Genomic DNA, 55863 nt, shown 5'->3' on the forward strand with positions numbered 1-55863 from the left:
CCGCGAGCCCGCGCACGCTCGGCAGCCGTTCGCCGTCGACCAGGTACCCGGCGGCGATCTGCGCCGCGATCTGCGAGCGCACCTGTTCGAAGGGCGGGATGCGCCCGCCGGCGTCGATCGCGACCAGTCCAGCCATGCGTTCCACCCTAGAAGTCGTACTGCTCGCCGACCGGGATCGGCACGGCCACGGTGTTGCCGCGCGGCGCGAGCGGGCACGCCCACGCCGGGTCGTACGCGCACGACGGGTTGTACGCGAAGTTGAAGTCGAGGACGAGCGAACCGGCGTCGTCGCCGCCCAGGTCCGAGCCCTTGATCGTGTCGAGCAGGTAGCGCCCGCCGCCGTACGTCCCGCGCGCCTTGCCGGCACTGGCGTCCTTCACCGGGACGAACAGCCCGCCCGCGTAGCCGCCGTGCGACCACACGTCGAGCGTGCCGACGCCCGGCACGCTGACGACGCCGAGCCGGTCGAAGTGCACGATGCCGTCGGTGCCGGTCTCGAAGTCGAACGCCGCGGGCTCCGTGGGCTCGATGCGGACCTCGAACCGCCAGTCGGGGTCGTAGTCGGGGACGGGCAGCGACTCGAAGTCACGGGCGTCCTCGTCGAGCAGCGGCGAGGCCGGGTGCTCCGCGAACATCGCGTCGCGCGTCTCCCGCCACATCGCGTGCGCGACCTGCGGGTCGGGGGTCGCCCGGACCCGCCGGTACAGGTCGAAGGTCATCCGTCGCCAGTCGACCGTCGCGAGCGTGCTCCGCACGTGGTCGTCGGTCGTCGGCTCGTCGGGGCGCGTCTGGCTCACGTGGTCGAGGCTACGCCGCTGCGCGGTGGACGGGAGGCCCGACCCGCGCCCGTCAGGCACCGTCCGTCCGCCACGTGGGCGCGAGGGCGCGCATCCGGGACGCCCGCCACTGCCAGATCACCCACATGCCCGGCCAGAGGAGTGCGCCGAGGGGCCACGGCCGCATCCGGTAGGTCAGGCGGTCGAGCAGCAGCGTGCGCCCGCCGGGTGCGGGGACGACGGCCATCCGGTGCCGCATCGTCATCCGCCCGAACAGCCCCGAGGTGCCGCCGCCGTTGTCGCGCTGCACCGGGACCCCCTCGACCTCGTACAGGTCGAGGTCGACGTGGGTGTCGCCGCTCGGCACGAGGCCGAAGGCGCTCGCCGTGATCGGGTGCGGGTGCCCGGGCTCCCACCGGCGCGGGAACCCCTGCGGGTCGCGCGAGCGGTAGACCAGGAACGGCTTCGTCACCGCCACCATCACGGACGGGGACAGCAGGGCGTCGCGCACGGTGTCGACCGGCGCGTCGAGGATGATCCGGAGGCCGACGTGCATGGGTCGACCGTACGCGCGCGCCGCCCTAGGCGTGCCGGGCCGACCGCCGCCGGGCGCCCTCGGCCCGGTCGTGCCGGCGGAGCCGCTCGGCCAGGGACATCCGGACCGTCGGCCACTCGGACGCGATGACGGAGAACACGACCGTGTCGCGCAGGGTGCCGTCGCGGCCGATCGCGTGGTTGCGCAGCACGCCGTCCTGCTTGGCGCCGAGGCCGGCGATCGCCGCGCGGGACTGCTGGTTGTGCCAGTGCGTGCGGAACTCGACCGCGATGCACTGCCAGGCCTCGAACGCGTGGGACAGGAGCAGCAGCTTCGACTCGGTGTTGATGCCGGAGCGCTGTGCCGAGCGGGCCAGGAACGTGCTGCCGATCTCGACGCGGCGGTTCCCGGTGTCGATGTTCATGAAGGTCGTCGCACCGACCACGCGCCCCGTCGGTCGGTCGCGCACCGCGAAGGGCACCATCCGGCCGGCGCGGTGCTCGGCGAGCCGCCGGTCGATCTCGTCCTCGACCTGGGCGGGGGCGGGGACCGACGCGTACCAGGTGCGCCACAGGTCGCCGTCCGTGACCGCCGCCCGCAGGTCCTCGGCGTGCTCCTGCGCGAGGGGCTCGAGCGTCACACGGTCACCGGTCAGGGTGGGCACGGGGGCGATCTCCATGGAAGGTCATCCTACGGACGCGCGCTCCCGCGGACCGCCCCGAGCGACCTCCCTGTGGAGAGGGACAGCGGATCCTGTGGGCGCGGACAGGTGCGTGCCCGCGGCTATCGTGGCGGGCGTGGCAGAACGCACCCAGGAGCAGTACCAGGTCCGGTTCGCGTGGGGCACCGGCGGTGCGGCGCGCGTCGCCCACGGGGCGCACCTGCTCGTCTGGGTCGACGTCCTGCCGGCGTCCGCGGACCCGGCCGCGCAGCGGCGGGCGCTCGCCGACGCGACGGACGCGTTGCCGGAGGGACCGGAGGTCGTGCTCGGCCACCTCGGCAACGCGGCGGCGGTCGCCGAACGGGTGACGGGCCTCCAGGTCGAGCGGGGCGACCGGTGCGTCGTCGCGGTCGTCGCCGCCGGGCTGCACCACCCGCCCGCCCTCGACGACGCCGCGGTCGCAGCGGGGGAGACCGCCGACGTGCCGGACGCCCCGGACTTCGCGGTGGACGACCTGCTCGGCGCGGGCGCCGTCGTCGACGCGCTCGTCGCCGTCGGGATCGACCACACCTCGCCGGAGGCCGCGGCCGCGTGCGCCGCGTGGACGGGGCTGCGCCGCGGGGTGCGGCACCTCGTGACGGCCTCCGAGTCCGCCGCCGGACCGGGCCGCGACGCGGCGCACGCGGCGCTCGCCGCGGGGCCGGAGCTCGTCGTCCTGCGGGAATCCCGGAGCCGGGCGTAGCGTTCGGTCCGATCAGCACCCAGCGAGCGAAGGAGCAACGCCATGAAGGCAGTCGTCGGAGACACCGTGGTCGCAGAGGCCCCGCAGGAGGACCTCATCCAGATCGAGGGCAACTGGTACTTCCCGCCGTCGAGCGTGAAGTCCGAGCTGTTCACCGAGAGCCCCACCCAGTACCACTGCCCGTGGAAGGGCGACACGCAGTACTACACCGTGAACGTGGACGGGCAGGCGCTGCAGGACAACGCCTGGTCGTACCCGACGCCGATCCCGTCGTCCTTCGACCGCGTCGGCAAGGACTACTCGGGCTACGTCGCGTTCTGGAAGGGCGTCCGCGTCGTCGACTGACGCACCGGACGGCCCGACGTCGGGCGGCCTCACCCCGTCAGCGTGAGGACGACCAGCGCGACGTTGAGCGCCACGATCACCGCCGCGATCACCCACGCCACCGCGCGGGTGGTCGCGGCGTTCACGTCCGCGCCCATCACGCTCCGGCGCGAGGTGTAGACGACGAGCGGCACGATCGCGAAGGCGATGCCGAAGCTCAGCACCACCTGGCTCACCACGAGCAGCATCGTCGCGTCCGCCTGCACCGCGAGCAGGACGATCGCGGGGACGAGGGTCACCAGCCGTCGGGCGACGAGCGGGATCCGCACGTGCAGGAGCCCGCGCATGATCTCGGCCCCGGCCATGCAGCCGACCGAGGTCGACGCCAGCCCGGAGGCGAGCAGCCCCACGGCGAAGAGCACGCCGACCACCGGGCCGACGTGCTCGGCGATCGCCCGCTGCGCGCCCGGGATCGAGTCGGTCCCGGCGACGCCCGGCAGCGTCGCCGCGGCGAGCACGAGCATGCAGATGTTCACGCCGCCGGCCACCACCAGGGCGAGTCCGACGTCCCACCGGGTCGCGACGAGCACGCGCCGGCGTTCCGGACCGGCCGGGACCTCGCCGTGCCGGTCGCGAGCGAGCGCCGAGTGCAGGTACACCGCGTGCGGCATCACCGTGGCGCCGAGCATCGAGGCCGCGAGCAGCACCGAGCCGGCGCCCTCGAAACGGGGCACGAGGCCGCCGACGAGCTCGGCGGGCGAGACCTGCGCGAACAGCAGGCCGCCGCAGAAGCCGACGGTGAGCACGACGAGCATGGCGGTGACGACCGTCTCGAAGGCGCGGGTGCCACGGCGGCTCTGCAGCGTGAGCAGCAGCATCGAGACGACCCCGGTGACGAGCCCGCCGGCCACGAGCGGCAGCCCGAAGAGCAGGTGCAGGGCGAGTGCGCCGCCGATCACCTCGGCGACGTCGGTCGCGGCGGCGACGATCTCGGCCTGCCCCCAGAACAGCAGCCGGGGGGTGCGGCGCAACCGCAGCCCGAGGTGCTCCGGCAGGGACCGGCCGGTCACGACGCCGAGCTTCGCGGACAGGTACTGCACGACGACCGCGCTGGCGTTCGCCGCGACGAGCACCCACAGCAGCAGGTAGCCGTGCTCCGCGCCGGCGGTCAGGTTCGCCGCGACGTTGCCGGGGTCGACGTAGGCGATGGCCGCGACGAACGCCGGACCGAGCAGGGTGAGCCCGGCCGCGCGACGGCGCGGGGTCTGCTCGGCGGGTGGTGCGGCGGCGGTGTCGGTCACGATCCCAGCATGCCAGAGGATTCGGCGCACCGAATCTTCGTCTTCGGTGTGGCACCGTCCTCCTGCCCTCACAACAGGTGACGCCCGCACGGGGGCTTCCTGCAGAACGTCCCGATCCACTTGGATCGACACGTCAGATCGGCGCGGACGGTGTCGAGGGAGCAACGGCCGGGGGACCGGCGCCAGGAGGACGACCCAGGGATGGAATCGACACAGCTCTCGGGTCCGGGGGACCTCGACGCGACGCCCGCGCACGAGGCGACGCCGATGCCGCGCTTCGGCTGGACCCGGGTCGCCATGGCCGTCCGGCCGATGTGGGACGCGCCCGGCGAGGTGCTCCGCATCGAGATCGCCGGCCACGACCCGCTCATCATCGACGTCGCGACGGACGCCTACTGGACGAGCACGCCGCTCGACGCGCTCCCGATCGAGCCCGACGACCTGCGCGTCGGCCGCGAGGCACGCGACGCCGAGTCCGTCGTCTCCGCCGGCCCCGGCAACGAGCTGCAGGCGTTCCTCTGGTACGTCGGCCTGAACTCCTTCCCCGGCGAGCTCGCCTGGTGGCTGCAGCGCGACGACCGCTACCGGCTGCAGCGCTGGCCGAACTTCACCACCCTCGCGCACACCCCGGACCACGTCCGGATGACCTCGCTGCTCGGGTACGCGTCGCTCACCGTCGACGAGCTCGCCGAGCAGGCGAACGTGGCCCCCACCGAGGCGCGACGCCTCATCAACGCCTTCAGCCTCATGCGCATCCTGCGCTCCGAGACGCCCGACGTCGCGATGGCGCGTCCGGCGTTCGACCGTCCGGTCCCCGCCGCCGTGCAGTCCGCACCGGCGCCCCGCAGCGGCCTGTTCCGTCGCCTGCTCGACCGGCTGGCCCGCTGATGGCCGAGCACGTCATCCTGTTCGCCGGCCCGATGGGCGCCGGCAAGACCACGGCGATCGAGGCGCTCAGCGAGGTGCCGGTCGTCCGCACCGAGGCCGCGAACACCGACCGCGAGACCGCCGACAAGGACACCACGACCGTCGCGCTCGACTACGGCGAGATCACCGTCGGCGACACCGACAAGGTGCGCCTGTACGGCATCCCCGGGCAGCGCCGGTTCGACTTCATGTGGCAGATCCTGCAGGAGCGCGCCCGCGGACTCGTCGTGCTGGTCAACGCCGACGCGCCGGACCCGGTCGCCTCGCTGATCGAGTACGTCGACGAGTTCCGCGACCTGTACGACCGCGGCGGCGTCGTCGTCGGCCTCACCCGGGCGGACGTCGCCCCCGGGATCACCGCGGCGGCGCTGTCCGACGCGCTGCAGGCGGCCCACCCCGAGATGCTCGTGCCGGTCTTCACCGTCGACCCCCGACGGACCGAGCAGATGACGACGGTGCTGCTGACGCTCGTCGCCAACATCGAGATGCGTGCGGCCATGACGCCCCCGCAGGAAGTGCACCGCTGATGTCCACCGCCCCCCACCAGGACCCCGCCGTCATCGAACTCGGCCGGGTCGAACTCTCCGCGATGCGCGAGGCCGCGAGCTCGCTGCTCACCGCCTCGCTGCTCAGCGACGACGGCTTCGAGGTCGTCCGCGTCGCCGAGTCGAACGCCGCCGCCACCGACGGCGGCCGCTTCGCCAGCATGGCGAGCTCGATCCAGGCGCTGAGCGAGGCCGTCGGCCGCGAGCTCGCGATGGGCGCCGGCGAGTACGTGATCATCGCCGCCGAGCGCGGCCACCTGATCCAGATGCGGATCCCCGGCTCCACCATCGTGCTCGCCGCGCTCTTCGACACCGACGAGATGCTCGGCAAGGCGCTCACCGTGGCCCGCCGCTGCTCCACCCGCATCGGCGAGGGTCTCGCGCAGGCGCAGCGCACCCCGACCGCGGCCACGTTCTGAACCGACGTCGGCCCCTCCACCGATCGGACCCGACCCGGGACCGGTCGACCGCACCGAACGACAAGGAAACCCGAATGTCCTCCATCACCGACTCCCTGAACGAGCTCGTCGCGGTCGACGGCGCCATGGCCGCCGCGGTCGTCGACAGCGGCTCCGGCATGCTGCTCGGCGGCGCCGGCTCCGGCATCGACCTCGAGCTCGCCGCCGCCGGCAACACCGAGGTCGTGCGCGCCAAGCTCAAGACCGCGCGCTCGCTCGGCCTCGCCGACTCGATCGACGACATCCTCATCACGCTGTCGTCGCAGTTCCACATCATCCGCCCGCTCGCCGCGCAGCCCGAGGTCTTCATCTACTTCGTGCTCGACCGTGCGAAGGCGAACCTGGCGCTCGCGCGCATGAAGGTCAAGTCGGTCGAGGGCGCTCTGCAGTTCTGATCCGCCGACACGACGAAGCGGCCCCGCGTGTGCGGGGCCGCTTTCGTCGTTCCGGGGGCGTCGCGGCAGGTCAGGCCGCGGCGCGACGGGCGCGGTGCGCCCGCACCTTCGCCCGGTTGCCGCAGCGCTGCATCGAGCACCAGCGTCGGGTCCCGCCGCGCGAGGAGTCGTAGAACACGAGCCCGCAGTCGTCCGCCGAGCAGCGGCTCAGGCGGGTGGCGCGGCCGTCGGCCTCGACGTCGTCGAAGCCGACCTCGCTGAAGAGCGCGACCGCGTCGCGCGCGACGCTCGACAGGGCCTGTGCCAGGCGCACGCGGTTCGCCCCGGCGCGACGGCGGCCACCCGGGAGGCTCGGGGGCACGTCCGGCAGGGCGGCGAACAGGTTGACGGTGTCGATGTCGTCGGGCGCGGGGCGCGTCCGGCCGGTCCCGGCACGCAGGCCCGCCGCGACCGCGGTGCGGTCGGCTGCGGTCGCCGCCGGGGCGGGTGCCGCCGCGGTGGCGAGGCGTGCGATGGCGGCGCGGAGCGCGCGGGCGTCCTGCAGCTCACGGGCACTCGCGCCGGCGTCGATCGGTTCGGTGTGGTCGCCGAGCCACTCGTCCAGGTCGGCCGGGCTCGCGAGCAGCTCGCCGAGCTGGGACCGGGGACGGCGGCCGTCCGGGTCGTCCGCGAAGCCGCCGGTGTGGGCGAAGTCGAGCGCGATCCGACCGGCGTCGAAGAACCAGGAGGATCCGGCGTCCGTGCGGATGTGCTGCCCCGTGTGCATCAGGCCAGGCTAACGGTTCACCGGCGCGCCTCCGAGCGCGGAGTGGGTCATGCGGTAGTCGCGGACACCGTCGGCGGGGCGTCGGCGGCGGTCCGGCGTCGCCACGCGATGACGTTGCGGCTGTCGAACCGTCGCGAGCACCGCGCACAGGCCAGCTGGCGCGTGGGCGTGCGGTAGCGGAAGTGCTCGTGTCCGGCCGGACAGACGCCGATCCACGGGGCGAGCTCGCTGGCGATCGGGCCGTCGTGCAGGCGGGAGCCGGTGTAGCCGAGGGCGCTCGCGGTCCGCTTCCACCCGGCTCCGTGGCCGGCTCGGGGCCCGGCGAGCGCGTGGGCGACCTCGTGCAGCAGCACCTGTTCGACGTCGTCGTCGGAGAACCGTGCCGCCAGGTGCCGGCTCACCGTGATGCGCCGACGGGCGAAGTCGCACTGCCCGGCACGGGTCTTCGCGTGGTCGAACCCGAACGTCCAGGTGCCGGTGCCGAGGTGCTCCGCGATGAGCTCCTCGGCGCGCAGCCGCACGGCGTCGAGGGCCGTCACTGCTCGGCGCGGGGGTCGGCCTGGCCCTTCTTCGCCGCCCGGGCCGCGATCCGGCCCCAGATGTCGTCCGCCTCGGTCCGCGCGGCGTCCGGGGCGCCGAGCACGCGGCGACGGATCGGCGGGACCTGCTTGACCGGCTCGGCGACACGGGTCGTCGGCTCATCGTCCTCGGACCGTCGGGCGGCGATCTCCCGCGCCGTCCGGGGCTTGTCGGCGGACTCCGTCGGGTTCGAGATGGACGCGCGCATCGCGGCCTCCACCGCGGTGCGCAGGGCGTCGGTGCGCTCTGACGGGGCGCCGGCCTGGCGGAAGGCCTGGTAGGCACGCGACAGGGCGGCACGGGCCTCGTCGAAGCGGTCGACCTCGAACAGCGACCAGCCCTCGATCTCGGCGGCGGCGCCCTCGAGCTCGGGCCACTCCTCGGTCGCGGCGGTGTCCCGTGCCAGGGCGGCCTCGGACGCGGCGCGCTCGTGCCGGCCGAGGTCGTGCAGCACGTGCGCACGGCGGATGCGGGCGGCGACCTTGTCCTGGCGCTCCCCGGTGAACATCGCGAGGCGGAAGACCTCCTCGGCGACGACGAGCGACTCGTCGAGGCGGCCCAGCAGGCGGAGGAGCTCCGCTCGCTCGGCGAGGGCATCGGTGCTGCGGCTCTGCCCGAGGTCGCGGAGGCGCTGGTGCACGGCGTCCGCGTCCACCGCGGGGCGGAGGCTGATGGGCGCGAAGGTGCTGCCCGGGCTGACCCCGGCCGTCACGGGAGCCGCGTGGCGCGGTTCGCGGGATCGGTCGGACGGGTCGGGCTGCTGACGGTCATCGGGCGGGAGGGACATCGGTTCGAGGGTAGCCGCGCTCTGCCGGGAGCCGACGGTGCGACGCGCTCGGGGTTGCTCAGGCCGGGCGCGGTACCGGCGCGCCGACGGGCCTGGCAAGCCGAACGGCCCGCCGTGCCGGAGCGCGACGGGCCGTTCAGGACGGTCTCGGTCAGGACACGGCGCCGGCTGCGGCAGCAGCGACGACACCGATGTAGACGACGAACGTCGCGATCGTCGCCACGACGGCCAGGACGATCGCGAAGATGCCCCATCCACGACCGCGCTTGGTGACGGCGGCGACGATGCCCTGCACGAGTGCCCAGAGGCCGAGCAGCGCCGCGACGCCGATCACGGCGAACGCGGTGACGAGCTGCGAGCGGACCGCCGGGTCGTTCAGCAGCTGCTGCTGGACGTCCGACTGGTCGAGCGTCGAGCCGTCCGCACCCTGGCGCAGGGTGTCGATCACGTCGCCGCTGACGAGGCCGGAGCCGAGCAGGTAGCCGCCGATGACCCCGATCACGAGCGAGAGCAGCCCGAGCACGAACGCGACGACGCCGAGGGTCTTCTTCTTGGCCTTCGGCTCCTCGTAGCCCTGCCACGAGGGCGCTCCGCCGTCGTGCGTCGGCGCCGCGGCGTACTGCTGCTGTCCGTACTGCTGCTGCCCGTGGTCGTGCTGCTGCCCGTACTGCTGCTGGCCGTGCTGCTGTCCGTACTGGGGCTGGCCGTACTGCTGCTCGCCGTACTGCGGCGCCGAGCCCGGTGCCGCGTCGGTGCGCTCGCCGTAGCGGGGCGCGTCGGCGGCGGGCTGCTGCGGCGAACCGTTCCAGTCCGGCGTCCGGCCGTCGCCCGCGCGGTCCTCGTTGCTCCGGTCGTCGTTCGTCATCGGGGGTTCCCATCGCTCGGTCGTGCTCGTGCACGGTCGTGCTGTCCATCCTGACAGCCGCCCCCACCGCTGTCCGGAACCCGGGGCCCGCCGGTGGTCAGCCCCCGAACACGCTCCGGTTCGGCTCCGGCGACGCCACCGCGGTCGCGTCGGTCACGATCGGCGCTCCGGCGACGAACGCCCGCAGCTCGGCGCCGTGCACGACCTTCGCCGGCATCGGGTCGGACGAGTACCGCCGCGGCATGTCCGCCACCGGCAGCTCCGTCGGTGAGCCGAGCAGCACGATGTTGCCGAACCGCCGGCCCTTGAGCATCCCGGTGTCCGCGACGGCCGCGACCGACGGCAGCACCGACTGCAGCGTCGAGGCCTGCCCCCGCGCGAAGGCCAGCCCCGCACCGTCGGCGACGTTGACCGCGACGACGCCCGTGGGTGACAGGAACTCGGCCACCGAGCGGTAGAACTCGACGCTCGTCACGTGCGCCGGGATCCGTGACCCGCCGAAGACGTCGACGACGGCCAGGTCGACCGTGCCGTGCAGGCCGGCGGGCAGCTTCGACAGGACCTCGCGGGCGTCGCCGTACCGGACGCGGATCGAGGCCCCGCGCGGGAACGGCAGGGCCTCGCGGACGTGGTCGACCAGGTCGCGTTCGAGCTCGACGACCTGCTGGCGCGAGCCCGGCCGGGTCACCGCGACGTAGCGGGGGAGCGTCAGCGCGCCGGCGCCGAGGTGCAGCGCCGTGATCGGCCCCTCCGGCAGCAGGTCGATCGCGTGCCCGATCCGGCGGATGTACTCGAACGCCAGGTGCGTCGGGTCGTCGAGGTCGACGTGCGACTGCGGGGTGCCGTCGACCACGAGCGTGAACGAACCGGGACGGTGCCGGTCCGGCTCGATCACGGAGTGCCCCGCACCGATCCGGAACCCGTCGAACGCATCAGCCATGTCGTCAATCGAACACCACCGGCGGACGCGCCGCGATCACGGTGCCGACCACGGTCCCGCCGCGACCTGCGGGGCGGACGCGGGGCGGGCCTCCCGGGAGGCCACCGACGGACAGCAGATGCCAAGCCACGCTCGGTATTCTGACCGCAGTCGTCGCGTCGAAGGCGTCGAGGCCCGGGGCCCCACACCCCGAGCGTCCGTCCTCCCCGCGACCACGACGTGCCCGTGAGCGCCCCCACCGCTCGAGCGTGCGCGCCGTCGGCGTGCGCAGCACGCCCCCTTCCGGTCACCCGCGAGCGCTGGCCGTCGAGCACCAGCACGCCCTGTCCGCAGGAGACCCGCATGACCGCCGACACCATGAGCGTGCCCACCGCACGCGCCGCCCGCCCCCGGGCGGTCCACGTCCCCCGACCCGTCCACACCGACCGCGAACCGGCCCCGGCCTGGATGCGCGCCACCGGCGCCGTCCTGTTCGTCGCGGGCGCCGCGCTCACCGCCGCGGTCCTCGGCTGGCCCGGCGAGGCCCCGGAGAGCGCGCTCGTGCTGCCGGGGGTCCTCGGCGTGGTCGTCGGCCTGCTGTTGCTGCTCGCCCGCTCCGGCTGCACCGTCACCGCGGACCACGTGGTCCTGCACTTCCGTCCGCTGCCGCCCCGCCGGATCCCGCGTCGACGCATCGCGGACGTGCGCCTCGTCGAGGCGGACGCCGCCACGTACGGCGGCATCGGTCTGCGGTTCCGTCGCGGCGTCCGCGCGCTGATCCTCACGCCGGGGCTGGGCATCGAGTTCACCGACGACCGCGGTCGCCGGACCTTCGTGCGCACCCGCCGACCCGAGGGCGTCTTCCGTGCACTGGCGGGGCCGCAGGGCCGGTCTGGAGGCACGGCGGGCGTCGAGCGGGAACGCCTCGGCTGAGCAGGTGGCGGGCTTATACACGCCCGCGCCGAATCCGGTCAAGCCAGGACTGGACAGCACGCTCCGACGCGACCTATGATGACAGTTCGCGCTCCCTGGCATCCGTGTCGTCATATTGCGGTCGACGCAGAGTCCTCTGAGCCTGGTCCACACAACCAGGTTCTTCTCCGCCCTGGTGCAGCCGGACCCGTATATGGCGGCGGGTACCGCTCACGGAGATCATCCCACACGTGCACCGACGTCCTGCGTCCGGCACGCGTCGGCGTGGTCACAGGGCACGGACTCTTCGGGGATCGCCGAGCGATCAATCCACTCACCTACACACTGCTTCGTCAGTGTCGGCCCGACGGGGCCTACGGAGGTCACACCCTTGGCTGCTGCGCCCAACGCATCCACCAACCCCAAGAACGGTCGCAACCACTCGCGACTCTCGTTCGCCAAGATCACGGACACCCTCACGGTTCCTGATCTGCTCGCACTCCAGACGGAGAGCTTCGACTGGCTCGTCGGCAACGACGTCTGGAAGGCCCGTCTCGCAGAGGGACAGGAGCAGGGTCGCACCGACCTCGCCCTGCACTCCGGCCTCGAGGAGATCTTCGAGGAGATCTCCCCGATCGAGGACCTCGGCGAGACCATGCAGCTCTCGTTCACGGCTCCCGAGCTCGAGGACCCGAAGTACTCGATCGACGACTGCAAGGAGCGCGGCAAGACCTACGCCGCCCCGCTGTACGTCAACGCCGAGTTCATGAACCACATGACGGGTGAGATCAAGACGCAGACGGTCTTCATGGGCGACTTCCCGCTCATGACCGAACGCGGCACGTTCATCATCAACGGCACCGAGCGCGTCGTCGTGTCGCAGCTCGTCCGTTCCCCCGGTGTGTACTTCGAGCGCCAGCAGGAGAAGACCTCCGACAAGGACATCTACTCCGCCCGTGTGATCCCGTCGCGCGGTGCGTGGCTCGAGTTCGAGATCGACAAGCGCGACCAGGTGGGCGTGCGCATCGACCGCAAGCGCAAGCAGTCCGTCACGGTCTTCCTCAAGGCCCTCGGCCTGACGAGCGAAGAGATCATGGACGAGTTCCAGGGCTTCGCCTCGATCGAGTCGACCCTCGAGAAGGACGCCATCCTGACGAAGGAAGAGGCGCTCAAGGACATCTACCGCAAGCTCCGTCCGGGCGAGCAGGTCGCTGCCGAGGCCGCGCGTGCGCTCCTCGACAACTTCTACTTCAACCCGAAGCGCTACGACCTGGCGAAGGTCGGCCGCTACAAGGTCAACCGCAAGCTCGGCATCGACGCCCCGCTGTCCGACTCGGTGCTCACCGTCAAGGACATCGTCGCGACGATCAAGTACCTCGTGTCGCTGCACGCCGAGCGCACCACGATCGACGGCGTCCGCGACGGCGAGCCGGTGCAGCTGCGCCTCGACGTGGACGACATCGACCACTTCGGCAACCGTCGCATCCGCGCGGTGGGCGAGCTCATCCAGAACCAGGTCCGCACCGGTCTGTCCCGCATGGAGCGCGTCGTCCGCGAGCGCATGACCACGCAGGACATCGAGGCGATCACGCCGCAGACCCTGATCAACGTGCGCCCCGTCGTCGCCGCGATCAAGGAGTTCTTCGGGACGTCCCAGCTGTCGCAGTTCATGGACCAGAACAACCCGCTCGCGGGCCTGACGCACAAGCGTCGTCTCTCGGCCCTCGGCCCGGGTGGTCTGTCCCGTGAGCGTGCCGGCGTCGAGGTCCGCGACGTCCACCCGTCGCACTACGGCCGCATGTGCCCGATCGAGACCCCGGAAGGCCCGAACATCGGCCTGATCGGTTCGCTCGCGTCGTTCGGTCGGATCAACTCCTTCGGCTTCATCGAGACCCCGTACCGTCGCGTCGTCAACGGCGAGGTCACGAAGACCATCGACTACCTCACCGCTTCGGAAGAGGACGACTTCGTCGTCGCGCAGGCCAACGCCCCGCTGACGAGCGACTTCCACTTCGCCGACGACAAGGTGCTCGTCCGCAAGAAGGGCGGCGAGGTCGAACTCGTCGCCAAGGACGAGGTCGACTACATGGACGTCTCCCCGCGCCAGATGGTGTCGGTCGCGACGTCGCTCATCCCGTTCCTCGAGCACGACGACGCGAACCGCGCCCTCATGGGTGCGAACATGCAGCGTCAGGCCGTCCCGCTGCTCCGTTCCGAGTCGCCGCTCGTCGGCACCGGCATGGAGGGCTACACGGCCATCGACGCCGGCGACGTCGTCACCGCCGACAAGGCCGGTGTCGTCTCCGAGGTCTCGGCCGACGCCGTGACCCTGCAGCTCGACGAGGGCGGCACGCAGACCTACTACCTGCGCAAGTTCGACCGCTCGAACCAGGGCACGAGCTACAACCACCGCGTGGTCGTCTCGGCCGGCGAGCGTGTGGAGCAGGGCGAGGTCATCGCCGACGGTCCCGCGACGGAGAACGGCGAGCTCGCGCTCGGCAAGAACCTCCTCGTCGCGTTCATGCCGTGGGAGGGCTACAACTACGAGGACGCGATGATCCTGTCGCAGAACCTCATCAAGGACGACACGCTCTCCTCGATCCACATCGAGGAGTACGAGGTCGACGCCCGCGACACGAAGCTCGGCAAGGAGGAGATCACCCGTGACCTCCCCAACGTCAGCCCGGACCTGCTGGCCGACCTCGACGAGCGCGGCATCATCCGCATCGGTGCCGAGGTCCGCCCCGGCGACATCCTCGTCGGCAAGGTCACGCCGAAGGGCGAGACCGAGCTGAGCGCCGAGGAGCGCCTGCTCCGCGCGATCTTCAACGAGAAGTCGCGCGAGGTCCGCGACACCTCGCTGAAGGTGCCCCACGGTGAAGAGGGCACGATCATCGGCGTCAAGGTGTTCGACGCGCAGGACGGCGACGACGAGCTCGGCTCGGGCGTCAACCAGCGCGTGGTCGTCTACATCGCCCAGAAGCGCAAGATCACCGCGGGCGACAAGCTCGCCGGTCGTCACGGCAACAAGGGCGTCATCTCGACGATCCTGCCGGTCGAGGACATGCCGTTCCTGGCGGACGGCACCCCGGTCGACATCGTCCTCAACCCGCTCGGCGTCCCCGGCCGCATGAACTTCGGCCAGGTGCTCGAGATCCACCTCGGGTGGCTCGCCAAGCAGGGCTGGAACGTCGAGGGCATCCAGGAGTGGGCAGCCGACCTGCCGGAGGCAGCGCGCAGCGCCGAGCCCGGCACGAAGGTCGCCACCCCGGTGTTCGACGGTGCCTACGAGCGTGAGATCGAGGGCCTCCTCGACTCGACCCTGCCGAACCGCGACGGCGAGCGCCTCATCGGCTCGTCCGGCAAGGCGCAGCTCTTCGACGGCCGCTCCGGCGAGCCGTTCCCGGAGCCCGTCTCGGTCGGTTACATGTACATCCTCAAGCTGCACCACCTGGTCGACGACAAGATCCACGCGCGTTCGACCGGTCCGTACTCGATGATCACGCAGCAGCCGCTGGGTGGTAAGGCGCAGTTCGGTGGACAGCGATTCGGTGAGATGGAGGTGTGGGCACTCGAGGCGTACGGCGCCGCCTACGCCCTCCAGGAGCTCCTGACGATCAAGTCCGACGACATCCTCGGCCGCGTGAAGGTCTACGAGGCGATCGTCAAGGGCGAGAACATCCAGGAACCCGGCATCCCCGAGTCGTTCAAGGTCCTCATGAAGGAGATGCAGTCGCTCTGCCTGAACGTCGAGGTCCTCTCGGCCGACGGCCAGGCGGTCAGCCTCCGCGACACGGACGACGAGGTCTTCCGCGCCGCCGAAGAGCTGGGCATCAACATCTCCTCGCGGTTCGAGTCGTCCTCTGTCGACGACATCTGATCCCGCCCGTACATCGAAGCCTGAATCAGCAAGAGAGAAGAACATTGCTCGAAGCAACTTCCTTTGACGCCATTCGGATCGGCCTCGCGACCGCCGAGGACATCCGTCAGTGGTCGTACGGCGAGGTCAAGAAGCCGGAGACCATCAACTACCGCACCCTGAAGCCCGAGAAGGACGGTCTGTTCGGCGAGCAGATCTTCGGTCCCTCCCGCGACTGGGAGTGCGCCTGCGGCAAGTACAAGCGTGTCCGGTTCAAGGGCATCGTCTGCGAGCGCTGCGGCGTCGAGGTCACCAAGTCCTCGGTCCGTCGTGAGCGCATGGGCCACATCGAGCTCGCCGCCCCCGTCACGCACATCTGGTACTTCAAGGGCGTCCCGTCGCGCCTCGGGTACCTCCTCGACATGGCGCCGAAGGACCTCGAGAAGGTCATCTACTTCGCGGCGTACATGATCATCGACATCGATGAAGAGGGCCGCCACGCGGACATGCCGGGTCTCGAGAACGAGATGCGTCTCGAGATCAAGACCCTCGAGGGCCAGCGCGACTCGATCATCGCCGACCGCCTCAAGAAGCTCGAGGACGACCTCGCAGCCCTCGAGGAAGAAGGCGCCAAGGCCGACGTCAAGCGCCGCACCAAGGACACCGCCGAGAAGGAGATGTCCCAGGTCCGCAAGTCGTTCGACGAGGACATCACCCGTCTCGAGCGTGTGTGGGAGGACTTCCGCAACCTCAAGGTGGGCGACCTCAAGCCCGAGGACGCCGTCTTCCACGAGCTCCAGGACCGCTTCGGGATCTACTTCGACGCCTACATGGGCGCCGAGGCGATCAAGCTGCGGCTCGAGGCGTTCGACCTGGCCGCCGAGGCCGAGGCGCTGCGCCTGCAGATCGCCGAGGGCAAGGGCCAGAAGAAGATCCGCGCGATCAAGCGTCTGCGCGTCGTCAGCTCCTTCCTCGCCACCGGCAACTCGCCGGCAGCGATGGTGCTCGGCGTCGTGCCGGTCATCCCGCCGGAGCTGCGCCCGATGGTGCAGCTCGACGGTGGCCGCTTCGCCACGTCGGACCTCAACGACCTCTACCGTCGTGTGATCAACCGCAACAACCGTCTCCGCCGCCTGCTCGACCTCGGTGCCCCCGAGATCATCGTGAACAACGAGAAGCGCATGCTGCAGGAAGCGGTCGACGCGCTGTTCGACAACGGTCGTCGTGGCCGCCCGGTCACGGGTACCGGCAACCGCGCCCTGAAGTCCCTGAGCGACATGCTCAAGGGCAAGCAGGGTCGTTTCCGCCAGAACCTGCTCGGCAAGCGCGTCGACTACTCGGGCCGTTCGGTCATCATCGTCGGCCCGCAGCTGAAGCTGCACCAGTGCGGTCTGCCCAAGCAGATGGCGCTCGAGCTCTTCAAGCCGTTCGTGATCAAGCGCCTCATCGACCTGTCGCACGCGCAGAACATCAAGTCGGCCAAGCGCATGGTCGAGCGTTCGCGTCCGCAGGTGTGGGACGTGCTCGAGGAGATCATCCGCGAGCGCCCCGTCCTGCTGAACCGTGCGCCGACGCTGCACCGTTTGGGCATCCAGGCGTTCGAGCCGCAGCTCGTCGAGGGCAAGGCCATCCAGCTCCACCCGCTCGTGTGTGCTGCGTTCAACGCGGACTTCGACGGTGACCAGATGGCCGTGCACCTGCCGCTGTCGGTCGAGGCCCAGGCCGAGGCCCGCATCCTGATGCTCGCCTCGAACAACATCCTCAAGCCGTCCGACGGCCGCCCGGTGACCCTGCCCGCACAGGACATGATCATCGGTCTGCACCACCTCACCACCGTCCGCGAGGGCGCCGTGGGCGAGGGCCGTGCGTTCTCGTCGGTCGCCGAGGCGATCCTGGCGAACGACCAGCACACGCTGCACCTCAACGCGATGGTGAAGATCCGCATGACGGGTGTCCACTTCGCCGAGGGTGAAGCACCCGAGGGCTACGAGCAGGGCGACACCGTGCTGCTCGAGACGACCCTGGGCCGTGCGCTCTTCAACGAGACCCTGCCGGCGAACTACCCGTTCGTCCAGAAGGTCACCGACAAGGGCGTGCTCTCCGCGATCGTCAACGACCTCGCCGAGCGCTACTCCAAGACCGAGACGGCCGCCGCGCTCGACCGGATCAAGGACGCCGGCTTCTACTGGGGCACCCGCTCCGGTGTGACCGTCGCCCTGTCGGACGTCGTGACGCCTCCTCGCAAGAAGGAGATCATCGCGGGCTACGAGGTCCAGGCCGCCAAGGTGCAGGGCGAGTTCGACAAGGGTCTGATCACCGACTCCGAGCGTCGCGCCGACCTGATCAAGATCTGGACCGAGGCCACGAACGAGATCGCGCAGGAGATGCGCGACAACTTCCCGGTCGACAACACCATCAACCGCATGGTGTCGTCCGGTGCTCGTGGTAACTGGCTGCAGGTCCGCAACATCGCCGGTATGCGTGGTCTGGTGAACAACCCGAAGGGCGAGATCATCGCCCGCCCGATCATCAACTCGTACCGCGAGGGCCTGACCGTGGCGGAGTACTTCATCGCCACCCACGGTGCTCGTAAGGGTCTTGCCGACACCGCGCTCCGTACCGCGGACTCCGGGTACCTCACCCGTCGTCTCGTGGACGTCTCGCAGGACGTCATCATCCGCGAGGACGACTGCGGCACGACGCGTGGCCTCGAGCTGCCGATCGCGACCGTGGACGCCGACGGCAAGCTCGTCCGCGACCCGCGCGTCGAGAACACCGTGTACTCCCGCACCCTGGCCACCGAGGCCGTGGACGCGAAGGGCACGGTCGTCGCCGAGGCCGGCGAGGACGTCGGTGACGTCCTCATCGACAAGCTGCTCGCTGCCGGTGTCGAGAGCATCAAGGTGCGCTCGGTCCTGACCTGCGAGTCGGCTGTCGGTGTCTGCGCGAAGTGCTACGGCCGTTCGCTCGCCACGGGCAACCTGGTCGACATCGGTGAGGCGGTCGGCATCATCGCCGCGCAGTCCATCGGTGAGCCCGGTACCCAGCTGACGATGCGTACCTTCCACACGGGTGGTTCGGCCTCGGCCGACGACATCACCCAGGGTCTGCCGCGTGTCACGGAGCTCTTCGAGGCCCGTACGCCCAAGGGCGCGTCCCCGATCGCCGAGGCCCCCGGCCGCGTCGTGGTCGAGGACACGGACAAGGGTCGTCGGATCATCCTCACGCCGGACAACGGCGACGAGCCGTTCATCTACCCGGTGCTCAAGCGTGCGACGCTCCTCATCGAGGACAACCAGCACGTCGAGCTCGGCGAGCAGTTCATCGCCGGCACCGTCGACCCGAAGGAAGTCCTCCGGGTCAAGGGTGTCCGCGAGGTCCAGAAGCACCTGGTCAACGGTGTGCAGGACGTCTACGGCTCGCAGGGTGTGCCGATCCACGACAAGCACATCGAGGTCATCGTCCGCCAGATGCTCCGCAAGGTCACCGTCGTCGACCACGGCGACACCGACCTGCTGCCGGGTGAGCTCGTCGACCGGTCGCGCTACAACGCGCTGAACCGTGCGGCGCTGCAGGAGGGTCGCAAGACCGCCTCGGCTCGCCAGGAGGTCATGGGCATCACGAAGGCGTCCCTCGCGACCGAGTCGTGGCTGTCCGCCGCGTCCTTCCAGGAGACCACCCGCGTGCTCACGCAGGCGGCCATGGAGGGCAAGCAGGACCACCTCGTCGGCCTCAAGGAGAACGTCATCATCGGTAAGCTCATCCCCGCCGGGACGGGCCTCAGCCGGTACCGCGACGTGGACGTGAACGCGACGGAGGAGGCGAAGGCGGAGCGGTACCCGAACCGCATCTTCTCCGACGACTCGTCGTTCTCGGACGCCGACCTGAGCTTCGTCGACTTCGACAGCTTCTCGTCGGACGACTTCACGCCGGGCACGTACAACTGAACCGAGTGAGCTCGACGGAAGGGCCCTGCATCCACCAGGATGCGGGGCCCTTCCGCTTGTCGCCTCGCGGTCAGCGACGGCTGCCGTTCAGCGGTAGGTGACCGTCGCGTCCCCGAGGGGCCCGTCGTCACCCATGGCGTGCACGGTCACGGTCCCCCCCGGCCAGCCGACGGGGGTCGAGCTTGACCGTCCACTTGCCGAGCCCCGGGACCCGCGGCTCGACGGCGTTCCCGTCGGCGTCCGTCGCGGGCGCACCGTCGGCGTCGGTGAACGACAGGCGGGCGTTCGGCTCCGCCGACCCGGACAGCACCAGCTTCCGCGGCGCGTACCGGTCGACGGCGGCCGTGGTCGGGAACGGGATCATCGCGCCCGACGTCGCCGACCCGACCAGCTTGCCCTCCTCGTGGACCTCGGCGATGATCCCCATGAACCGGGTGCCGTCGGCGGGGTAGGCGAGGTCGGCCTCCCAGGTGCCGTCGGTGTTCTCGATCCAGTCCGTGTCGCCGTCGACCAGGGACCACGGTGCGCCGGACTCGTCGACGAAGCGCATCTGGGTCGCCGCCGGGCCGCGGCCCGAGACGTGGACCGTGTGCCCGACCGCGTCGACGACGACGTCGTCGATCCTCGGGTCGGCGTTCTGGTCGGCGGTGGCGTTCACCCGCAGCTGTTCGGCGCCGTCGAAGCGCAGGACGGTGGTGAGCGTGTGCTTGCCGAAGCCGACCCCGGTGATGCGGTGGGCGACCTTCCCGTCGCGGTCGACGACGGTCGACCCAGAGGGTGCACCGTCGACGCTGAACTCGAGACGCGCGCCCGGTTCGAACCCACCAGGCGAGGACACCTTCAGTGAGCGGTTCCAGCCCTCGCGCGTGATCAGCAACGCGAGCCAGGTCACCGGCTTGGTGGTCGCACGGACGGTCCGCTGCGGCGAGCCGATCGAGTCGGAGACCGTGAACGTGTGGTCGCCGAAGTCGTCGACGTGGGTCACGGCGCGCCAGGATCCGTCCGTGCGGACACGGGCGTCCACGGCTGCTCCGTCCGACGGCTGGACGGTCACGCGGTCGCCGGGGTCGCCCGTGCCGGCGAGCGTCACCGTGCCGGCGTTGTGCACGATGGAGGCCACCCGGGCAGTCAGGATGGGCACGGTGACGACGGCTCGGGCGGGTGCGGCGAACCCGATGACGGTCAGGAGCACGACGAGGACAGCGGCGATGACGAGCGGCCGGTGCGACCGACCTGCTGAAATGTGGAACATTGTCATGCCGGACATCGTGCAACTGCGGTGCGGCCGGTGTCCAGGCCTTGAAACGAACTGTTCACAACCGTGCTGCACCGCAGAACCGAGGGCAGCTCGGTCCGGGAGGCAGCGGGTCAGACGGCGCGGCCGGTGTCGTCGGCGCGGCCGCCGCCCGTGCCCGTCTCGTCGACGAGCGAGTACAGACTCAGGACGTTCCCGTCGGGGTCGCGGACGTCGAACCACGCGACCGCGCCGTCGACGCACGCGACCGGGCCCACGTCGATGCCGAGTGCCGCGATCCGGGCGTGCTGCGCAGCCACGTCGTCCACGCCGAAGCGGACACGGGCAGGGTGCTCCTCGGCGTCCGGTTCCTCGAGGAGCTGGACCCAGATGCCGCCGATCTCGTACTCGGCGACGCCGTCGGTGGGTTCGAGGTCCGGTTCCGCACGCTCGAACACCGCGCCGTACCAGAGGCACGACGCCTCGATGTCGGCGACCGGCAGGCCGACGGTCACGCTCGTGATGTCCATGACTCATCATGGCCCGCGTCGCGGGGTTCGTCGAGGGTGGGCGGACCTGGCAGGGTGGTGGGATGGCGACCCTGCGCGAACGGATCACGGCACCGGCACACCTCGAGCTGCCGAGTCCGGTCGGCGGTCTGACCTTCCGGCCCGCGACCCTCGACGACCTGCCGGCGATGCACGCCGTGGCGGTCGCCGCGGCGGCCGTCGACGACCCGCATGCTCGTCCCTCCACAGCGGACCTGCACCGCTCGCTGTCCACAGAAGGACTCGACGTCGCCCGCGACACCGTGGTCGGCGCCGATGCTGACGGGCATGTGCAGGCCTACGGCATCGTCGTCGACGTCCCCTCCCGTGTCACCGCGGCTCGTGTGGTCCTCGACGGCGCGGTCCACCCCGACCATCGCGACCGCGGCGTCGGCCGACGGCTGCTCGCCTGGCAGAGCGGGCGGGCGCGCCAGCGGCTCGCCACGCTCGACGTCGACCTGCCCGCGGCGCTCGACGTCGGTGGGCGCCGCGGATCGTCCGTCCTGCGCCTCGCCGCGCGGGCGGGGTTCGAGCCGATCCGCGACTGGGTCGACATGCAGGTCGTGTTCGACGAGCGGTCCGACGAGGTCGCGGTTCCGTCCGTCCCGGACGGCCTGGTGGTCCGACGGACGACGGCCGACGACATCGAACCGATGCGCCTCGCCAAGAACGACGCCTTCCGCGACCACTGGGGATCGCAGCCGATGGTCGCCGCCGACTGGCACGGGTTCCTCACCGCACCGAAGAGCCGTCCCGACCTGTCGCGCGTCGTCGTGGACGGGGACGGCTCCGTCCTGGCGTTCGCCGTCGTGGAGTCCGACCCGGAGTCCTTCGCGGCCCGCGGGCACTCCTTCGGCTACGTCCACTGGGTCGGGGTCGTCCGCGCGGCGCGCGGCACGGGGCTGGCACCGATCGTGCTCGACGCCGCACTGCAGGCGATCCGCGCCGACGGGCTCGCCGCCGCGGTGCTGCACGTCGACGCCGAGAACCCGAGCGGTGCCGGCCGGATCTACGAGCGCCTCGGCTTCGTCGCGGGCGACGTGCACGTCACGGCGTCCACAGCGCTCTGACCGGACCCGCCTCCACCGGACCCAGCTCCACCGTGCACCCCTGTTCTGGGTGCACCCGACCCCTGCTCGCCCCCTCTTTCTGGGACTGCGGTCCGTCGGTGCGCCAGAAGTAGCGTGGTCGGGCGCCTTCTCCCTGGTGGCGCACGACCCGACGACGTCTCGCGCCCGCGAGTCCAAGGAGGTGGGGGCCTGATGGCGACCCTGTCCGAGATCCTCATCCTGAACGGCGCCCTGCCCATCGAGCACCTCGACTCGATGACCGGCGACGAGGAGCTCGACGAACGCGCCATCCGCGGCCTCGTCGACCAGGGCGTCGTGAGCGAGGCCCAGTTCATCACCGCCCGCGCGGCCTCGAACAACTCCCGCACCGTCCCGCTGACCGACTACCCGGTCGACGGCACCGCCGTGTCGATGCTCCCCGCCGCGCTCTGCCGCCGGCACGGCGTGCTCGGCGTCGGCTTCGAGGGCGAGCTGCTCATCCTCGCGATGGTGAACCCGACCAACGTCCTGGCGATCGACGACGCCCGTGCCGCCTCCGGCCGTCCGATCAAGCCCCTGCAGGTCGAGGAGCGCGACCTCGCCACCGCCCTCGACCGCTACCTGCGTGCCGACGACGAGCTGAACGACCTCACCTCCTCGCTCGAGGAGGAAGCGTCCGTCAGCGCCTCCGCCCAGGTGGACATCGCCGACGGTGCGCTCGACGACGTCCCGATCGTCCGTTTCGTCAACCTGCTCGTGTCCCAGGCGATCCAGGACCACGCCTCCGACATCCACATCGAGCCGGGCGAGCACGAGGTCCGGATCCGCTACCGCATCGACGGCGTGCTGCACGAGATGGCCCCGGCGCCGAAGAACATCCAGAACGGCGTGATCAGCCGCCTGAAGATCATGAGCGACATCGACATCGCGGAACGGCGCAAGCCCCAGGACGGCCGCATGTCGGTCCGTCACGGCGGCCGTCAGATCGACCTCCGCGTGGCGACGCTGCCGACGGTGTGGGGCGAGAAGGTCGTCATGCGGATCCTCGACAACACGAACACGTCGTTGACCCTCAAGGACCTCAACCTGCTCGAGCAGAACTTCCAGGCGTACCAGAAGTCCTACTCGAAGCCGTACGGCATGATCCTGGTCACCGGTCCGACCGGTTCGGGCAAGTCGACCACGCTGTACACGACCCTGAACGCCGTCGCGCGCCCCGAGATCAACGTCATCACGGTCGAGGACCCGGTCGAGTACCGGATGTCCGGCATCAACCAGGTGCAGGTGAACCCGAAGGCCGGCCTGACCTTCGCCTCGGCGCTCCGTTCGATCCTGCGGTCCGACCCCGACGTCGTCCTGCTCGGTGAGATCCGCGACCACGAGACCGCCCAGATCGCGATCGAGGCGTCGCTGACCGGCCACCTCGTGCTCTCCACCCTGCACACCAACGACGCACCGTCGGCCGTGACCCGGCTCACCGAGATGGACATCGAGCCCTTCCTGGTCGGTTCCGCCCTGGACTCCGTGGTGGCGCAGCGACTCGCGCGTCGCCTCTGCGACCGGTGCAAGGCGCCCGCCGTGTACGAGGCCGAGCAGCTCCAGGCCCTCGGCTTCCTGCGCGCCGGCGACGAGGTCCCGCCGTTCTTCGCGCCGGTCGGCTGCGCGGTCTGCTCGAACACGGGCTACCGGGGCCGGATCGCGCTGCACGAGGTCATGACCGTCACCGAGGAGATCGAACGGCTCGCCGTCGCGCGCGCCTCGAGTGCGGAGATCAGCCGCGTCGCCCAGCAGCAGGGCATGCTGACCCTCCGCCAGGACGGCTTCGAGAAGGTCAAGCTCGGCATGACGAGCGTCGACGAGATCCTGCGCGTGGTCGCGTAGGCACCGGGAGGACACGAGCGATGACCGATTCCGTGTACGACATCACGACCCCCGGCGACGAGCCCGTCGCCGGCTGGCACCCGGGCAACCCCGGTACCGAGGTGGGGTCCCGACGAGCCGCCCGACTCGCGTCGGCTGCCCCCACGGCGCCTGTCCCGGCGGCCGCGCCCGAGCAGGTCTACGACCTCGGCGACGACACCATGGCCTGGCCGGCCCCCACCGGCTCGCCCATCGCCGTCCCGGTGGCGCAGCCCCTCGCCGCCCCCGCGACGCCGCCGGCAGCGGTGCCGTCGTCGATCGCGACCTACGGGTACACCGAGGCGCCGACGCACCAGCTGCCGGCGATCCCGTACAGCGGCGCGCACCACGCGACCCCGCCGGCGGCTCCCGCCGCGCCGGCCGCGGGCTCGTCGTCGGGTGACATCGACTTCTCGCGGCACGCCCGCGAGGTCGCCGACCCGGACCTCATCACCGCACTCGCCCAGGTCGTCTACCAGGGTGCGTCCGACCTGCACGTCACGGCGGACGCCCCGCCCACCGTCCGCGTCGACGGCTCGCTCCGCCCCGCCGTGCCGGGAGGCGCGTGGTCGCGTGGCAAGGTCATCGCGGCACTCAAGACGCTGCTGTCCGTCGAGCAGGCCGGCCAGTTCGACCACGACCAGGAACTCGACTTCGCGTACTCGCTCTCGCCGGAGTACCGGTTCCGCGTGAACTACTACCAGCAGCGCGGCAACTGGGGCGCGGCCTTCCGCATCATCCCGACGAAGATCAAGACGCTCAAGCAGCTCGGCATCCCCGAGCACGTGGGCGACTTCGCCGGCCTGCCGCGCGGCCTCGTGCTCGTGACCGGGCCCACCGGTTCCGGCAAGTCGACGACGCTCGCCGCCCTCATCGACCTGGTGAACGAGAGCCGCGCGGACCACATCGTGACGGTCGAGGACCCGATCGAGTTCATGCACGAGCACAAGCGCGCCATCATCAACCAGCGCGAGGTCGGTGCCGACACGCACTCCTTCGCCTCGGCGCTCAAGCACGTGCTCCGCCAGGACCCCGACGTCATCCTCATCGGCGAGCTCCGCGACCTCGAGACCATCTCCGTCGCCCTCACCGCCGCCGAGACCGGCCACCTGGTGTTCGCCACCCTGCACACGCAGAGCGCCCCCGGCACGATCGACCGCGTCATCGACGTCTTCCCGCCGCACCAGCAGGGCCAGATCCGCACGCAGCTCGCGGCCACCCTGCAGGGCGTCGTCTGCCAGACGCTCGTGCCGAAGGCGAACGGTGTCGGCCGTGTGGTCGCCACCGAGATCATGACGATCACGCCCGCCATCGGGAACCTCATCCGCGAGGGCAAGACGTACCAGATCACCTCGGCCATGCAGGCCGGGCGTGACCTCGGCATGCACACCATGGACCAGGACCTCGCGGAACTGGTCAACGTCGGCACGATCTCGCGGAAGGCCGCGATGGAGAAGGTGCACGACGAGGACGGCTTCGACCGGCTCGTGCAGCGCGTCGAGTCCCCGTCCGATTCATCGGCCGCCGCGATCGCCGCCAGCGGCATCGACTTCGGCGACAAGTTCTCCGGAGGCTACTGATGTCGCTCGCGTTCGACTACCGAGGCCGGGACGGCGCCGGCAAGCTCGTCAAGGGGCGGCTCGACGCCGCGTCCGAGGGCGCCGTCGTCCAGCGCCTGCGGGGCATGGGCGTCTCGCCCATCGCGATCACCGAGTCCAAGGCCGGCACCGGTCTGCAGGCCGAGATCAAGATCCCGGGCTTCGAGGCGGGCATCAAGCTCAAGGAGCTCGCGATCATGGCGCGGCAGGGTGCGACGATGCTCGCGAGTGGGCTCTCCCTGCTCCGAGCACTCTCGATCCTCGCTGACCAGACCGAGAGCAGGCGTCTCCGGACCATCCTCGGTCAGGTCCGCGACGAGGTCGAGCGCGGCGTCGCCTTCTCCGATGCGGTCGCGAAGTTCCCCGTCGACTTCCCGCCGATCATGATCAACATGATCCGCGCGGGCGAGACGGGCGGGTTTCTCGACAAGGCGATGGAATCGATCGCGACCAACTTCGAGAAGGAGCACAAGCTCCGGACGACCATCAAGTCGGCCATGACCTACCCGGTGGTCGTGCTCGTGATGTCGCTGCTCGCCGTCGTGATCATGCTGATCTTCATCGTCCCCGTGTTCCAGAGCATGTTCGAGGGGCTCGGCAGCAAGCTCCCGCTGCCGACGATGATGCTCGTGTACCTGTCCCACGCCATGCGCTACGTCGCGATCCCGCTGGCGATCGCCATCGCGGTCTTCTGGTTCTGGTGGCGCGCCAACAAGAACACCGATCGCGTACGCGCCTTCGTCGACCCCATCGCACTGCGCCTGCCGGTGTTCGGGGCATTGCAGAAGAAGATCGTGATCGCGCGTTTCGCCCGGAACTTCTCGGACATGATCGGAGCCGGCGTCCCGATCCTGCAGGCATTGCGCATCGTCGGAGAAGTGTCGAACAACTTTGTCGTACAACGGGCACTGAACAATGTCGGCGAATCAGTGCGGAAAGGCGAATCAATTGCGGGGCCGCTCGCAAAGGAACCCGTTTTCCCGTCGATGGTCTCGCAGATGGTCGCGGTCGGTGAGGACGCCGGGTCGCTCGAGGTGATGCTCGAGAAGATCGCCGTGTTCTACGACGCCGAAGTAGAGGCCACCACCGAGGCGCTGACGTCGCTCATCGAGCCGCTGCTCATCGCCTTCCTCGGCGTCGTCGTCGGCGGCATGATCATCGCGCTCTACCTTCCGATCTTCCAGATCACGAGCGTCATCGAGGGCGCTTCCTGATTCCCGACCCCCAGTGCGGGGGCGATACGAGCATTCCATCGCCCCCGCACTGGGGGTCTTCTCTGCCCTCGATGGCCCCCGTTCTCGGGATTGGCCCGCCAAATCAGCCCGAATACGCTGATGTGCGGCGGCAGAGCAAGCCCCGAATTCACATTCCCCTCATTCCCCGCAGAATGGAAACAATCATGTACTTCGCTCTCATGGGCAAGCTCGAAGCTCGCCGCAAGGGTCTCCTGGCCGAAGAGGAGAAGGGCTTCACCCTCATCGAGCTCCTGGTCGTCGTCATCATCATCGGCATCCTCGCGGCCATCGCGATCCCGGTGTACCTGAACGTCCAGAACAACGCCCGCAACTCCTCGGTGCAGTCCGACCTGTCGAACGTCAAGACCGCGATCGTCGCCTACCAGACCGACAAGGGCACCCTCCCGCCGGCACTGGACCAGGCCACGCTGGGTGACTACGGCTACTCGGTCAGCTCGGACAACGGACTTGCTTACAAGGCCACTCCCGCTACCGGTGCGACCACGTGGTGCGTCAACGGCAAGAACACGAAGACGAACAAGGCCTACAGCATCTCGAACACCTCGCAGGTCGTCGAGGGCGCCTGCGCCTGATTAAGGCTCCGGAGGGCGGGGAACGGCTCGCGTCGTGCCCCGCCCTCGTCAGCATCATCCCGAATTCGACCGTCTGTGGAGGCAAGCATGCGCACCATCGCCAAGAGCGTGCGCGCCTCCGACGACGAGAGCGGTTTCACGATCATCGAGGTGATGGTCGCGATGGTGGTGTTCGCGCTCATCGCCGCCGGCGTCGCGACCGGGATCGTCGGCACTCTCGCGCTCACACAGGACAACCGCTCCCGTGAGACCGCGCTCAACCTCGCTGCCGCTGACATCACCGCAGTGCGCAGCAACGCTGACGTGTTCTCCGTGTCCGGAGGCACCACCACGAAGACGGTCGGCAAGCGGGACTACACCGTGACCCGCAAGACCAGCTGGATCACCTCCTCGGGGACGGACAACACCTGCGGCGCCGGTTCCGGTCAGCTGTCGTACAAGCGGGTCAACGTCTCGGTGAGCTGGCGGAGCAGCCCGACGGCGACGCCTCGGAGCGTCGGCCTCGACACGTTGGTCGCCCCACCGTCCTCCGTGTCGACCAACGACTCCTCGACGATCGTCGTCGGCGTGCAGACCGCGAACGGTGGTCCGAACCCCGGAGTCTCCGTCCAGGTCACCCCGGTGTCCGGGACAGGAGCAGCGGCGCTCACCGCGCAGCCCCCGGTGACGGACAGCGACGGCTGCACCTACGTGCTCAACGTCACCCCGGGGTCCTACACCGTCACGATCAACAAGAGCGGCAACATCACCCCGGACGGCAAGACGTCCGACGTCGTGACCCCGCGTGCCGGATCGGTCGCGAGCAAGAGCTTTGCCTACGACCTGCCTGCGTCCATCACGATGACGTACGCGACGAACGCGAACACGACGGCGACGCTGCCGACCGGGTTCACCGGTGTCGTCCGGCACGGCGACACCATCCAGGCGGCGACGTCATCGACCGTTTCGGTGTTCCCGTACACCGACGGCTGGAACGCACTCGGCGGCGCCTTCTCGACGACCTGCCGGAACGTCGATCCGACGACGTGGCCGACCGCGGACAAGCTGGTGACCGACCCAGACATCCTCGGCCCCGCCATCGGCGGTATGCCAGGCGAGAGCTCGACGGCACAGATCGCGATGGGCGTGGTCGGTGTGCAGCTGAAGGGCTCGAACACCGTCCTGACGGCAACGGTCAAGAACACGAGCGCCGTGGCGAACGGCGACCCGGGGTGCTCCCCGTCCGTGCGCTACACCTTCGCCGGTCTGTCCGCGAAGTCGGTCACGAACATCGCACTCCCGTACGGGACGTGGACGCTGCAAGAGGGCACGTCGACGACCAACGCCAGCACGGCCGTCGCGACGATCTCGGCCACCCCGGGTGCCGACAACGTCACGGTGAGCGCCTCGAAGAACGTGGTGACCCTGGATCCCCGCGTCGTCCCGGTGGCGCCGTGATGCGCCGAGTCGCCGACCTGCTCGACCGGGCGCGACGCGATGAGGCCGGGGTGACGCTCGCCGAGCTGATCGTCGCGATGTCGATGGGACTCATCGTCCTGGCCGTCGCTGCGTCGTTCTTCGTCTCGGCGCAGCGCACCGCCGTGCAGGCGAAGAACATCGGGTCGAACACGCGGCTCGCCGCCAACGCCATGAACGAGTCGACCCGGATGCTGCAGTCCGCGACGCAGAACCCCGTGCCGACCGGGACGGATCCGCAGAACGCCTTCCAGTACGCGAGCGCGTCGAGCGTGCGCTTCTTCACGTTCGTGGACACCACCTCGTCCGACTCGAGGACGCAGCAGGTGCAGCTCACCATCGACCCCGTCGCGCGCACCCTGACCGAGACCACCTGGAGCGGATCGGGCTGGACAGCGAAGATGCCGTACTCCACCTTCGCCACCAGTGCCTCCGCGACGCTGTCGGCGACCCCGACGACGACGCGTGTCCTCGCAACGGGGATCGTGCCGAGCAAGACCACCTTCACCTACTCGGCCGCGAGCAGTGGTGTCCTCGGGACGCCGTCGGCTCCGGTGTCGGCTGCGGACCTGCCGAAGATCGCCGCCGTCACGGTGACCGTGACCACTGGTACCGGCGAGAACGATCCGAACGCCGTCGTACTGACCAACACCGTCTCCCTCGTCAACGTCGCCCTCGGAGGAAGCTGATGCGTCGTCTCGTCCGGTCCGACCGTCTGCGCGGCGGTGAAGACGGCTTCGCGCTGCCCGCGGTGCTCGGCATCGCGATGGTGGTGATGCTGCTCGTCGCGACGATGGTCGCCACCTCGACGAGCGGCGCACGGGTGACGGCGAAGGACACCGCCTGGCTCCGCGCTGCTGCGGCCGCACAGGCCGGGATCGCGGACTACCAGGCGCGGTTGAACGCCGACAACTCCTACGGCCTGTACGGGCAGGCGTCGGCACCCTTCAGCCGGTCGACCGGCAGCACGTTCCCGTCCGGAACGGGCAGCAACCCTGCCTTCGCCTACGAGCGCGGCGGGGACTCGACGTGGGTGTGGGTGCCCGGCGCTGACGGCAAGCGTTCCGACGCCGCCTACCGGTACGCCGTCGACAACTCGAAGCTCGGCTCGCAGGGGCTCATCCGCCTGCAGGTGACCGGGAAGTCGGGCACCACGTCCCGCACCTTCATCGCGAACATCCGCCCGGACGGTTTCTCGAACTACCTGTACTACACGAACTACGAGTCCGGGAAACCGAGCGTCACCAACGAGACCTACTCGAACCGGAGCTCCGCGCTGTGCTCCTCGGCGTACCAGCCGCTCGCGACCAGCACGACGTGCGCGCAGATCCAGTTCGGTCCGAACGACCGGCTGCAGGGTCCCGTCCGGTCGAACGACCGGCTGATGATCTGCGGTTCGACGTTCGACAGCACCGTGCAGAGCGTCTACAGCTACACGACGAGCGGTTGCTCCACGAGCAAGAAGGCCACCTTCGCGCAGACACCCACGACGACGTCGACCCTGACGCCGCCGGCCACCATCGGCAACCTCCGGGACTACGCCCGGACCGATCTGCCGTCCACGACCGAGACGGTCGAAGGTGTCGGCTGCCTCTACACCGGTCCGACGAAGATCACCTTCAACGGCAACGGCACCATGACGGTGCAGTCCCCGATGACCATCGCCACCCAGGTGCAGGGGCAGACCGCCTCGGCCGGTGCCGTCATCGTGTCGGGCAGCAACGGCAACTCGGCGAAGTGCGGTACCGTCGCGGCGCTGCAGGGTGCAGGCGCCACCGTGCCGATCCCGACGAACAACATCGTCTACGTGCAGAACGAACCGGCGCAGCGGTCCGGGAGCACCCAGGACCCGAACTACTGGGACGCGTCGGCCTTCAAGAACAAGCAGAACGCCTGCGACGTAGCCGCGAGCCCGGTCACGAACCAGGTCGCCAACGGCGTGGGATTCCCGTACGTGTCGACGGCCGGCAGTTCGACGATGCAGAAGAACAACTCCGAGATCACGCCGACCGCTGGGGGCGGTGCCAACGTCTCGAACCCCTACGGCTGCGATCGAGGAGACGTGTTCGTGCAGGGCGTCGTCGACAAGGCGGTCACGATCGCGGCGGAGAACTACTTGTACGTGACGGGGGACATCACCTACCCGGCGAACCGCACGGCGTCCACGGTCCTCGGACTCATCGGCCAGGAGGCCGTGTGGGTCTGGAACCCGTTCACCGTCTCTGGTGTCCCGGCTGCGCCCACCGCTGGTGACGACCGCCGGATCGACGCCTCCATCCTCTCGAACGCCGGTACCTTCGTCGTGCAGAACTGGACGAAGGGCTCGACGGCCGGCCGTGGCCAGCTCACGGTCAACGGGTCGATCGCGCAGAACTGGCGCGGAGCCGTGGGCCTCGCGAGTGGGACCGGTTACTCGAAGGACTACCAGTACGACAGCAGCCTGCGGACCTACACGCCTCCGAAGTTCCCGCAGCCGACGATCACCACCTACACGGTCGCGACGCAGGTCGAGTCGAAGACGGCGTACGACGCCTCCGGGGCTGCGCTGTGACGTTCGTCGCGGGGATGAGCGGGCTGCTCGGCCTGCTGATCGGTTCGTTCCTCAACGTCGTCGTGCACCGCGTCCCCGCAGGGATGAGCGTGGTCAGCCCGCCGAGCGCCTGTCCTGGTTGCGGACACCACATCCGACATCGGGACAACGTCCCGGTGCTCTCCTGGGTCGTGCTCCGCGGACGGTGCCGTGACTGCGCGACGCGGATCTCGGTGCGCTACCCGCTCGTCGAGGCTGCCACATGCGTCCTCTTCGCCCTCGTCGGCGTCCTCGTCGCCACGCGGAGTGGCTCGGTGGGCGGAACGGTGCAGGAGGTCGTGCTGGCCGCGGCGCTGCTCTACCTGATGGCCGTCAGTGTCGCGCTCGCCCTGATCGACCTCGACACGCACACCCTCCCGAACCGCATCGTGTACCCGTCGTACGTCGTCCTCGGCGCACTCCTGCTCGCCGCGACGGTGGTGTCCGGTGACTGGGGGGCCTTCGTGCGCGGACTCGTCGGGTGTGGCGTGCTCGGTTCCGCCTACCTGGTGTTGGCGATCGCGGTACCGGGCGGGATGGGACTCGGTGACGTGAAGCTCGCCGGCGTCCTGGGGCTCGTGCTCGCGTACCTCGGATGGGGACCCCTCGCAGTGGGTTCTTTCAGCGCCTTCCTGCTCGGCGGTATCTTCGCGATCGTCCTTCTCGCAGTCCGACGGACCGGTCGTCGCACCGGGATCCCGTTCGGGCCCTGGATGCTCGTCGGCGCCTGGACCGGGATCGTCCTGGGCACGCCGATCTGGGACGCCTACCTCCACCTGCTCGGCCTCTGACCCGCTGCCGCGCGCCCCATCGACGTCTCCCTTACCGACCCGAACGAACCAGGAAGCAGCCATGGCGAAGAACATCGTGGGCATCGACATCGGAGCCTCCGCGATCCGAGCGGTCGAGGTCCAGGACCCCGACCGCGCCGAACCCACCATCGTGCGGTTCGCCGAAGTACCGGTGCCGGCCGGTTCCACCCGGCAGGGCGAGGTACTCGAACCGAACACCGTCGCTGCGGCGCTCAAGCAGCTGTGGTCGATCGGTCGGTTCCGCACCCGCGACGTGGTCCTCGGGATGGGCAACCAACGGGTCCTGTCGCGTGACCTCACCGTGCCGAAGGCGCCGATCGCGCAGATCCGCGAGTCGCTGCCCTTCCAGGTGCAGGACATGCTCCCGGTACCCGTCGGCGACGCCATCCTCGACTTCTACCCCACCGGCGAGAGCGACGGTGAGAACGGCCCGGTCGTCTCCGGCCTCCTCGTGGCCGCGGTCAAGGACGCCGTCCTGGCGAACGTGCGTGCCGCACAGGCCGCCGACCTGAACCCGGTCGCGGTCGACCTGATCCCGTTCGCGTTGTCGCGCGTGGTGACGCCGCGCAACCACCGTGGCACGACGGCCATCGTCGAGTGCGGCGCCAACACCACGACCGTCGTCGTCGTCACCGACGGAGTGCCGAAGTTCGTCCGCATCGTCCCGACGGGTGGCGACGACATCACGAGGACCCTCGCCGGTCGGATGTCGATCTCGGAGGACGAAGCAGAAGCCGTCAAGCGGCACTTCGGCATGCGCGAGCTGTCCGCGCGCACCCCCGACGACGCGATGGCGATCGCCTCGGTGCGCGAGTCGGCGCAGGAGCTCCTGTCGAGTCTCCGGAACACCATCAACTACTTCGCCAACACCCGACCGTCGGAGCCGGTCGGGGACGTGCGACTCATCGGCGGTGGAGCCGCGCTCCCCGGGTTCTCCGACTCGTTGGCCGAGTACACCCGTCTGCCGGTACGGAACGCGGCGCCCTTCGAGGGCGCCCGCACGGCGCGATCGATCACCACCGAGTCCCTGGACGCGAACGGCAGCGCCATCGCCGTCGCCTGGGGCCTCGCGGTCGGAGGGAAAGCAGCATGAGCCAGGCGACGATCGGGACGGGGCGGCAGCCTCGTTCCCGCAAGGCCGGGAAGGCGGCGAGCGTCGACGCGGTCACCGTGGCGCCGCAGGACCGCCAGAAGCGGCAGCGCGGCTCGGGTCAGCCCCTGACCATCGGCGGGTTCCCGAGTGTCGACCTGCTGCCCCCCGAGGTGCTCGTGCACCGACGCGAGCGCGCGGTGACCCGTCGGCTCTGGCTCGGCGTCGTGATCCTCGTCCTCGTCGCGGGTGCGGGCGTCGGCGTGACTGCGATGCTCGCCGCACAGGCGAAGACCGAGCTGGCCCGTTCACAGGAACAGTCGCTGTCGATCCTGCAGCAGCAGCAGCAGTACTCGGACGTGCGGACGACGGAGTCGTCGACGTCGCTGCTCGAATCGGCGCAGGCCGTCGGCGGTTCCACCCAGATCGGTTGGGGTGACTACCTCGCGAAGGTGGAGTCCTCCCTGCCCGGTGGTGTGTCCATCACGGGCCTCAACGTGGACTCTGCATCGCCGATCGAGTCGTACGCCCAAGCGGACGCCCCGCTGCAGGGATCACGCATCGCCACCCTGACCCTCGACGTGGCGACCCCGACCCTGCCCTCCCTGCCGGAGTGGCTCGACTCCGTGAAGGGGCTCCCCGGCTTCGTCGACGCGACCGCGAACTCGGTGACGCTCGATCCGAGCAGCGGGTCCTACACGGTCAACATGACCATCCACGTCAACGAGAAGGCCTACGACCGCACGTACACGAAGGGCCAGGACTCCCAGTGAGCAAGAACCGCCTCTCCATGGTGTTCGCCGTCGTGGCGATGGCCGCGGTCGTCCTCGCGGGCTTCTTCGTCGGCGTCCAGCCCCAGCTGGCCCAGGCCGCCTCGAGCCGCGCCCAGCAGGTCGACGTCGACCGGACGAACGCATCGAGCAGGGCCGAACTGGCCCGGTTGCGCAAGCAGGCCGAGAAGCTCCCGGCGATGCGTGACGAGCTCGAGAAGCTCCAGGCCTCCGTTCCGGCGACGGCGAGCATGTCGCGTTTCTACGGGGAGCTCTACGACGTCGCCGGTGCGACGGGGGTGACGGTGTCGTCGATCACGACCGACGACGCCCTGCCGTACACGCCCCCGGCCGCTGAGGTCGGGTCGTCCGCAACGGGCAGCGCCGCCGCCGCGCCGTCGGCGAGTCCGTCGGCGACCGCCTCGGCGGCTCCGTCCTCGGAAGCCTCTGCGAGTGCGACGCCGACCACGCCGGCCCCGCCGACGACGTTCACGAACCCGGTGATCAACTCGTCGAACATGTCCTTGATCCCCGTCACGGTCTCCGTGGACGGGACGTTCGACCAGGCCCGGCAGTTCGTCGCCGGTACCCAGTCGGGCGAGCGGCTGTTCTTGATCAACGAGATCTCCTCGGCGGAGTCGAGCGGAGCGGCGACGGAAGGGGCAGAGGCAGATGCGTCTGCTGGGCAGACCTGGACCTTCGGCGGCTACGTCTACGTCCTGACCACGGACTCGGGCGCCGCCGCGAAGGGCTGAGCCCACCCCCGTGAAGTGGGGCCGGGCGCGGCACGCCGACCCCACTTCCGCGACAGTCGTCGTTGTGCGTACGATGCTCCCGAGCCCGCGATCGCGGCTGCTCGTCCCCTCTCGAACGGTCGGCTCGGATCGGCCGTTCCCGTCGTGCCCGGAGTCGCGCGTGTTGGTCGGAATCGTGGAGTTCCTCGGCTGGTTCGGAGCCGTAACCGTCCTCGCTGGTTACATCCTCTTCTCGACGGGGAAGCTGCCGAACGGCCCCGTCTACCAACTCTTCAACCTGGTCGGCGGCCTCGCGGTCGCGGTGAACGTCGCCGCGCACCACGCGATCCCCTCGACGATCGTGAACGGCATCTGGGCGGTCGTCGCCGTGGTCGTCCTCGTCCGGATGGGCCGGGCCCGTCGGGCCGCCCGTCGAGCCGAGCCGACCGACGGCGTCCGGCGCGACGGGGCTGGCGACGCCGGCGGGGGAGCCCCGGTCCTGCACACGGAGCCCCCGGCGACCACGGGCGTCCTGCCGGTGATGGGCCCCGCGGTGCGCGACCACGAGTCCGACGCGGCGTCCGTGGCGGACGCGGCCCCGGGCCTCCAGGCCGACTCCGGTCCCGGTCCCGTCCCCGCGACCGCTCCGGCGCCGATGACGGAGACCGTCCCGATCATCACCGCGACGATCGCCCTCGCGCTCGTCGCCGCGGCGCAGGAGCAGGCCGGCCGGTCCGACGAAGCCGCTCAGCGCGCCGCCCGGACCGACACCGCCCGCTGACCCGTCGGACGGCGATACGATCAGCCCATGTCCCGGTGGTTGATCGCGACGATGACGTCCGTCCTCTTCATCGCGCTCGTGGTCGCCGTCACGGGCTTCGAGGCCCTGCTCGCCGACGTCGAGATCATCTCCCAGCCGGACGCCACCCCGTACCTCGGCCCGGCGATGGTGGTCGGCGGTGCGCTCGTGGTGTTCCTCGCGACCGCCGTCGGCGCGCGGGACGGCAACCCCGGCGTGACCGGTCTCGTCGCGGCCGCCACCGTCTACCTCGTCATGCTCGGGGTCGGGTCCGTCGGTTACGCGCTGCTCCGTGGCGACGCGACCGAGCTCGTGGTCTTCCCTGCCGGCTACGCCCTCGGGCCGTTCGTGGTCGGGTCGGTCGTGGTCGCGCTGCTGTCCGTCGTGGGCGGGACGGCGACGGCGAAGCAGCAGGCACGAGCGGCCCGTGCCGCCGCCGACGCGGGCGGGCAGCGGGGGACGACGATCGCGGGCGACGACCAGGCCGGGCGGTAGTCTTCCGGGGCACGACGCACTCGCAACGGGGGAACGATGACCGACCAGCAGGAGCAGCAGGACGGCTGGGGCGCCGTCCCACCGGTGGCCTCGATCCGCGGCACCCACGACGCGTCCGGCACCACCGCGGTGGCCGCACGCCCCGCACGCCGTCTCCGCCGCCGGCAGGTGATCGGGATCGTCGCCGGGGCGACGGCCGTCGTGCTCCTGCTCGTCGCCGGTGTGGTCGGGTTCTCGATCGGGACGGCCACGCACGCGGCCGACCGCCCGGTGCGCGCGTTCCTCGACGACCTGACGGCAGGACGTGTCGACGCGGCACTGGACGCCGCAGGGATCGACCCCGAGGAGTCCGACGTCCTGCTGCGCCCGGCCGCCTACGCGAAGGCTCGGAACAAGGTGACCGGCTACCGCATCGCGGCCACCAGCACCGAGGGGGACACCGCGACGGTCCGGGCGTACCTGCGGCAGGGCGGCCAGGACGTGGCAGCCACCTTCACGCTCGAGCAGACCGGGACGGACTGGGGGGTCTTCCCGGTGTGGGAGCTGCAGGCGCCGGAACTCGGCTCCGTCGTCGTGGACGTCGACGGCCCCACCCCCGCCGCGGTGCGCGTCGACGGCAGCACGGCGCGGACGGCGAAGGACGGCACGTTGAGCCTGCGGGCGCTGCCCGGCACGTACGCGGTGTCCTACGCCGGCGGGAAGTGGACGACCGCGGACGGCGGCGAGACGACGGTGCGCGGGTTCGGCGACGACGTCTCGACACCGGTGCGGATGCAGGCGTCGCTCACGGACGCCGGCGTCCGGGCTGCGGAGCGGGCGGTCGACGCCTGGGTCGACGGCTGCATCGCCTCGAAGGAGGCCGCACCCCCCGGGTGCAGCTTCTACGCCTACGGCCAGGACCCCGCCTACACCTACACCAACCAGAAGTGGACCCTCGTCTCGCGACCGGTCGTCGACGTCAGCCGCTGGACGTCGAACGGCTGGCTGGTCACCACGACGACCTTCGGCCGCGCGACGTTCACGGCTGACATCGCGGGCGCCGGCGGGACCGGGACGGCATCGGCCGGCCCGCTCAACGTGAACGCGAGCGGCTACGTCACCGGCTTCGGCGACGACGGCGCGACGTTCCGGTCCGCCGTCGGCAACGGGTCCTCCGACACCGGTTCGTGAGTCCCGCGCCCCGGCGACCGGGCGCAGCGACCGACGGCGCGACCGCTCCTGCCCCGGATTGATTTCACCCCGCCCCGCGGGTAGTCTCTACTGGGTGTGCGCCCTCGGGCGCGCCCGAAAAGTCCGGCGGGCCACATCGCCCGGTCGGACCACTCCGTCCCCCACCGTTCTCCGCCGTCAGGCGGTGATCAGCATGGGACGAGGAAGCCGGCGGATCGCGCCGGCCAGAGAGCACGAGCGAAGAACCAGGAGAACAGTTGCCTACCATCCAGCAGCTGGTTCGCAAGGGTCGCGCGCCGAAGGTCACCAAGACCAAGGCGCCCGCCCTGAAGGCGAACCCCCAGCAGCGTGGCGTGTGCACCCGCGTCTACACCACCACCCCCAAGAAGCCGAACTCGGCACTGCGCAAGGTCGCTCGTGTCAAGCTCTCGAACGGCACCGAGGTCACGGCCTACATCCCCGGTGAGGGCCACAACCTCCAGGAGCACTCGATGGTGCTCGTCCGCGGCGGTCGTGTGAAGGACCTCCCGGGTGTCCGTTACAAGATCATCCGTGGCGCCCTGGACACCCAGGCAGTCAAGAACCGTAAGCAGGCTCGCAGCCGCTACGGCGCGAAGAAGGGTTGAGTTAGATGCCTCGCAAGGGTCCCGCTCCCAAGCGTCCCGTCGTCGCCGACCCGGTCTACGGCGCCCCCATCGTCAGCCAGCTGGTCAACAAGATCCTGCTGGACGGCAAGAAGGGCCTCGCCGAGCGCATCGTCTACGGTGCACTCGAAGGCGTCACCGCCAAGAACCAGCAGGACGCCGTCGCCACGCTCAAGAAGGCGCTCGACAACGTCCGTCCGACCCTCGAGGTCCGCAGCCGCCGCGTCGGTGGCTCGACCTACCAGGTCCCGGTCGAGGTCAAGCCGCACCGCGCGAACACCCTCGCGCTCCGCTGGCTGACCTCGTACGCCAAGGCCCGTCGCGAGAAGACGATGACCGAGCGTCTCATGAACGAGATCCTCGACGCGTCGAACGGTCTCGGTGCCGCGGTCAAGCGCCGCGAGGACACGCACAAGATGGCCGAGTCGAACAAGGCCTTCGCCCACTACCGCTGGTAGTCCCGGCACCGTCCGGGCGCCGGTGGTCACCACCGTCGGCGCCCGGACGGCCGCCAACCTCTCCTACAACTCTTCCGGAGGAACCCTGTGGCACAGGACGTGCTCACCGACCTGAACAAGGTCCGCAACATCGGCATCATGGCGCACATCGATGCCGGCAAGACCACGACGACCGAGCGCATCCTGTTCTACACGGGCATCACGCACAAGATCGGTGAGGTCCACGACGGCGCTGCCACGATGGACTGGATGGCGCAGGAGCAGGAGCGCGGCATCACGATCACGTCGGCCGCGACGACCTGCTTCTGGGACAACAACCAGATCAACATCATCGACACCCCCGGTCACGTGGACTTCACGGTCGAGGTGGAGCGCTCGCTCCGCGTCCTCGACGGTGCGGTCGCCGTCTTCGACGGCAAGGAGGGCGTCGAGCCCCAGTCCGAGACCGTGTGGCGTCAGGCGGACAAGTACGACGTCCCGCGCATCTGCTTCGTCAACAAGATGGACAAGCTGGGCGCCGACTTCTACTTCACCGTCGACACCATCATCAACCGCCTCGGCGCGGAGCCCCTCGTGCTCCAGCTCCCGATCGGCGCCGAGAACGACTTCGTCGGGATCGTCGACCTCATCGAGATGCACGCCAAGGTCTGGCCGGGCGATGCCAAGGGTGACGTCACCATGGGCGCCCAGTACGAGGTCCAGGAGATCCCCGCGGACCTCAAGGACCGTGCGGACGAGTACCGCGCCAAGCTGATCGAGCGCGTCGCCGAGACCGACGACGCCCTGCTCGAGAAGTACTTCGGCGGCGAGGAGCTCACCAAGGACGAGATCAAGAGCGCGATCCGCAAGCTCACGATCGCTTCCGAGGTCTACCCCGTCCTCTGTGGCTCGGCCTTCAAGAACCGCGGTGTCCAGCCGATGCTCGACGCCGTCATCGACTACCTCCCGTCCCCGCTCGACGTGCCGCCGATGATCGGCCACGACGTCAAGGACGAGGAGAAGGAGATCATCCGCAAGCCCGACGCGTCGGAGCCGTTCTCGGCCCTCGCGTTCAAGGTCGCGGTGCACCCCTTCTTCGGTCGTCTGACCTACGTCCGCGTGTACTCCGGCTCGATCGAGTCCGGTGCCCAGGTCATCAACTCGACCAAGGGCAAGAAGGAGCGCATCGGGAAGATCTTCCAGATGCACTCCAACAAGGAGAACCCGGTCGACAACGTGACCGCGGGCCACATCTACGCGGTCATCGGCCTCAAGGACACCACCACCGGTGACACCCTGTGCGACCCGACCAACCAGGTCGTCCTCGAGTCGATGACGTTCCCGGAGCCGGTCATCGAGGTCGCCATCGAGCCGAACACGAAGGCCGACCAGGAGAAGCTCTCCACGGCCATCCAGAAGCTCGCCGAAGAGGACCCGACGTTCCGCGTCGAGCTCAACGCCGAGACCGGTCAGACGACGATCAAGGGCATGGGCGAGCTCCACCTCGACATCCTCGTCGACCGCATGAAGCGCGAGTTCAAGGTCGAGGCGAGCGTCGGCAAGCCGCAGGTGGCCTACCGCGAGACGCTCACCAAGGTCGTCGAGCGCTACGACTACACGCACAAGAAGCAGACCGGTGGTTCCGGCCAGTTCGCGAAGGTGCAGATCGCCCTCGAGCCGATGGAAGTCACGGCCGAGAAGGTCTACGAATTCGAGAACGCCGTCACCGGTGGTCGCGTGCCGCGTGAGTACATCCCGTCGGTCGACGCCGGTATCCAGGACGCCATGCAGGTCGGCATCCTCGCGGGCTACCCGACGGTCGGCGTGAAGGCCATCCTCAAGGACGGCGCGGCGCACGACGTCGACTCGTCCGAGATGGCGTTCAAGATCGCCGGTTCGATCGCCTACAAGGAAGCGGCCCGCAAGGCCGGTCCGGCGATCCTCGAGCCGATCATGGCCGTCGAGGTCCGTACTCCGGAGGAGTACATGGGCGACGTCATCGGTGACCTGAACTCCCGTCGTGGCCAGATCGCCTCGATGGAGGACGCCTCGGGCGTCAAGGTGGTCCGCGCGAGCGTGCCGCTGTCCGAGATGTTCGGCTACGTCGGCGACCTGCGGTCGAAGACCTCTGGTCGTGCGGTCTACTCGATGACCTTCGAGACCTACAGCCAGGTCCCGGCCAAGGTCGCCGAGGAGATCATCGCGAAGAACGCGGGGGAGTAGCGCTCAGCGCTTCTCCACAGGCGGGGGTGCCCGGCGACGGGCCCCTCGCCACCAAGTAAAGTAACGACACAACACCGCGCACCGACGTCCGAGCCCATCCAGGGCCGGCCGGAGGTGACGCTTTCCGAGTCCTGAGGAGGACCCACAGTGGCCAAGGCCAAGTTCGAGCGCACCAAGCCGCACGTCAACATCGGAACCATCGGTCACGTCGACCACGGCAAGACCACGCTCACGGCGGCGATCACCAAGGTTCTGCACGACCAGTACCCGGACCTCAACGAGGCCCGTGACTTCGCGCAGATCGACAACGCTCCCGAGGAGCGCCAGCGCGGCATCACGATCAACATCTCCCACGTGGAGTACCAGACCGAGAAGCGTCACTACGCGCACGTCGACGCCCCCGGTCACGCCGACTACGTGAAGAACATGATCACGGGTGCGGCGCAGATGGACGGCGCGATCCTCGTGGTCGCCGCCACCGACGGCCCGATGCCCCAGACGCGTGAGCACGTCCTGCTCGCCCGCCAGGTCGGCGTCCCCTACATCGTCGTCGCGCTGAACAAGTCCGACATGGTGGACGACGAGGAGATCCTGGAGCTCGTCGAGCTCGAGGTCCGCGAGCTCCTCGGCTCGCAGCAGTTCGACGAGGACGCCCCCGTCGTGCAGGTCTCGGCGCTCAAGGCGCTCGAGGGCGACGAGAAGTGGGTCAAGTCGGTCCAGGACCTCATGGCCCAGGTCGACGAGAACGTGCCGGACCCGGTGCGCGCCACCGACCAGCCGTTCCTGATGCCGATCGAGGACGTCTTCACGATCACCGGTCGTGGCACGGTCGTCACCGGTCGCGTCGAGCGTGGCACGCTCAACCTGAACGAGGAGGTCGAGATCGTCGGCATCCGCGCGACGCAGAAGACCACCGTCACGGGCATCGAGATGTTCCGCAAGCTGCTCGACCAGGCGGTCGCCGGTGACAACACCGGTCTGCTCATCCGTGGCCTCAAGCGCGAGGACGTGGAGCGCGGCCAGGTCGTCGTGAAGCCGGGTTCGGTCACGCCGCACACCGAGTTCCAGGCGAACGCGTACATCCTGACCAAGGACGAGGGTGGGCGTCACAACCCGTTCTACGCGAACTACCGCCCGCAGTTCTACTTCCGCACCACGGACGTCACCGGCGTCATCACGCTGCCCGAGGGCACCGAGATGGTCATGCCCGGTGACACCGTCGCCATGACGGTCGAGCTGATCCAGCCGATCGCCATGGAGGAGGGCCTCCGCTTCGCCATCCGTGAGGGTGGTCGTACGGTCGGCGCCGGTACGGTCGAGAAGATCATCAAGTAACTCCGGTTCCTTGCGCGAGCGGGGTCGGGCCTTCGGGCCCGGCCCCGCTTCGTCGTCCGCGGGCGACGGACGGGAGGCCCGGGTCGTCCCCGGCGCGTCGGTGCACGCCGATCCGTGGTGCGTCACAGGCGTGTCGGAGTTTGCTGAGGGACGTGACACGTCTCCGCCGCTCCACGACCAACGGTCGTGGCTACCACCGCCTCCGCAGCGGGCGCGGGTTCTCGTACCGCGACCCGTCGGGCAGCACCGTGACCGACAAGGACGTGCGCGAGCGACTCGACGCCCTGGTGATCCCGCCGGCGTGGGACGACGTGTGGATCTCGCCGTACGAGAACGGGCACATCCTCGCCACCGGGATCGACGGTGCGGGGCGGCGCCAGTACATGTACCACCCGTCCTGGCGCGAGCGCATGGACCGCATCAAGTACGACCGGGCCCTGGCCCTCGCCGAGTCCCTGCCGGTCGCGCGTCGTGGGGTCACGATGGACCTGCGGCGTCCCGAGCCCGACCGGCAGCGCGCGCTGGCCGCTGCGTTCCGCATGCTCGACCAGGGGTCGCTGCGGGTCGGCTCGGAGCGCTACGCGACGGAGCACGGCAGCCGCGGGCTCTCGACGCTGCTGTGTGCGCACGCCCACGTCTCCGGCGACGACATCGAGCTCGACTTCCCCGGCAAGAGCGGGCAGGAGTGGTCCTCGTCGATCCACGACGCCGACCTCGCCCGGGTCATCGCCGGCATGAAGCGCCGCGGACCGAACGCGCGGCTGCTGTCCTTCCGTGAGCGCCGCGGTGCCGAGTGGGAGCCGCTGTCCGCCGAGGACATCAACGCCTACGTCAAGGAACGCGCGGGGGACGAGTTCACCGCGAAGGACTTCCGGACCCTGCACGGCACGGTCGCCGCCGCGGTCGACCTGGCGAAGACCGGACCGGAGTCGACGCAGGCGAAGCGCAAGAAGGCGGTCTCGCACGCAGTGAAGGCCGCGAGCGAGGAACTCGGCAACACCCCGACGGTGTGCCGACAGAGCTACATCGACCCGCGTCTGCTCGACGCCTACGACCACGGCGAGACCATCGACCCCGACCGCCTCGGCTCCGCGGAGTCCGAGGTGCGTGCCCTGCTCTACCGACAGTGACCGCGTGGCGGTCCGGATGACGTAGCGTTGGTCGACGTGCCGGACCACCCCCACACGGCACGGAAGGACCCCCAACAGTCGTGACCGAGTGCATCCACGGTTTCCCCATCGAGCTCTGCGACATCTGCGCGCCCCGCCAGCGCGAGGTGTCCGACACCCCAGCAGCACCGACCCAGCGGCGGACCCGCATCACTACGAACCTCCGCGCCGACCCGCCGGCCTCCGGCCCGGGCACGTCGCTGCGGTCGCCCACGCCGGAGCTCCCGGAGGCCCGGGTCTTCTCCGCGCTGCGGGCACACCACGTGACGCACATCGACAACCTCGACGGCATCGTCGGCGCCGGCGCCATCCTGGCCGCCGAGCAGGCCGAGCCCGCCGTCGACGTGAGCTCCCCGGAGACCCGCACCGCCCGCGTCGACGCGCACGCCCCCGACGGCTCGCCCGTCGCCGGCCACGTGCCGTTCCTGCTCTCGCCCGACGCGACGCGGTGGGACGAGCTGCGCTCCGGCGCCGAGGGCGAGCGCTGGTCGGACGCGGCGCGGCGCACCCGTGCCGTCGACTACATCGTGCTCGTGGTCCCGGTGTCGACCTTCGGTGCGTCGGTCATCGTCGCCGACCAGGACGCCGACGCCGAGGACGTCCGGTTCGCCGTCGGCCCCGACGCCGCGACGAACCTCATCCGCCGCACGGACTTCACCGACCCGGAGATGCACGACCTCGAGCTGCTGGCCGGCCCGAGCGTGCCGTTCTCGTCGGTCGCCGTCATCGGTGTGCCGAACGACAAGGCCCGCCAGACGGTGCGCGCGGTGCTCGCCGACCACGGCGGCCACGCGCCGCGGGTGGCGGTCTTCCCGCCGTGGTTCGTGCCCCCGGTGACGGCCGAGTAGACGTCCCCACGAGCGCCCTCCGGACCATCTCCGGAGGGCGCTCTGCGTGACGGCGGTGACCCGTGCCTCCAGGCCGGCCGATCCGCGCGGATCCGGGGAAGCGGGCCGGCACGGACACGCCCGGCATGTCGCGACACGCCCGGGTTGCACGTCGGCCGAGGACATGCGAGACTTGTCCGGTTCCGAATTCCCCGCGGGTGCGAGTCCGCAGGATCACTGCTCTGGCAGTGCACAACCCCCCTGTCCAGCAGGGCTGGGTTGGGCCGCAGGCAGCAGAACACGACTCCCCGAGGTCATGACGGACGCAGCACTGCTGCGCCCGGAGTGCGAGGAAGTCGATTGCCCACGCTGGACGGCCATGGTCGCCCGCGCGGTTGACAGGTGAACAGCGGTCATCCCCAGCGGATGCGGCCGGTTGGTTCAGGAAAACAGCACGGTCTGCAGGAATGCAGAGCCGAGCGGCGTCAGGCGGCCAGAGGGTGCGCGGCGCAGAGAGGACAAGAGACACATGGCGGGACAGAAGATCCGCATCCGGCTCAAGTCGTACGACCACGAGGTCATCGACACGTCGGCCCGGAAGATCGTCGACACGGTGACCCGTGCCGGTGCGACCGTGGTCGGCCCGGTGCCGCTCCCCACCGAGAAGAACGTGATCGCAGTGATCCGTTCCCCTCACAAGTACAAGGACTCGCGCGAGCACTTCGAGAAGCGCACGCACAAGCGGGTCATCGACATCGTCGACCCGACGCCGAAGGCCGTGGACTCGCTCATGCGACTCGACCTGCCGGCTGACGTCAACATCGAGATCAAGCTGTAAGGGGGCTGACCAATGGCGAACTCAACCAAGACCGTCAAGGGCCTCCTCGGCAAGAAGCTCGGGATGACCCAGGTGTGGGACGAGAACAACAAGTTCATCCCCGTCACCGTGATCGAGGTCGGCCCGAACGTGGTCACCCAGATCCGCAACGCTGAGCGCGACGGCTACGAGGCGATCCAGATCGCCGCCGGTGCCATCGACCCGCGCAAGGTCAACAAGCCGGCCGCCGGCCACTTCGAGGCCGCTGGCGTGACCCCGCGTCGCACCCTCACCGAGATCCGTACCAACGACTCCGCTGAGTACACGCTCGGCCAGGAGCTCACCGTGGACGGCACGTTCACGGCGGGCCAGAAGGTCGACGTCGTCGGTACCTCCAAGGGCAAGGGCTTCGCCGGTGTCATGAAGCGCCACGGCTTCCACGGCGTCGGCGCCTCGCACGGTGCGCACCGCAACCACCGCAAGCCCGGTTCGATCGGTGCCTCCTCGACCCCGTCGCGTGTCTTCAAGGGCATGCGCATGGCGGGCCGCATGGGTGGCGACCGCGTGACCGTCCTCAACCTCACGGTGCACGCCGTCGACGCCGAGAAGGGTCTGCTGCTCGTCAAGGGCGCCGTCCCCGGCGCTCGTGGCCGTTCCGTCTTCGTCCGCACCGCCGTGAAGGGTAAGTGATCATGGCCACCGAGACCGCAACCACGATCGACGTCCTCGACGCGACTGGCGCCGTCGCCGGCAGCATCGAGCTGCCCGCAGCGCTCTTCGACGTCGAGACCAACGTCCCGCTGATCCACCAGGTCGTCACCGCGCAGCTCGCAGCCGCGCGTCAGGGCACCCACAAGACCAAGAACCGTGGCGAAGTCCGCGGTGCCGGTCGCAAGCCGTTCAAGCAGAAGGGCACCGGCCGCTCCCGTCAGGGTTCGGTCCGCGCTCCGGAGCACACCGGCGGTGGCGTCGTCCACGGACCGACCCCGCGCGACTACTCGCAGCGCACCCCGAAGAAGATGATCGCCGCGGCTCTGCTCGGCTCGCTCTCGGACCGCGCCCGCGGTGGCCGCATCTCCGCTGTGGAGGGCTTCGTCGCGGCCGAGGTGCCGTCGACCAAGACCGCCCGCACGCTGCTCGAGAAGGTCGCGCCCGTCAAGCACGTGCTCGTCGTGCTCGAGTCGGACGACGAGCTCACGCTCAAGTCGATCCGCAACCTGCCGAACGTCCACGCGCTCACGCACGGCCAGCTCAACGCCTACGACGTGCTGAAGGCCGACGCGCTCGTCTTCAGCAAGAGCGCCCTCGACGCCTTCATCGCGTCGAAGACCGCGAAGGAGATCACCGCATGAGCGGCTTCAACAAGGACCCGCGCGACGTCATCATCTCGCCGGTCGTCTCGGAGAAGAGCTACGGGCTCATCGACCAGGGCAAGTACACGTTCATCGTGGACCCCCGCTCGAACAAGACCGAGATCAAGCTCGCCATCGAGAAGATCTTCGACGTCAAGGTCGCGAGCATCAACACGCTGAACCGCCCGGGCAAGACCCGTCGCACCAAGTTCGGTCTCGGCAAGCGCAAGGACACCAAGCGCGCCATCGTGACGCTCAAGTCCGGTTCGATCGACATCTTCACGGCTGTCGGCTGAGGACCAGAGGGATAAATCATGGCTATTCGTAACTACAAGCCGACGACCCCCGGTCGTCGCGGCTCGTCGGTCGCCGACTTCGCCGAGATCACCCGTTCGACTCCGGAGAAGTCCCTGCTTCGTCCGCTGCCGAAGACCGGTGGTCGCAACAGCTCCGGCCGCATCACCACGCGTCACATCGGTGGTGGCCACAAGCGCCAGTACCGCGTGATCGACTTCCGTCGCTCAGACAAGGACGGCGTCGACGCCAAGGTCGCGCACATCGAGTACGACCCGAACCGCACCGCGCGCATCGCGCTCCTGCACTACGTGGACGGCACGAAGCGCTACATCATCGCGCCGAACAAGCTCAAGCAGGGCGACGTCATCGAGCAGGGCCCCGGCGCCGACATCAAGCCCGGCAACAACCTGCCGCTGCGCAACATCCCCGTGGGTACCGTCGTGCACGCCATCGAGCTCCGCCCCGGTGGCGGCGCGAAGATGGCCCGCTCGGCCGGCGCCTCGGTGCGTCTCGTCGCCAAGGACGGCCCCTACGCGCAGCTCCGTCTGCCGTCGGGCGAGGTCCGCAACGTCGACGCCCGCTGCCGCGCCACGATCGGCGAGGTCGGCAACGCCGAGCAGTCGAACATCAACTGGGGCAAGGCCGGCCGCATGCGCTGGAAGGGCGTCCGCCCGACCGTGCGTGGTGTCGCGATGAACCCGATCGACCACCCGCACGGTGGTGGTGAGGGCAAGACCTCCGGTGGTCGTCACCCCGTCAGCCCGTGGGGTCAGGCCGAGGGTCGTACGCGCAAGCCGAACAAGCCGAGCGACAAGCTCATCGTCCGTCGCCGTAACGCCGGCAAGAAGCGCAAGTAGGAGTTCCGAAGATGCCACGCAGTCTGAAGAAGGGCCCCTTCGTCGACGAGCACCTGCTTCGCAAGGTCGTCACGCAGAACGAGGCCAACACCAAGAACGTGATCCGTACCTGGTCGCGTCGCTCGATGATCGTCCCGAACATGCTCGGGCACACGATCGCCGTGCACGACGGCCGCAAGCACATCCCGGTGTTCGTCACCGAGTCGATGGTCGGTCACAAGCTCGGCGAGTTCGCGCCGACCCGCACCTTCCGTGGTCACGTGAAGGACGACAAGAAGGGCCGTCGCCGCTAACGCGGGGACGCAGAGGAGGAACGAAATGGTGGAGTCGATCGCACGCGTGCGACACATCCGCGTCACGCCTCAGAAGGCCCGTCGCGTCATCGAGCTGATCCGCGGCAAGCAGGCCCACGAGGCGCTCGCCATCCTGAAGTTCGCCCCCCAGGGCGCTTCGGAGCCCGTGTACAAGCTGGTCGCCTCGGCGATCGCGAACGCACGGGTCAAGGCTGACTCGACGAACAGCTTCCTCGACGAGCGCGACCTCTACGTGAGCCGCGTCTTCGTCGACGAGGGCACGACCCTGAAGCGGTTCCAGCCGCGCGCCCAGGGCCGCGCCTTCCGCATCAACAAGCGCACCAGCCACATCACGGTCGTCCTCGCGACGCCGGACGAGGCCGAGGTTGCCGCGACGAGCAAGAAGGCGAGCAAGTAATGGGCCAGAAGGTCAACCCGTACGGCTTCCGTCTCGGGATCACGACGGACCACGTCTCGCACTGGTTCACCGACAGCACGAAGCCGGGTCAGCGGTACGCCGACTACGTGGCCGAGGACATCAAGGTGCGCGAGTACCTGAAGAAGACCCTCGACCGCGCCGGCGTCGCCCGCATCGAGCTCGAGCGCACCCGTGACCGTGTCCGCGTGGACATCCACACGGCACGTCCGGGCATCGTCATCGGCCGCCGCGGCGCCGAGGCGGAGCGCGTCCGTGGCGAGCTCGAGAAGCTCACCAAGAAGCAGATCCAGCTGAACATCCTCGAGGTCAAGAACCCCGAGACCGAGGCCCAGCTCGTCGCGCAGGGCATCGCCGAGCAGCTCTCCGCTCGTGTCGCGTTCCGTCGCGCCATGCGCAAGGGCCTGCAGGGTGCACAGCGCGCCGGCGCCAAGGGTGTCCGCATCCAGGTGTCCGGTCGTCTCGGCGGCGCCGAGATGTCGCGCTCGGAGTTCTACCGCGAGGGCCGCGTGCCCCTGCACACGCTCCGCGCCAACATCGACTACGGCTTCTACGAGGCCCGGACGACGTTCGGTCGCATCGGCGTGAAGGTCTGGATCTACAAGGGCGACATCACGAACAAGGAGCTCGCTCGCGAGCAGGCGAACCAGCGTTCGTCGCGCCCCGAGCGTCGTGGCGGCCCCCGTGGCGAGCGCGGCGACCGCCGTGGCGGCGACCGCGGCGGCCGTCAGCAGCAGGCCCCGCAGGACGCGCCGGCCGGCGCAGGAGTTGAGGCGTAACCATGCTTATTCCCCGTCGAGTCAAGCACCGCAAGCAGCACCACCCGAAGCGTTCGGGTCAGGCGACCGGTGGCACCAAGGTCAGCTTCGGCGACTACGGTATCCAGGCGCTCACCCCGGCGTACGTGACCAACCGGCAGATCGAGTCCGCTCGTATCGCCATGACGCGTCACATCAAGCGTGGCGGCAAGGTCTGGATCAACATCTACCCGGACCGCCCGCTCACCAAGAAGCCGGCCGAGACCCGAATGGGTTCCGGTAAGGGTTCGCCCGAGTGGTGGGTCGCCAACGTCAAGCCCGGCCGGGTGCTCTTCGAGCTCTCCGGCGTCAGCGAGGACATCGCCCGCGAGGCGTTGACCCGCGCAATCCACAAGCTGCCCCTCAAGGCACGCATCATCAAGCGCGAGGAGGGCGACGCATAATGGCGATCGGTTCCAAGGAGCTCCGTCCGACGGAGCTCGACACGTTCGAGAACGAGCGTCTCGCTGACGAGCTGAAGAAGGCCAAGGAGGAACTCTTCAACCTCCGCTTCCAGTCGGCCACCGGCCAGCTGGAGAGCCACGGTCGTCTCCGTGCCGTCAAGCGCGACATCGCCCGCATCTACACCGTCCTGCGCGAGCGCGAGCTCGGCATCCGTGCCACTCCTGCGCCCGTCGAGACCGCCACCAAGGCCAAGAAGACGACGAAGAAGGCCGACAAGTCGGCTGAGTCGACCGAGGCCGAGACCGCCGAGGAGAACTGATGGCGAACGAAGAGAAGAACTCCGCCGCCGTCGTCCGCGGCTACCGCAAGACGCGTCGTGGCTACGTGACGAGCGACAAGATGGACAAGACCATCGTGGTCGAGGTCGAGGACCGCGTGAAGCACGCGCTCTACGGCAAGATCATCCGCCGCACGTCCAAGGTGAAGGCCCACGACGAGCTCGGCACCGCTGGTGTCGGCGACCTCGTCGTGATCAGCGAGACCCGTCCCCTCAGCGCCTCCAAGCGCTGGCGCCTGGTCGAGATCCTCGAGAAGGCCAAGTAGGCCCCGGCCTGCTTCGGAATAGGAGACAGCAGTGATTCAGCAGGAATCCCGCCTGAAGGTCGCCGACAACACGGGTGCCAAGGAGATCTTGACCATCCGCGTGCTCGGTGGCTCGGGTCGTCGCTACGCCGGCCTCGGTGACATCATCGTCGCCACGGTGAAGGACGCCATCCCCGGCGGCAACGTGAAGAAGGGTGACGTCGTCAAGGCGGTCATCGTTCGCACCAAGAAGGAGACCCGTCGTCAGGACGGCTCCTACATCAAGTTCGACGAGAACGCGGCAGTGATCCTCAAGGCCGACGGCGACCCGCGCGGTACGCGCATCTTCGGTCCGGTCGGTCGCGAGCTCCGTGACAAGAAGTTCATGAAGATCATCTCGCTCGCGCCGGAGGTGCTGTAAGCCATGGCGAACATCAAGAAGGGTGACCTCGTCCAGGTCATCACGGGCGCGACGCAGGAGCGTGGCGGCGACCGTGGCAAGCAGGGCAAGGTCATCGAGGTCCTCAAGGACAAGAACCGCGTCGTCGTCGAGGGCGTGAACTTCGTCACGAAGCACGTCCGCGTCGGACAGACGCAGCGCGGCTCGAAGACCGGCGGCATCGAGCAGCACGAGGCCTCGATCCACGTGTCGAACGTCGCGATCGTCGACCCGAAGACGAAGAAGCCGACCCGCGTCGGCTTCCGTACCGAAGAGGTGGAGAAGGACGGCGTCAAGAAGACCGTCCGCGTCCGCTACGCCAAGAAGTCTGGTGAGAAGCTCTGATGACTGACACGACTGCCGCGACGACTGAGAAAGTTCAGCCGCGCCTCAAGCAGAAGTACAAGGACGAGATCAAGTCCGCCCTCACCGAGCAGTTCGGCTACGCGAACGTCAACCAGGTCCCCGGCCTGGTCAAGGTCGTCGTGAACACCGGTGTCGGCGAGGCGGCTCGCGACTCGAAGATCATCGAGGGGGCCATCAAGGACCTCACGGCGATCACGGGTCAGAAGCCCCAGGTCAACATCGCCCGCAAGTCCATCGCGCAGTTCAAGCTGCGCGAGGGTCAGGCCATCGGCGCGCACGTCACCCTCCGTGGCGACCGCGCGTGGGAGTTCCTCGACCGCCTCATCTCGCTCGCCCTGCCCCGCATCCGCGACTTCCGCGGTCTCAGCGACAAGCAGTTCGACGGGAACGGCAACTACACGTTCGGTCTCACGGAGCAGTCCGTGTTCCACGAGATCGACCAGGACCGCATCGACCGTGTCCGCGGCTTCGACATCACCGTCGTGACCACCGCGAAGACGGACGACGAGGGACGCGCGCTGCTCCGCCAGCTGGGCTTCCCGTTCCGCTCCAACGAGCAGACGGTCTAAGCTACTTCGAGCGGTGCGGGCCGGGGGATCGACGTCCTCCGGCCCGCACGCACGAACACACCGACCTCGGGGAACCGCCCCGGGGTCACTCGATCGCTCAGGTCGGCATTCGTGGAACGGGTGTCGAAACCAGGCGAGAAATGGACGAACACCATGACGATGACCGATCCGGTCGCAGACATGCTGACCAGATTGCGGAACGCGAACTCCGCGCACCACGACGCAGTCGCACTCCCGAGCTCGAAGCTCAAGAAGAACATCGCCGACATCCTCAAGCGCGAGGGTTACATCAGCGAGTGGAAGGTGGAGGACGCCCGCGTCGGGCAGACCCTCACCATCGACCTCAAGTACGGCCCCGAGCGCGAGCGTTCGATCGCCGGCATCAAGCGCGTCTCGAAGCCGGGCCTCCGGGTCTACGCGAAGTCGACGGAGATCCCCCAGGTCCTCGGTGGCCTCGGCGTGGCGATCCTCTCGACCTCGTCGGGCCTCCTGACCGACCGCGAAGCCGAGCAGAAGGGCGTGGGTGGGGAAGTCCTCGCCTACGTGTGGTGATCGAGAATGTCACGAATCGGACGTCTTCCCATCGACATCCCCGCCGGCGTCACCGTCTCCGTTGACGGTCAGAACGTGGCGGTCAAGGGCCCGAAGGGCGAGCTCGCGCTCGTCGTCGCGGAGCCCATCCAGGCCAAGGTCGAGGAGAACCAGGTCCTCGTCACCCGTCCGGACGACGAGCGCGAGTCGCGTTCGCTCCACGGCCTGACCCGTACCCTCATCGCCAACAACATCATCGGCGTGACCCAGGGCTACACCAAGGGCCTCGAGGTCGTCGGCACCGGTTACCGCGTGCAGGCGAAGGGTTCGAACCTCGAGTTCGCGCTCGGGTACTCCCACTCGATCACGGTCGAGCCGCCGGCGGGCATCAGCTTCGCGGTGGAGGGCAACAACAAGGTCACCGTCGCCGGCATCGACAAGCAGGCCGTCGGTGAGGTCGCCGCGAACATCCGGAAGCTCCGGAAGCCCGAGCCCTACAAGGGCAAGGGTGTCCGTTACGCCGGCGAGAACGTGCGCCGCAAGGCCGGAAAGTCAGGTAAGTGATCATGGGACTCCTCAAGACCCGCGGCAAGAGCAAGGCGGCCGCCAAGGCTCGTCGCCACAACCGCCTCCGCAAGAAGATCACCGGCACCGAGGCTCGTCCGCGTCTCGCCGTCACCCGCTCGTCGCGTCACGTGTTCGTGCAGGTCATCGACGACTCGAAGGGCCACACCCTGGCCAGCGCGTCGACGATGGAGGCAGACCTCCGCTCGTTCGACGGAGACAAGACCGCCAAGGCTCGTCGCGTCGGTGAGCTCCTCGCCGAGCGCGCGAAGACCGCTGGCGTCGAGGCCGTGGTCTTCGACCGCGGCGGCAGCAAGTACGCCGGTCGCGTCGCCGCGATCGCCGACGGTGCCCGTGAAGGAGGGCTGAACCTGTGAGCGACATCGCGAACACGAACGAAGACGCCAACGTCGAGGCCACCGCTGACGCGGCTGCCGACACGACGGCCAAGGCCACGACCGGCAAGGAGGCAGAGGCCCCGGCCGTTGCCGAGCGTCCGGTCGAGACCGCCGCGGGCTCCGCGTCCAACAACCGCGACTCCGCCGACCAGCGCGGCCGTCGTGGTGGCGGGCGTGACCGTCAGCAGGGCCGCGACCGCAACAACCGCGGTGGCGACAGCCAGTTCCTCGAGCGCGTGGTGACCATCAACCGCGTCTCGAAGGTCGTCAAGGGTGGTCGTCGCTTCAGCTTCACGGCGCTCGTCGTCGTCGGCGACGGCAACGGCCTCGTGGGCGTCGGCTACGGCAAGGCCAAGGAGGTCCCCACGGCGATCTCCAAGGGCGTCGAAGAGGCGAAGAAGAACTTCTTCCGCGTCCCGCGCGTCGGCAACACGATCCCGCACCCGGTGCAGGGCGAGGCCGCTGCCGGTGTCGTGCTCCTGCGTCCGGCCGCTGCCGGTACCGGTGTCATCGCCGGTGGTCCGGTCCGCGCCGTGCTCGAGTGCGCCGGCATCCACGACGTCCTGAGCAAGTCGCTCGGCTCGTCGAACACGATCAACATCGTGCACGCGACCGTCGAGGCGCTGCAGCAGCTCGAGGAGCCCCGCGCGGTCGCGAGCCGTCGTGGCCTCGACGTCGACCGGGTCGTCCCGGCTCGTCTGCTCCAGGCCGAGGCCGCTGCCCTGCGTGCCGCGACCGAGAAGGCAGGTGCGTGATGGCGACCCTGAAGATCACGCAGATCAAGTCCGTTATCAGCGAGAAGCAGTACCAGCGCGACACCCTGCGCAGCCTGGGCCTCAAGCGCATCGGCCGTACGGTCGAACGTGAGGACAACGCCCAGAACCGCGGGTACATCGCGACGGTCGCGCACCTCGTGAAGGTCGAGGAGGTCGACGCATGAGCGACGAGAAGAACGAGCGCGTGCAGGTGCTGAAGCTGCACCACCTCCGCCCCGCCGAGGGCGCCAAGAAGGACCGCACCCGTGTGGGTCGCGGTGAGGGCTCGAAGGGCAAGACCGCTGGACGTGGTACCAAGGGCACGAAGGCCCGTTACCAGGTCCGGGTCGGCTTCGAGGGTGGGCAGATGCCGCTGCACATGCGCACCCCGAAGCTCCGCGGGTTCAAGAACCCGTTCCGGGTCGAGTACCAGGTCGTGAACCTGGACAAGATCTCGGAGCTCTACCCCGACGGTGGCGACGTCACCGTTGCGGGCCTGGTCGCCAAGGGCGCCGTCCGCAAGAACGAGAAGGTCAAGGTTCTCGGTCAGGGTGACATCTCCGTGAAGATCACGGTCACGGTCGACAAGGTCTCGGCGTCCGCCGCCGAGAAGATCGTGGCTGCTGGCGGCACCGTCTCCCAGTAACCCCCGTCGGCGGCCCGTGCGTTTGCGCACGGGCCGCCGTTACGGTTTCCTTGACAGTGGCAGGCATCCGTCTGCCGGGTCGGCGCTGCCGACCGACACCGGTACGGCCGCGATCGACGGCCTTCGGTCCCAGAAGTTCGGAGTCCTCGTGTTCAGAGCGGTCGCGCGCATCATGCGCACCCCCGATCTTCGCAAGAAGATCGGCTTCACCCTCGCGATCATCGCGCTGTTCCGGCTCGGGTCGTACATCCCCGCACCGTTCGTCGACTACTCCGCGGTGCAGAGCTGTCTCGCCAGCGCCTCGTCGTCCGGCGGGCTCTACGACCTGATCAACCTGTTCTCCGGCGGCGCGCTGCTGAAGCTCTCGGTCTTCGCGCTCGGGATCATGCCGTACATCACGTCGTCGATCATCGTGCAGCTGCTGCGCGTGGTCATCCCGCACTTCGACGCCCTCTACAAGGAGGGCCAGTCCGGCCAGGCGAAGCTGACGCAGTACACGCGCTACCTCACCATCGCGCTCGGCGTGCTGCAGTCCACCACCCTGATCACGGTCGCCCGCTCCGGCGCCCTCTTCGGCACGAACGCCTCGTCGTCCTGCTCCGCGATCATCTCGAACGACAGCTGGTACGCCATCATGCTGATGGTCGTCACGCTGACCGCCGGCACCGGCCTCATCATGTGGATGGGCGAGCTCGTGACCGAGCGCGGCATCGGCAACGGCATGTCGCTCCTCATCTTCACGTCCATCGCAGCGCAGTTCCCCTCGGCGCTCTGGGCGATCGAGCAGTCGCAGTCCTTCGAGCTCTTCCTGCTCGTCATCCTGGTCGGGCTGGCCATCATGATGGCCGTCGTCTTCGTCGAGCAATCGCAGCGGCGCATCCCCGTGCAGTACGCCAAGCGCATGGTCGGGCGGCGGACGTACGGCGGCAACAACACCTACATCCCGATCAAGGTGAACATGGCCGGCGTCGTGCCCGTCATCTTCGCCTCGTCGCTGCTGTACCTGCCGGCCCTGGTCGCGCAGTTCAACCAGCCCTCGGACGGCTCGGAGCCGCCCGCGTGGGTGACCTGGATCCAGAGCAACCTGACCTCGGGTGACAACTGGTTCTACATGGTCCTGTACTTCCTGCTCATCGTCGGGTTCACGTACTTCTACGTGGCGATCACCTTCAACCCCGAAGAGGTCGCCGACAACATGAAGAAGTACGGCGGGTTCATCCCCGGCATCCGTGCCGGCCGTCCCACCGCCGAGTACCTCGACTACGTCCTCACCCGGGTGACGCTGCCCGGCTCGCTCTACCTCGGTCTCATCGCGCTCGTCCCGCTGGCAGCACTGGCGCTGTTCGGCGCGAACCAGAACTTCCCGTTCGGCGGTGCCAGCATCCTGATCATCGTGGGTGTCGGCCTCGAGACCGTGAAGCAGATCGACTCGCAGCTGCAGCAGCGTCACTACGAAGGGCTTCTCCGTTGAGCGCACGTCTCATCATCGTCGGACCTCCCGGAGCCGGGAAGGGCACGCAGGCCGGCCGCATCGCCGACTCGCTCGGGATCCCCGCGATCTCGACCGGCGACATCTTCCGCAAGAACGTCGCCGACGGCACGCCCCTCGGCGTGCAGGCGAAGGCGCTCATGGACGCGGGCGAGTACGTCCCCGACTCGCTCACGAACGAGCTCGTCAAGTCGCGTCTGGCCGAGTCGGACGCCGAGCACGGCTTCCTGCTCGACGGCTACCCCCGCACGGTCGGACAGGTCGAGTACCTCGACGCGCTGCTCGCC

64 protein-coding genes (2 of these 64 cut by a window edge) are annotated in these 55863 nt (G+C 69.4%); 52 read left to right on the forward strand and 12 right to left on the reverse strand.

All coding sequences use genetic code 11. The features are described from left to right. The 4 genes from BIU94_RS11140 to BIU94_RS11155 all read right to left on the reverse strand — a co-directional run. Window positions 1-136: the beginning of a GntR family transcriptional regulator gene (locus BIU94_RS11140; RefSeq protein ID WP_071260361.1), read on the reverse strand. Its footprint begins 224 nt before the window's first position; 136 of the gene's 360 nt are visible here — the first part of the coding sequence; its start codon is at window positions 134-136; its stop codon lies beyond the left edge, outside the window. A gap of 10 nt (window positions 137-146) precedes the next feature. Continuing rightward, window positions 147-719: a DUF1684 domain-containing protein gene (locus BIU94_RS11145; protein WP_071260363.1), complete on the reverse strand. Its 573-nt coding sequence runs from the start codon at window positions 717-719 to the stop codon at window positions 147-149. Window positions 720-849: 130 nt separating this feature from the next. Then, entirely contained in the window at window positions 850-1332 is a 483-nt protein-coding gene (locus tag BIU94_RS11150; protein WP_071259618.1) for a hypothetical protein, read from the reverse strand. A 25-nt stretch (window positions 1333-1357) separates the two neighbouring features. Further along, window positions 1358-1990: a GNAT family N-acetyltransferase gene (locus BIU94_RS11155; RefSeq protein ID WP_071259622.1), complete on the reverse strand. Its 633-nt coding sequence runs from the start codon at window positions 1988-1990 to the stop codon at window positions 1358-1360. A gap of 118 nt (window positions 1991-2108) precedes the next feature. Between BIU94_RS11155 and BIU94_RS11160 the strand changes: the two genes are divergently transcribed. Then, the gene (locus tag BIU94_RS11160; protein WP_071259625.1) at window positions 2109-2714 is read left to right on the forward strand and encodes a hypothetical protein; all 606 of its coding nucleotides are present in this window, start codon (window positions 2109-2111) and stop codon (window positions 2712-2714) included. 42 nt (window positions 2715-2756) lie between these two features. Next, window positions 2757-3059 (forward strand): DUF427 domain-containing protein, encoded by a 303-nt coding sequence (locus BIU94_RS11165; protein ID WP_071259627.1) that lies wholly within the window; start codon window positions 2757-2759, stop codon window positions 3057-3059. A 29-nt stretch (window positions 3060-3088) separates the two neighbouring features. On the opposite strand, the gene BIU94_RS11170 is transcribed toward BIU94_RS11165, so the two are convergent. Continuing rightward, window positions 3089-4339 (reverse strand): Nramp family divalent metal transporter, encoded by a 1251-nt coding sequence (locus BIU94_RS11170; protein ID WP_071259630.1) that lies wholly within the window; start codon window positions 4337-4339, stop codon window positions 3089-3091. 201 nt (window positions 4340-4540) lie between these two features. Between BIU94_RS11170 and BIU94_RS11175 the strand changes: the two genes are divergently transcribed. The 4 genes from BIU94_RS11175 to BIU94_RS11190 all read left to right on the forward strand — a co-directional run bounded on the left by BIU94_RS11175 (window position 4541) and on the right by BIU94_RS11190 (window position 6664). Beyond that, the gene (locus tag BIU94_RS11175; protein WP_071259636.1) at window positions 4541-5227 is read left to right on the forward strand and encodes a hypothetical protein; all 687 of its coding nucleotides are present in this window, start codon (window positions 4541-4543) and stop codon (window positions 5225-5227) included. After that, window positions 5227-5793 carry an ATP/GTP-binding protein gene (locus tag BIU94_RS11180; RefSeq protein WP_071259655.1) on the forward strand — a complete coding sequence of 189 codons (567 nt, stop codon included), beginning with the start codon at window positions 5227-5229 and terminating at the stop codon, window positions 5791-5793. Before BIU94_RS11175 ends, BIU94_RS11180 begins: the two co-directional genes overlap by 1 nt. Then, window positions 5793-6230, forward strand: a complete 438-nt coding sequence (locus tag BIU94_RS11185; RefSeq protein ID WP_071259658.1) for a hypothetical protein — start codon at window positions 5793-5795, stop codon at window positions 6228-6230. Before BIU94_RS11180 ends, BIU94_RS11185 begins: the two co-directional genes overlap by 1 nt. A 74-nt stretch (window positions 6231-6304) precedes the next feature. Further along, window positions 6305-6664: a hypothetical protein gene (locus BIU94_RS11190; protein WP_071259664.1), complete on the forward strand. Its 360-nt coding sequence runs from the start codon at window positions 6305-6307 to the stop codon at window positions 6662-6664. A gap of 70 nt (window positions 6665-6734) precedes the next feature. Here the strand turns inward: BIU94_RS11190 and BIU94_RS11195 are convergent, their stop codons facing one another. The 5 genes from BIU94_RS11195 to BIU94_RS11215 form a co-directional block, all read right to left on the reverse strand. Beyond that, on the reverse strand, window positions 6735-7430 hold the full coding sequence (locus BIU94_RS11195; protein WP_071259668.1) for a CGNR zinc finger domain-containing protein: 696 nt from the start codon (window positions 7428-7430) through the stop codon (window positions 6735-6737). Window positions 7431-7477: 47 nt separating this feature from the next. Beyond that, window positions 7478-7969 carry a SprT-like domain-containing protein gene (locus tag BIU94_RS11200; protein ID WP_071259671.1) on the reverse strand — a complete coding sequence of 164 codons (492 nt, stop codon included), beginning with the start codon at window positions 7967-7969 and terminating at the stop codon, window positions 7478-7480. Then, on the reverse strand, window positions 7966-8796 hold the full coding sequence (locus BIU94_RS11205; protein WP_111040844.1) for a hypothetical protein: 831 nt from the start codon (window positions 8794-8796) through the stop codon (window positions 7966-7968). The genes BIU94_RS11200 and BIU94_RS11205 overlap by 4 nt, the downstream gene beginning before the upstream one ends. Before the next feature lie 151 nt (window positions 8797-8947). Then, window positions 8948-9661 carry a DUF4064 domain-containing protein gene (locus BIU94_RS11210; protein WP_071259681.1) on the reverse strand — a complete coding sequence of 238 codons (714 nt, stop codon included), beginning with the start codon at window positions 9659-9661 and terminating at the stop codon, window positions 8948-8950. Window positions 9662-9758: 97 nt separating this feature from the next. Further along, window positions 9759-10601, reverse strand: coding sequence for a spermidine synthase (locus tag BIU94_RS11215; protein WP_071259684.1), 843 nt, complete (start codon window positions 10599-10601; stop codon window positions 9759-9761). Window positions 10602-10943: 342 nt separating this feature from the next. Between BIU94_RS11215 and BIU94_RS11220 the strand changes: the two genes are divergently transcribed. The 3 genes from BIU94_RS11220 to rpoC all read left to right on the forward strand — a co-directional run bounded on the left by BIU94_RS11220 (window position 10944) and on the right by rpoC (window position 19298). Continuing rightward, a complete protein-coding gene (locus BIU94_RS11220; RefSeq protein ID WP_071259687.1) occupies window positions 10944-11513 on the forward strand; it encodes a hypothetical protein in 570 nt (189 codons plus the stop codon). Window positions 11514-11883: 370 nt separating this feature from the next. Further along, the gene (rpoB, locus tag BIU94_RS11225; protein WP_071259690.1) at window positions 11884-15372 is read left to right on the forward strand and encodes a DNA-directed RNA polymerase subunit beta; all 3489 of its coding nucleotides are present in this window, start codon (window positions 11884-11886) and stop codon (window positions 15370-15372) included. Window positions 15373-15416: 44 nt separating this feature from the next. Then, window positions 15417-19298 carry a DNA-directed RNA polymerase subunit beta' gene (gene rpoC, locus BIU94_RS11230; RefSeq protein ID WP_071259693.1) on the forward strand — a complete coding sequence of 1294 codons (3882 nt, stop codon included), beginning with the start codon at window positions 15417-15419 and terminating at the stop codon, window positions 19296-19298. Between the two features lie 127 nt (window positions 19299-19425). Here the strand turns inward: rpoC and BIU94_RS11235 are convergent, their stop codons facing one another. After that, window positions 19426-20556 carry a hypothetical protein gene (locus tag BIU94_RS11235; RefSeq protein WP_139196382.1) on the reverse strand — a complete coding sequence of 377 codons (1131 nt, stop codon included), beginning with the start codon at window positions 20554-20556 and terminating at the stop codon, window positions 19426-19428. Between the two features lie 110 nt (window positions 20557-20666). Next, entirely contained in the window at window positions 20667-21062 is a 396-nt protein-coding gene (locus BIU94_RS11240) for a VOC family protein (RefSeq protein WP_071259699.1), read from the reverse strand. A 62-nt stretch (window positions 21063-21124) separates the two neighbouring features. Between BIU94_RS11240 and BIU94_RS11245 the strand changes: the two genes are divergently transcribed. The 43 genes from BIU94_RS11245 to BIU94_RS11455 all read left to right on the forward strand — a co-directional run. Further along, a complete protein-coding gene (locus tag BIU94_RS11245; protein ID WP_175472078.1) occupies window positions 21125-22150 on the forward strand; it encodes a GNAT family N-acetyltransferase in 1026 nt (341 codons plus the stop codon). 192 nt (window positions 22151-22342) lie between these two features. After that, window positions 22343-24010 carry a GspE/PulE family protein gene (locus tag BIU94_RS11250; RefSeq protein ID WP_071259705.1) on the forward strand — a complete coding sequence of 556 codons (1668 nt, stop codon included), beginning with the start codon at window positions 22343-22345 and terminating at the stop codon, window positions 24008-24010. A gap of 20 nt (window positions 24011-24030) precedes the next feature. Continuing rightward, window positions 24031-25608, forward strand: coding sequence for a type IV pilus twitching motility protein PilT (locus tag BIU94_RS11255; RefSeq protein WP_302846699.1), 1578 nt, complete (start codon window positions 24031-24033; stop codon window positions 25606-25608). Then, window positions 25608-26840 carry a type II secretion system F family protein gene (locus BIU94_RS11260; protein ID WP_083404759.1) on the forward strand — a complete coding sequence of 411 codons (1233 nt, stop codon included), beginning with the start codon at window positions 25608-25610 and terminating at the stop codon, window positions 26838-26840. Before BIU94_RS11255 ends, BIU94_RS11260 begins: the two co-directional genes overlap by 1 nt. A 185-nt stretch (window positions 26841-27025) precedes the next feature. Further along, the gene (locus BIU94_RS18215) at window positions 27026-27454 is read left to right on the forward strand and encodes a type II secretion system protein (protein WP_071259708.1); all 429 of its coding nucleotides are present in this window, start codon (window positions 27026-27028) and stop codon (window positions 27452-27454) included. 87 nt (window positions 27455-27541) lie between these two features. Then, window positions 27542-28891 carry a prepilin-type N-terminal cleavage/methylation domain-containing protein gene (locus BIU94_RS11270; protein ID WP_071259712.1) on the forward strand — a complete coding sequence of 450 codons (1350 nt, stop codon included), beginning with the start codon at window positions 27542-27544 and terminating at the stop codon, window positions 28889-28891. Beyond that, complete coding sequence (locus BIU94_RS11275; RefSeq protein WP_071259715.1) at window positions 28891-29598, forward strand: PilW family protein; 708 nt, start codon at window positions 28891-28893, stop codon at window positions 29596-29598. The genes BIU94_RS11270 and BIU94_RS11275 overlap by 1 nt, the downstream gene beginning before the upstream one ends. Next, a complete protein-coding gene (locus BIU94_RS11280) occupies window positions 29598-31460 on the forward strand; it encodes a hypothetical protein (protein WP_071259719.1) in 1863 nt (620 codons plus the stop codon). The genes BIU94_RS11275 and BIU94_RS11280 overlap by 1 nt, the downstream gene beginning before the upstream one ends. Then, window positions 31457-32269 (forward strand): A24 family peptidase, encoded by an 813-nt coding sequence (locus BIU94_RS11285; RefSeq protein ID WP_368073089.1) that lies wholly within the window; start codon window positions 31457-31459, stop codon window positions 32267-32269. Before BIU94_RS11280 ends, BIU94_RS11285 begins: the two co-directional genes overlap by 4 nt. Window positions 32270-32330: 61 nt before the next feature. Then, window positions 32331-33383: a type IV pilus assembly protein PilM gene (gene pilM / locus BIU94_RS11290; protein WP_071259722.1), complete on the forward strand. Its 1053-nt coding sequence runs from the start codon at window positions 32331-32333 to the stop codon at window positions 33381-33383. Continuing rightward, window positions 33380-34153: a hypothetical protein gene (locus tag BIU94_RS11295; protein WP_083404760.1), complete on the forward strand. Its 774-nt coding sequence runs from the start codon at window positions 33380-33382 to the stop codon at window positions 34151-34153. Before pilM ends, BIU94_RS11295 begins: the two co-directional genes overlap by 4 nt. After that, a complete protein-coding gene (locus BIU94_RS11300) occupies window positions 34150-34905 on the forward strand; it encodes a hypothetical protein (protein ID WP_071259725.1) in 756 nt (251 codons plus the stop codon). Before BIU94_RS11295 ends, BIU94_RS11300 begins: the two co-directional genes overlap by 4 nt. Before the next feature lie 160 nt (window positions 34906-35065). Continuing rightward, entirely contained in the window at window positions 35066-35665 is a 600-nt protein-coding gene (locus BIU94_RS11305) for a hypothetical protein (protein WP_139195979.1), read from the forward strand. A 27-nt stretch (window positions 35666-35692) separates the two neighbouring features. After that, window positions 35693-36178, forward strand: a complete 486-nt coding sequence (locus BIU94_RS11310) for a DUF6121 family protein (RefSeq protein ID WP_071259732.1) — start codon at window positions 35693-35695, stop codon at window positions 36176-36178. Between the two features lie 36 nt (window positions 36179-36214). Further along, complete coding sequence (locus tag BIU94_RS11315; RefSeq protein WP_071259735.1) at window positions 36215-37348, forward strand: hypothetical protein; 1134 nt, start codon at window positions 36215-36217, stop codon at window positions 37346-37348. Between the two features lie 257 nt (window positions 37349-37605). Next, on the forward strand, window positions 37606-37974 hold the full coding sequence (gene rpsL, locus BIU94_RS11320) for a 30S ribosomal protein S12 (protein ID WP_071259748.1): 369 nt from the start codon (window positions 37606-37608) through the stop codon (window positions 37972-37974). 5 nt (window positions 37975-37979) lie between these two features. Further along, entirely contained in the window at window positions 37980-38450 is a 471-nt protein-coding gene (gene rpsG, locus BIU94_RS11325) for a 30S ribosomal protein S7 (RefSeq protein ID WP_071259751.1), read from the forward strand. 87 nt (window positions 38451-38537) lie between these two features. Beyond that, complete coding sequence (gene fusA / locus BIU94_RS11330) at window positions 38538-40652, forward strand: elongation factor G (protein WP_071259754.1); 2115 nt, start codon at window positions 38538-38540, stop codon at window positions 40650-40652. Between the two features lie 147 nt (window positions 40653-40799). Next, complete coding sequence (gene tuf, locus BIU94_RS11335; RefSeq protein ID WP_071259759.1) at window positions 40800-41987, forward strand: elongation factor Tu; 1188 nt, start codon at window positions 40800-40802, stop codon at window positions 41985-41987. Between the two features lie 152 nt (window positions 41988-42139). Then, window positions 42140-43117, forward strand: a complete 978-nt coding sequence (locus tag BIU94_RS11340; protein WP_071259761.1) for a DNA topoisomerase IB — start codon at window positions 42140-42142, stop codon at window positions 43115-43117. Window positions 43118-43197: 80 nt separating this feature from the next. Next, a complete protein-coding gene (locus BIU94_RS11345) occupies window positions 43198-44004 on the forward strand; it encodes a DarT ssDNA thymidine ADP-ribosyltransferase family protein (RefSeq protein ID WP_083404761.1) in 807 nt (268 codons plus the stop codon). A gap of 508 nt (window positions 44005-44512) precedes the next feature. Beyond that, the gene (gene rpsJ / locus BIU94_RS11350; protein ID WP_017885534.1) at window positions 44513-44821 is read left to right on the forward strand and encodes a 30S ribosomal protein S10; all 309 of its coding nucleotides are present in this window, start codon (window positions 44513-44515) and stop codon (window positions 44819-44821) included. A gap of 12 nt (window positions 44822-44833) precedes the next feature. Continuing rightward, the gene (rplC, locus tag BIU94_RS11355; protein ID WP_027466731.1) at window positions 44834-45490 is read left to right on the forward strand and encodes a 50S ribosomal protein L3; all 657 of its coding nucleotides are present in this window, start codon (window positions 44834-44836) and stop codon (window positions 45488-45490) included. A gap of 2 nt (window positions 45491-45492) precedes the next feature. Then, the gene (gene rplD, locus BIU94_RS11360) at window positions 45493-46152 is read left to right on the forward strand and encodes a 50S ribosomal protein L4 (RefSeq protein ID WP_071259765.1); all 660 of its coding nucleotides are present in this window, start codon (window positions 45493-45495) and stop codon (window positions 46150-46152) included. Beyond that, the gene (gene rplW, locus BIU94_RS11365) at window positions 46149-46448 is read left to right on the forward strand and encodes a 50S ribosomal protein L23 (RefSeq protein WP_071259768.1); all 300 of its coding nucleotides are present in this window, start codon (window positions 46149-46151) and stop codon (window positions 46446-46448) included. Before rplD ends, rplW begins: the two co-directional genes overlap by 4 nt. 18 nt (window positions 46449-46466) lie before the next feature. Continuing rightward, complete coding sequence (rplB, locus tag BIU94_RS11370) at window positions 46467-47306, forward strand: 50S ribosomal protein L2 (RefSeq protein ID WP_071259783.1); 840 nt, start codon at window positions 46467-46469, stop codon at window positions 47304-47306. A gap of 11 nt (window positions 47307-47317) precedes the next feature. Next, window positions 47318-47599: a 30S ribosomal protein S19 gene (gene rpsS, locus BIU94_RS11375; protein WP_017885529.1), complete on the forward strand. Its 282-nt coding sequence runs from the start codon at window positions 47318-47320 to the stop codon at window positions 47597-47599. Window positions 47600-47624: 25 nt separating this feature from the next. Continuing rightward, window positions 47625-48017 (forward strand): 50S ribosomal protein L22, encoded by a 393-nt coding sequence (rplV, locus tag BIU94_RS11380; RefSeq protein WP_035809257.1) that lies wholly within the window; start codon window positions 47625-47627, stop codon window positions 48015-48017. Continuing rightward, complete coding sequence (gene rpsC, locus BIU94_RS11385) at window positions 48017-48814, forward strand: 30S ribosomal protein S3 (RefSeq protein WP_022906345.1); 798 nt, start codon at window positions 48017-48019, stop codon at window positions 48812-48814. Before rplV ends, rpsC begins: the two co-directional genes overlap by 1 nt. Before the next feature lie 2 nt (window positions 48815-48816). After that, window positions 48817-49236 carry a 50S ribosomal protein L16 gene (rplP, locus tag BIU94_RS11390; protein ID WP_065960031.1) on the forward strand — a complete coding sequence of 140 codons (420 nt, stop codon included), beginning with the start codon at window positions 48817-48819 and terminating at the stop codon, window positions 49234-49236. Further along, window positions 49236-49556, forward strand: a complete 321-nt coding sequence (gene rpmC / locus BIU94_RS18220) for a 50S ribosomal protein L29 (RefSeq protein ID WP_071259788.1) — start codon at window positions 49236-49238, stop codon at window positions 49554-49556. The genes rplP and rpmC overlap by 1 nt, the downstream gene beginning before the upstream one ends. Further along, on the forward strand, window positions 49556-49840 hold the full coding sequence (rpsQ, locus tag BIU94_RS11400; protein WP_071259791.1) for a 30S ribosomal protein S17: 285 nt from the start codon (window positions 49556-49558) through the stop codon (window positions 49838-49840). The genes rpmC and rpsQ overlap by 1 nt, the downstream gene beginning before the upstream one ends. Window positions 49841-49871: 31 nt before the next feature. Then, complete coding sequence (gene rplN / locus BIU94_RS11405) at window positions 49872-50240, forward strand: 50S ribosomal protein L14 (protein ID WP_071259799.1); 369 nt, start codon at window positions 49872-49874, stop codon at window positions 50238-50240. A 3-nt stretch (window positions 50241-50243) separates the two neighbouring features. Beyond that, window positions 50244-50603 (forward strand): 50S ribosomal protein L24, encoded by a 360-nt coding sequence (gene rplX / locus BIU94_RS11410; RefSeq protein WP_056121433.1) that lies wholly within the window; start codon window positions 50244-50246, stop codon window positions 50601-50603. Further along, window positions 50603-51193: a 50S ribosomal protein L5 gene (rplE, locus tag BIU94_RS11415; protein WP_071259802.1), complete on the forward strand. Its 591-nt coding sequence runs from the start codon at window positions 50603-50605 to the stop codon at window positions 51191-51193. The genes rplX and rplE overlap by 1 nt, the downstream gene beginning before the upstream one ends. A 153-nt stretch (window positions 51194-51346) precedes the next feature. Continuing rightward, window positions 51347-51745, forward strand: coding sequence for a 30S ribosomal protein S8 (rpsH, locus tag BIU94_RS11420; protein ID WP_017885519.1), 399 nt, complete (start codon window positions 51347-51349; stop codon window positions 51743-51745). A 6-nt stretch (window positions 51746-51751) separates the two neighbouring features. After that, window positions 51752-52288, forward strand: a complete 537-nt coding sequence (rplF, locus tag BIU94_RS11425; protein ID WP_071259805.1) for a 50S ribosomal protein L6 — start codon at window positions 51752-51754, stop codon at window positions 52286-52288. Window positions 52289-52290: 2 nt separating this feature from the next. Next, window positions 52291-52665, forward strand: coding sequence for a 50S ribosomal protein L18 (gene rplR / locus BIU94_RS11430; protein WP_071259808.1), 375 nt, complete (start codon window positions 52291-52293; stop codon window positions 52663-52665). Further along, window positions 52662-53441, forward strand: coding sequence for a 30S ribosomal protein S5 (gene rpsE / locus BIU94_RS11435; protein WP_071259828.1), 780 nt, complete (start codon window positions 52662-52664; stop codon window positions 53439-53441). Before rplR ends, rpsE begins: the two co-directional genes overlap by 4 nt. Then, entirely contained in the window at window positions 53441-53626 is a 186-nt protein-coding gene (rpmD, locus tag BIU94_RS11440; RefSeq protein ID WP_173168934.1) for a 50S ribosomal protein L30, read from the forward strand. The genes rpsE and rpmD overlap by 1 nt, the downstream gene beginning before the upstream one ends. Beyond that, window positions 53623-54087 (forward strand): 50S ribosomal protein L15, encoded by a 465-nt coding sequence (gene rplO / locus BIU94_RS11445; RefSeq protein WP_071259834.1) that lies wholly within the window; start codon window positions 53623-53625, stop codon window positions 54085-54087. Before rpmD ends, rplO begins: the two co-directional genes overlap by 4 nt. A 148-nt stretch (window positions 54088-54235) precedes the next feature. Then, a complete protein-coding gene (gene secY / locus BIU94_RS11450) occupies window positions 54236-55558 on the forward strand; it encodes a preprotein translocase subunit SecY (RefSeq protein WP_071259837.1) in 1323 nt (440 codons plus the stop codon). Then, window positions 55555-55863: the 5' portion of an adenylate kinase gene (locus BIU94_RS11455; protein WP_071259842.1), read on the forward strand. It continues 282 nt past the right edge of the window; only the first 309 of its 591 coding nucleotides appear in the window; the start codon lies at window positions 55555-55557; its stop codon lies off the right edge, out of view. Before secY ends, BIU94_RS11455 begins: the two co-directional genes overlap by 4 nt.

The sequence above is a fragment of the Curtobacterium sp. MMLR14_006 genome, assembly GCF_001864985.1.
GTDB lineage: Bacteria > Actinomycetota > Actinomycetes > Actinomycetales > Microbacteriaceae > Curtobacterium.

Bases quoted from the DNA above. Each gene is read 5' to 3' on its own strand.
- BIU94_RS11145 (WP_071260363.1), bottom strand. From the start codon at position 719: ATGACCTTCGACCTGTACCGGCGGGTCCGGGCGACCCCCGACCCGCAG.
- BIU94_RS11150 (WP_071259618.1), bottom strand. From the start codon at position 1,332: ATGCACGTCGGCCTCCGGATCATCCTCGACGCGCCGGTCGACACCGTG.
- BIU94_RS11155 (WP_071259622.1), bottom strand. From the start codon at position 1,990: ATGGAGATCGCCCCCGTGCCCACCCTGACCGGTGACCGTGTGACGCTC.
- BIU94_RS11165 (WP_071259627.1), top strand. From the start codon at position 2,757: ATGAAGGCAGTCGTCGGAGACACCGTGGTCGCAGAGGCCCCGCAGGAG.
- BIU94_RS11175 (WP_071259636.1), top strand. From the start codon at position 4,541: ATGGAATCGACACAGCTCTCGGGTCCGGGGGACCTCGACGCGACGCCC.
- BIU94_RS11180 (WP_071259655.1), top strand. From the start codon at position 5,227: ATGGCCGAGCACGTCATCCTGTTCGCCGGCCCGATGGGCGCCGGCAAG.
- BIU94_RS11185 (WP_071259658.1), top strand. From the start codon at position 5,793: ATGTCCACCGCCCCCCACCAGGACCCCGCCGTCATCGAACTCGGCCGG.
- BIU94_RS11190 (WP_071259664.1), top strand. From the start codon at position 6,305: ATGTCCTCCATCACCGACTCCCTGAACGAGCTCGTCGCGGTCGACGGC.
- BIU94_RS11195 (WP_071259668.1), bottom strand. From the start codon at position 7,430: ATGCACACGGGGCAGCACATCCGCACGGACGCCGGATCCTCCTGGTTC.
- BIU94_RS11205 (WP_111040844.1), bottom strand. From the start codon at position 8,796: ATGTCCCTCCCGCCCGATGACCGTCAGCAGCCCGACCCGTCCGACCGA.
- BIU94_RS11210 (WP_071259681.1), bottom strand. From the start codon at position 9,661: ATGACGAACGACGACCGGAGCAACGAGGACCGCGCGGGCGACGGCCGG.
- BIU94_RS11215 (WP_071259684.1), bottom strand. From the start codon at position 10,601: ATGGCTGATGCGTTCGACGGGTTCCGGATCGGTGCGGGGCACTCCGTG.
- BIU94_RS11220 (WP_071259687.1), top strand. From the start codon at position 10,944: ATGACCGCCGACACCATGAGCGTGCCCACCGCACGCGCCGCCCGCCCC.
- BIU94_RS11235 (WP_139196382.1), bottom strand. From the start codon at position 20,556: ATGACAATGTTCCACATTTCAGCAGGTCGGTCGCACCGGCCGCTCGTC.
- BIU94_RS11240 (WP_071259699.1), bottom strand. From the start codon at position 21,062: ATGGACATCACGAGCGTGACCGTCGGCCTGCCGGTCGCCGACATCGAG.
- BIU94_RS11245 (WP_175472078.1), top strand. From the start codon at position 21,125: ATGGCGACCCTGCGCGAACGGATCACGGCACCGGCACACCTCGAGCTG.
- BIU94_RS11250 (WP_071259705.1), top strand. From the start codon at position 22,343: ATGGCGACCCTGTCCGAGATCCTCATCCTGAACGGCGCCCTGCCCATC.
- BIU94_RS11255 (WP_302846699.1), top strand. From the start codon at position 24,031: ATGACCGATTCCGTGTACGACATCACGACCCCCGGCGACGAGCCCGTC.
- BIU94_RS11260 (WP_083404759.1), top strand. From the start codon at position 25,608: ATGTCGCTCGCGTTCGACTACCGAGGCCGGGACGGCGCCGGCAAGCTC.
- BIU94_RS18215 (WP_071259708.1), top strand. From the start codon at position 27,026: ATGTACTTCGCTCTCATGGGCAAGCTCGAAGCTCGCCGCAAGGGTCTC.
- BIU94_RS11270 (WP_071259712.1), top strand. From the start codon at position 27,542: ATGCGCACCATCGCCAAGAGCGTGCGCGCCTCCGACGACGAGAGCGGT.
- BIU94_RS11275 (WP_071259715.1), top strand. From the start codon at position 28,891: ATGCGCCGAGTCGCCGACCTGCTCGACCGGGCGCGACGCGATGAGGCC.
- BIU94_RS11280 (WP_071259719.1), top strand. From the start codon at position 29,598: ATGCGTCGTCTCGTCCGGTCCGACCGTCTGCGCGGCGGTGAAGACGGC.
- pilM (WP_071259722.1), top strand. From the start codon at position 32,331: ATGGCGAAGAACATCGTGGGCATCGACATCGGAGCCTCCGCGATCCGA.
- BIU94_RS11295 (WP_083404760.1), top strand. From the start codon at position 33,380: ATGAGCCAGGCGACGATCGGGACGGGGCGGCAGCCTCGTTCCCGCAAG.
- BIU94_RS11310 (WP_071259732.1), top strand. From the start codon at position 35,693: ATGTCCCGGTGGTTGATCGCGACGATGACGTCCGTCCTCTTCATCGCG.
- BIU94_RS11315 (WP_071259735.1), top strand. From the start codon at position 36,215: ATGACCGACCAGCAGGAGCAGCAGGACGGCTGGGGCGCCGTCCCACCG.
- rpsG (WP_071259751.1), top strand. From the start codon at position 37,980: ATGCCTCGCAAGGGTCCCGCTCCCAAGCGTCCCGTCGTCGCCGACCCG.
- rpsJ (WP_017885534.1), top strand. From the start codon at position 44,513: ATGGCGGGACAGAAGATCCGCATCCGGCTCAAGTCGTACGACCACGAG.
- rplC (WP_027466731.1), top strand. From the start codon at position 44,834: ATGGCGAACTCAACCAAGACCGTCAAGGGCCTCCTCGGCAAGAAGCTC.
- rplD (WP_071259765.1), top strand. From the start codon at position 45,493: ATGGCCACCGAGACCGCAACCACGATCGACGTCCTCGACGCGACTGGC.
- rplW (WP_071259768.1), top strand. From the start codon at position 46,149: ATGAGCGGCTTCAACAAGGACCCGCGCGACGTCATCATCTCGCCGGTC.
- rplB (WP_071259783.1), top strand. From the start codon at position 46,467: ATGGCTATTCGTAACTACAAGCCGACGACCCCCGGTCGTCGCGGCTCG.
- rpsS (WP_017885529.1), top strand. From the start codon at position 47,318: ATGCCACGCAGTCTGAAGAAGGGCCCCTTCGTCGACGAGCACCTGCTT.
- rplV (WP_035809257.1), top strand. From the start codon at position 47,625: ATGGTGGAGTCGATCGCACGCGTGCGACACATCCGCGTCACGCCTCAG.
- rpsC (WP_022906345.1), top strand. From the start codon at position 48,017: ATGGGCCAGAAGGTCAACCCGTACGGCTTCCGTCTCGGGATCACGACG.
- rplP (WP_065960031.1), top strand. From the start codon at position 48,817: ATGCTTATTCCCCGTCGAGTCAAGCACCGCAAGCAGCACCACCCGAAG.
- rpmC (WP_071259788.1), top strand. From the start codon at position 49,236: ATGGCGATCGGTTCCAAGGAGCTCCGTCCGACGGAGCTCGACACGTTC.
- rpsQ (WP_071259791.1), top strand. From the start codon at position 49,556: ATGGCGAACGAAGAGAAGAACTCCGCCGCCGTCGTCCGCGGCTACCGC.
- rplX (WP_056121433.1), top strand. From the start codon at position 50,244: ATGGCGAACATCAAGAAGGGTGACCTCGTCCAGGTCATCACGGGCGCG.
- rplE (WP_071259802.1), top strand. From the start codon at position 50,603: ATGACTGACACGACTGCCGCGACGACTGAGAAAGTTCAGCCGCGCCTC.
- rpsH (WP_017885519.1), top strand. From the start codon at position 51,347: ATGACGATGACCGATCCGGTCGCAGACATGCTGACCAGATTGCGGAAC.
- rplF (WP_071259805.1), top strand. From the start codon at position 51,752: ATGTCACGAATCGGACGTCTTCCCATCGACATCCCCGCCGGCGTCACC.
- rplR (WP_071259808.1), top strand. From the start codon at position 52,291: ATGGGACTCCTCAAGACCCGCGGCAAGAGCAAGGCGGCCGCCAAGGCT.
- rpmD (WP_173168934.1), top strand. From the start codon at position 53,441: ATGGCGACCCTGAAGATCACGCAGATCAAGTCCGTTATCAGCGAGAAG.
- rplO (WP_071259834.1), top strand. From the start codon at position 53,623: ATGAGCGACGAGAAGAACGAGCGCGTGCAGGTGCTGAAGCTGCACCAC.